Origin of the sequence: Gluconobacter sp. Dm-62 (assembly GCF_018256155.1) — a bacterium.
Lineage (GTDB): Bacteria > Pseudomonadota > Alphaproteobacteria > Acetobacterales > Acetobacteraceae > Gluconobacter.
In genome coordinates this window covers 1-57,671 of the sequence record NZ_JAERLY010000007.1, presented here as the reverse complement: position 1 = coordinate 57,671, position 57,671 = coordinate 1, and the positions used below count along the sequence as shown (strand labels likewise).

Below are 57,671 nucleotides of genomic sequence, written 5' to 3'. Positions count from 1 at the left end.
GAGACAGGCGGTGTAGTCGTGGTTCCACGGCGAGACGAAGCGCACGGTCCCCCCGCCCGGCAGAACGGGCGCGGTGCGGGACATCGCCGCATTGCGCACGATCAGCACGCCCGAGGCCGCCGGGCCACCGATGAACTTGTGGCAGGATACGACGACCGCATCCTTTTCAAACGGCGTGCCGGGCTGCATGTCGATCGGACAGTAAGGGCCAGCCCCGGCATAGTCCCAGATGGACAGCGCCCCATGCCGCTTGAGCAGGGCCGTGACAGTATTCACATCCGTCAGGATGCCCGTGACGTTGGACGCAGCCGAGAATGACCCGATCTTCAGCCGATCCGCCGGGCAGGCCTTCAGCGCCTGTTCCAGAACATCCAGATCCGGCCCGCCTTCGGCCGCTTCAGGGATCTCGACGATCTCCGCACCGCTCTCGCGCCAGGGCAGGATGTTGGAGTGATGCTCATAAGGGCCGATGAAAACAGTCGGGCGCTTTCCGGCTTCGCACAGGGCCGGGATTTCCAGCAGATGGACGAGACGGTTCAGTCCGGCCGTTGCGCCATTGCCCATGAAAATGGTCGTGAAATCGGGGGAGGGGGCGTGGCAGAGCTGGGCGATGGTGGCGCGGGCGCTGTTGCGCAGCCGCGTCATATAGGCGCCGCAGAAGGAGGCCTCGGTGTGGCTGTTGGCATAGAACGGCAGGATCTCGTCCATGATGAACGTCTCGATCTGCTTCAGCGCACGGCCGGAGGCAACATAGTCTGCATAAAGCAGGGACTGCGTGCCAAACGGCGTCGAGAACTTCGCACCATCGCCAATCACGCCCTTGGCCAGCGCGCTCAGTCCGTTGTTGCGCAGCGTCTGCTCGAACTGTTCCAGAAGGGCGGTGCTGTTGTCGAGATTGCCGATCGTTTCCATGACGCGATGTTCTTCCTCTGCGTGAGAACTGAACGATAGACCGACGGAATGAGTAAAAACCGCTTCTTTTTTGAGGATGAAAAATCCTTTTTGTGGTCATATGATGCGATATGGCCAGAAAACTAGATCAGACGGACAGGGCGATCCTGAGAATCCTGCAAAAGCAGGGCACCCCCTCCCAGCGCGAGCTCGCCGAAAAGGTCGGCCTGTCGCAGAATGCCTGCTGGCGGCGGCTGAATGCCCTGCGCGAGGACGGCGTGATTGCGCATGACACGGTGCGGCTCAATGCGTCCGCGCTGGGCCTGACCCTGACGGTGTTTGTGCTCATGCGCACACGCCATCATTCACGCGAATGGTTCGAGACGTTCCGCAAGGTGGTCGGTTCGATACCGAACATAGTTGATTTTTATCGGATCGCGGGCGAATACGATTATCTTCTGAAGGTGGTGGCCTGTGACATGAACGATTTCGATCGTGTGTATCAGCAGATCATCAGCAAGGTGGAACTTGATGCCATCACCTCGTACATGACCATGGAAACCCTGGCGGACAACAGGGATCTTCCGGTCTGAACCGCCCCTCTTCGAAAACGCCCGTCCCGTCCACAGCAGGAAGTCTTTTGTCCATGAGCCAGCCCGACCAGCTCGCCCACAGTCTGCGCACGCGCCATGTCGTCATGATCGCCCTGGGAGGGGTGATCGGGGCGGGATATTTCATCGGGGCGTCCGCGGCACTTTCGCTGGGCGGCCCTGCGGTGCTGCTGTCCTATGCGCTTGCCGGAACGCTGGTATTTCTGGTCAATCTGATGATGCGCGATCTGGCGCTGAAAGTCCCGGGACGGGCGTCTTTCCTGCGGCAGATCCAGTATTCGCTCGGCAACCGCGCCGCTTTCGTGGCGGGCTGGGCCTACTGGATGACCTGGATCATCGCGATTGCGGTGGAAGTTATCGCGGTGGCGACAATGCTCGCTCCCTATATTCCGTTGCCCTACGCTGTGCTCGAAATCCTCATCATGGCGCTGATGACCGGCGTGAACCTCATGTCCGTCAAGGGCTATGGCGAGTTCGAATACTGGTTCTCCGCGATCAAGGTTCTGGCGATTGTCTGCTTCATCGGCATCGGCGTCTGGGCGCTGCTGAGCCGCCCCATTCCGGTGCATGACAATCTGTTTGCGCATGGTGGCCTTCTGCCGCATGGCTGGCTGGCGCTTCTGGCCGTGATCCCGACCATCCTGTTCTCGATGGGCGGCAGCGAAATCTCTACCGTCGCAGCTGTTGAGTCCGACAACACCGAGCAGAACATCGTCCGCGCCACGCGCTCCATCGCGCTGCGGATCGGCGGGTTCTATCTCGTCTCCATCGCGCTTGTGCTGTGTCTGGTGCCATGGAGCGATGTCGTGTCGGGCTATTCGCCGTTCCTGCTGGTGCTGCACCGCCTGCACGTGCCGTTTGCGGACGTGGCACTGGCGATCGTGGTGATGACGGCGGCGCTTTCCAGTCTCAATTCCGGGATCTATGTGACCTCCCGCATCCTGTACGAACTGGCGGAATCCGGCTCCGCGCCAGGACTGTTCCTGACCGTGGATGCGTCCACGAAACTCCCCCGCCGCGCCATTCTGGTCAGTGCGCTGGCCTCCATTCTCGTGGCCGCCGTGGCCGTGCTCTCGCCAACGCTGATTTTCGGCCTGCTGGTCAGCCTGACGGGCGGGTTCATGGTGTTCAACAACACCATGATTGTGGCGGGACGCCTGAAACTCGTGCCTGAATCGCCTTGGAAGGCCTATGCCGCGCTGGTGCTGATCGCGTGCACGCTGATGGCCATGCTGATCCAGCCTGAAACGCGCTTGCAGATCGTGCTGGGTGCGTTCGCACTTCTGCTGATCTTTCTGGCGGAGCGGTTCGTGCCCCGTCGCCAGCCGGACTGACCTTCAGAAGAGCGCCCCCTGCGCCGGGCTTTCGGGGACGCGGCGTCCAAAATCCCGTTCGATCCAGCGTCGCAGCACGAGCAGGATCTGCGCCTGCTGCTCGGCCGTCAGCGCCTTTCCCGGCGCCATGCCATGCCATTTCGACAGGCAGCTTCGGCAGCACGCACCGGTGGCGTGCTGGGCGATGAAGACCGGATGCCCGCGCATGGGCGTCTGCTTGCCGTCGCGCGGCGGATGGGCCGGCGCCAGACGTTCGGCAATAAAGGCCGCACCATGCTCCATGACGGCATCCAGACCCCGGTTTTCGAGATAGAGTCGCGCCTGATCGTCCAGATGGAACCGTGTGCGAAAACGCGACCGGGCGAGGCGTTCGAACAGTTCTTCGGGATCAAATTGGCTCACCAGCCCACAACCTTCTGAAAAACAGGCAAAAAATCGCGTGAGAGGGCCTCAACCCCCTGTAAGAACATTTGTTCTTTCTCCATATGGTGACGGATGGACGCTTTTCCGAGACGCTCCCGCTCATCTTCCGCGGCGGGAGATACAACACCACTGACAGTCCTCTCTCCGCTTCAGGTGCAGGACCTGTTCTCTGCCCGGCTGGACGAGATCTGCGCTGCTTTCGACGAATGGGGCTTTCCGCTGATCGTGGCGGGACAGCTTGGGGACGCCGCGCCCAATTCCTACCCCAAGTATTACCAGCTTCCCCTGACCGATCCGCAGTTCGGGACCACCCTGTCCCTTGAAGTGCAGAAATCCGTTCTGGCGCGAGCGGAAGTCGGTCCCGGCGATCATGTCCATGTCACCGGCATGCTGCGCGCCCGGCAGTATCGCGGACAGATCGTCCTGCGCTTTGAGGTCGTGGCCGTGGAACTCCACGATCCCGGACGCCAGAAGGTCGAGCGTATCGAGCGTTCCGTACTGGACGTTCTGCGCGGACTGCCTTGCGCGTCCCACCCTTATCCCACCCGCCCGGAAGCACGTCTCCTGCTGATCCACTCGGCCGCGTCCAGCGCTCTGGTGGCGGAAGATTTCCTTCAGGCGCTGGGTGGAGCATGGCGTCCCGAGCGCGTACGAAGCCTGCCCACGGCCATGAACGATCCCGGCCGTCTGGCCGAAGCGATCAGCACCTGCCGCGAAGAGATCCTCGTCCTCATTCGCGGGGGCGGGGACGCGTCGGATTTTGTGGTGTTTGAAAACCCGATGGTGCTGGAAGCCCTGGCTGTCTGTCCGGCGCACCGCGTTCTCGGGCTGGGCCATACGGCGAACCGGACTTTGGCCGAACGCGTCGTGGACCATGCCGCAACAACGCCCGCCGATGCCGGGCATTACATCCGATGCATGAGCGGGCGGGTCTGGCAGGAACAGGAAGAAGCCCGGGCGCAGCTCGAAGAAATGGCGGCACTGCGGGACAGCGCAACGCTCAATGTCGTACCCGAACGCGCGCCGATCGGCGCGCGCCTGCGGAACGGACTGATCCTGATTGCAGCCGGCGTAGCGCTCGGGCTGCTGCTGACCCGAGTGCTTTAGAAGCGGGAAGATTTATGCGGGGGATGTTTCCCGGACGACGCCGGTCATGCGCAGAACGGCCAGCGCCATCGCTGCAAGAAACATGCACAGTCCAAGGCGGCGATATCCATGCCCCTGTAACAGCACGGAGTTCAGGGCGAGAATATAGGTCAAGAGCGTAACCTGACCACGCAGACCGAGCGCGCCGCACCGGAGTACGAAAACGACGCACAGGAGACCAAGCGCCAGTTCGGCGCTGGTCATGTGCCCTGTATAGCCGCTAATGACGCCAGCGATTCCTGTCAGGGCAAGCAGAGAGTCTGTTCTGGACATGGTCTCGGGCTTCTTTTTTCCGAAGTCATTGAACAGTCCGTAACGCGGGGGGCAGAAATGCGTCAATCATTTGCGATCGGAATGGATCTGATGCGCCGTAGAAGGTCCGCAGGAGATGCTGCATCCGGCATGGCACTCAGCGTACGTCGACGCGAACAAACGGCTTTGCTGCTGATGCATCCGTCATGGCGTGCATTTCGATCTGGATGGGTTGAGCGCCAGCCTTTTCAATATGGGCCGCAATGAGTGCGGCCAGATGATCAGTGACGTCTGTCAGCGCCTGAGCCTGGGCGTCCGGGGTGGGCTGCGGTGGCGCAAAGGTCTGCACGATGAAGAGCACATTCGGCTTGCGGGACAGGGCGGCTTTCGCGGCACGTTCGACGATCGGGCCGTATTCGGATTCCGGCGTGCCTTCAGAAATCGACAGGAACGGCGCATGCGGCGGCGGTCCCGGCGGTGCAGGCGGAATAACGGGGTGGGGAGGCTTGCCCGCGTTCGGATTGAAGGTGCGCTGGTCCAGCAGCTTGCACCCCGAGAGCAGGGGCATGGCCAGCAGCAGCCCTCCCATCAGGAGTGCAGAGTGCGGAACAAAGCCCCGCTGCGAACGGAAATGTCGGACGAAAGGTGCCATATCGCGCGGAACCGTCGCAGGAACGGAAGGTTTGAGCAAGATTATAGAGTCAACTTCATGAAAAACTGTTGATGCCCCCTGTTGCTCCGCTGTGGCGGTGCTATGGAAGATGCCCGAGTTTTCAAAGAACGGAGTAGGGCAGGTCATGGCTGTAAAAATCGCGATCAACGGTTTCGGACGGATCGGACGGCTGGTGCTGCGTGGCATCATCGAGAGCGGTCGTACGGATGTCGAGGTTGTCGCCATCAACGATCTGGGTTCGGTCGAGGCCAATGCGCATCTTCTGGCTTATGACAGCACGCATGGCCGCCTTCCGGGAACCGTCCGCGCCGAAGGCAACAGCCTGATCATCGAAGCCAATGGCCGTACCTATGGTCCGATTAAGGTGTCCGCCGAGCGCAATCCGGCACAGGTTCCGTTCCAGGGCGTTGATGTGGCGATGGAATGCACGGGCCTGTTCACGTCCCGCGAGAAGGCTGCTGCCCTGCTGGAAGCCGGTGCCAAGCGCGTCGTCATTTCCGCTCCTGCGACCGATGTGGATGCGACGATCGTGTTCGGTGTGAACAACGACGTTCTGACGCCGGACATGAAGATCATCTCCAACGCGTCCTGCACCACGAACTGCCTCGCTCCCGTAGCCTCCGTTCTGGACAAGGCCTTCGGAATCGAATGTGGCTACATGGTCACGATTCATTCCTACACGGGCGACCAGCGCACGGTGGACACCCTGCACAAGGATCCGCGCCGCGCCCGCGCCGCCGCACTGAATATGATCCCGACCTCCACGGGTGCCGCCAAGGCCGTCGGTCTGGTCCTGCCGCATCTGAAGGGCAAGCTGGACGGAACCTCCATCCGCGTTCCGACGCCGAATGTCTCGGTTGTCTCGCTGGATTTCGTCCCGACGCGTGCTCCGGCTTCTGCCGATGCCGTCAACGAAGCCATCCGTGCCGCCTCGCTCGAAGGCTCCCTCAAGGGCATTCTCGAATACAACACGGCGCCGCTCGTCAGCTCCGACTTTAACCATGACAAGGCGTCCTCGATCTTCGATGCGACGCAGACGGTCGTCGTCGATGGCGGCAAGATGGTGCGGGTCTGCTCCTGGTATGACAACGAGTGGGGCTTCTCCAACCGCATGGCCGACACGGCCGCCCTGTTCGGGAGCCTCTGAGTGATGGCCTTCCGCACCCTTGATGGTGTGGACGCACGCGGCAAGCGCGTGCTGGTCCGCGCCGACCTCAACGTTCCGATGCATGATGGCGTCATCACCGATGACACCCGTCTGCAGCGGGTCGCCCCCACCATCCGCGAACTCGCCGACAAGGGCGCGCGCGTCGTGGTGTTCAGCCATTTCGACCGCCCCAAGGGGCAGATCGTCCCGGCCATGTCGCTGCGTCCGATCGCACTGGAGCTCGGGCAGATCTTGGGCCAGCCGGTCGGCTTTGTGGCCGAATGTGTCGGCCCGACTGTGGAAGCGGCCGTGGGCGCCATGGCGGACGGGGACATCATCGTTCTCGAAAACACGCGCTTTCATGCGGGTGAAGAGGCCAATGATCCCGCTTTTGCCAAGGCTCTGGCGCAGAATGGCGATATTTTCGTCAATGACGCGTTCTCTGCCGCGCATCGCGCCCATGCCTCGACCGAAGGCGTGGCCCGTGATCTGCCGTCCTTCGCCGGACGTCTGATGCAGGCCGAGCTGAGCGCGCTGTCCGCGGCTCTGGAAAACCCGGAGCGCCCTGTCGGTGCGATCATCGGCGGCTCCAAGATCTCGACGAAGCTCGACCTGATCGGGAACGTCATTGCAAAGGTGGACACGCTGTTCATCACGGGTGCGATGGCCAACACGTTCCTCGCGGCTGAAGGCATGAATGTGGGCAAGTCCCTGCAGGAAGCCGAGATGCACGAGACGGCGCGCAAGATCGCCCATCTCGCGCAGGAAAAGGGCTGCGAGATCATCCTGCCCGTCGATGCGGTTGTGGCGCGTGAGTTCAAGGCCAATGTCCCGACCGAGACCTGCCTGATTGGTGAAGTCCCGGACGATGCCATGATCCTCGATGCCGGTCCGCGCACGGTCGAACTGATCCGCGAGCGTCTGGATACGCTCAAGACGCTGGTCTGGAACGGCCCGCTGGGTGCGTTCGAAATCGCGCCCTTCGACAAGGCGACCGTCGATGTTGCGCAGTATGCCGCGCAGCTCACGGAAGAGGGTAAGCTCAAGACGATCGCTGGCGGTGGCGACACGGTCTCGGCCCTGCGCCATGCTGGCGTCGTGGACCAGATGACCTATGTCTCCACGGCTGGCGGGGCTTTCCTCGAATGGCTGGAAGGCAAAGTCCTTCCCGGGATCGAGGTGCTCCGCTCCGCGGGCCACGATCTGGGCCTGAACTGAGAAAAAGCCGGGAGGGGAAACCTTCCCGGCTTTTTTTATGTGCTGTTGGGGAAGGGAGAGGAATGTCAGGGAAGTTTCTGTCGGGTTTTTGCCTGCTGTGCAGTCTCGCTGGCTGTCAGGCTTATCAGCAGCCCCCGAAACTGCCTGCTCCACCTTCGACCGGGGAGCCCATTACGAGCGGGCGCCCCACCGGAATGCTGCTTGCTCCTCTCAAACATCCAGGCGGCACTTATTACTGACGCAGTTGTGCGGCGCTCAGTCGATTGCACATCGGGTTTCGATCTGCCCGCTACGCCTGAGAACAAGCATCGCCAGAAGATAGACGAGCAACCCGGCTCCTGAGAGCACGGCGCCCCCGAAGCCCAGTGAGCCATAGCCAAGCTGTCGCGCGAGAAGAACGCTTCCTAGCGAGGCCCCTAAAGCATTGGCGATATTGAAGGCCGAGTGGTTCAGCGAGGCGGCGAGCGTCTGTGCATCTCCTGCAAAATCCATCAGGCGCGTCTGAAGTGCGGGGCCAAGTGCGTTCACAAAAGTCGGCACCAGAAAGACATCCACCATCAGGGCTGGCCCGTTGTGGAGCAGTACAGGGAAGACCATCATGACCACGGCGCTCCCTGCAAGTGCGAGAAGAGCCGCGATATCGAGGTTCCGGTCCACGATCCACGCGCCGATATTGGCACCGGCCAGCATTCCAAAACCCCAGATGACCATGAACAGCATGACCTGCCACTCAGGAACATGCGTGACGTTCTGAAGCACGCTGGTGAGATAGGTGTAGATCGCGAACATGCCGCCAAACCCGACGGCCGCCGTCAGAAGGGTCAGCAGGACCTGCGTGTTGCTAAGGGCGGTGACTTCACGCAGCGGCGAGTTTTTCCGGTTGGGCGTATCGGCCGGAATATAGCGCCAGACACCCAGGAACGTCAGAAATCCAAAGATGGCGATAATCAGATAGGCAATCCGCCAGCCAAAATGATTGGCAGCGAAAGTCGAGAATGGTGCGCCGATCAGGGTTGAGATCGCAATACCCGACAGAACGCGCCCTACCGCCCAGCCGCGGCGTGAACGTTCCACCATGGAGGCCGCAACCAGGGCTGAAATTCCGAACAGGGCGCCATGCGGCAAGCCGGTAATGAACCGCCCGACTTCGACCAGACCAGGTGTCGGCATGACGATGCTGAGCAGGTTTCCGAGGCAGAACAGGATCAGCAGGAGTAGCAGAAGTTCCCGCCGCGACAGGCGCGCCCCCAGAATGGTGATGAGCGGCGCGCCAATGACCACACCCAGCGCATAGGCGGTGATGGCATAGCCTGCATCGGCTGTAGAAAGGCCCAGAGAGCGGGCGAATTCCGGGAGCATGCCCATAATGGCGAACTCTCCCGTTCCCACGACGAACGTGCAGAAGGTGAGGGTCAGGAGCGCCGCTGTCCGTCCGTGCGGCGGCGGGACCTGAATCGTGGCGTCTGGCGCCGGGAGGGTGTCAGTCGTCATGGGAGGGGACCATTAATGAAAGCTGTCAAAAAAATGCTGTAAAAAAGATCAGGCGCTGAGCGCTGCGGCGCCCGCGCGGGCAATCGCGATGTCTTCATCCACACTCGCGCCGGAAACGCCGATTGCGCCGAGGACAGTGCCGTCAGTCGCCCGCAACACGACACCGCCGCCAAAGCTTGTGAGACCGCCATTGGTATTTTCAAGCGTGTAGGCTTCGCCGTTCGGATGGCCGATCGCGGCGAAATCAGCACTATCTATCTGGAACAGGACCGAGGTGCGGGCCTTTTTGGTTGCAACCTCAATGGCGCCCAGTGGTGTTCCATCCAGGCGGATCATGGCCATGGGCCAGGTCGCCTCATCAAGGATGGAGATGCAGACGGCAACGTTCAGCCGTTTGGCTTCGGCGTGAGCGGCGTCCAGCATGGCTGTTGCAGTGGAAAGTTTCATAGGTTTGGGCCTTCGTCTGAGAGGGAACGGAAGACCCTATCGCTGTTGAAGCCAGATGGAATTTCAATTTTATGAAAAGTCAATTTGTCCAACATTATTGGACGGATGCTTTTTCAACCTGCTTCATCATCATCCAGCTCAGATGGATCAGGCGATGACGGGGAAGGGTTTCTGCGGGGCCGCTGACACAGATACTGGCGCGCACTTCGCCGTTTTCACGCCAGGGAATGGCAACCGCATTCCAGCCCGGACGGAATGTCTCAAGATCAAGGGAATAGCCTTTGACGCGCACGTCCTCGATACGACTGAGGCTGTCGCCATCCAGTGCATGGGTTCGCGTACTGAGAACGCGTCTGCCCAAACCGGGGACGAAAGCAAGAAAGACCAGCCCGACGGCTGAGCCTTCCAGCGTCTCGCGTGTCTGGAGCAGGGCCGCGGCCATGGCGGGATCATGCGGGTTGAGAATATCCAGATAAGCTACTTTGTCTCCGCTGGGCACGGCCAAGAAAACCACGGCTCCGCTGTTTTTTGCAATGGCTTCGAGAGCAGGGCGCGTCCGGGTGCGCAGGGCGTGATCGTCCCCGGCGATGCGGGACAGGTTCAGGACCCGCCCGCCCAGATGGTAGCGCATGTCTCCGGGCCGACGCTGGACGTAGCCAAGCTGCGCAAGGGTCTGAAGGATATTGTGGGCCGTCGTTTTGCCGATGCCGGAAATCGTCGCGATCTCCTGAAGGCGCGCGCCGCCACCGGCCTGTGCAATGATTTCCAGGATAGCTGCCGAGCGTTCAATGGACTGGATCATGCGCGGGGCTCGGGTCATGGCGTTTTTCCGGTCTGGCGGGTTTCGGGACGCTGGAAGTTCATCATGGATGGATATCTGGACATTCCGGCACAGCATTCCCTGACAGCACAGAACCCTTGCCGCGTGAACCAGCTTGTAGGGGCGGAGCAGAAAGACGCAGCATCGTTTTTCTGTCGGACGCAACAGACAGGAGAGCATGTCCGTGAAGGATTTTGCAGGAAAAACCGTGATCGTCACCGGCGCCGCTTCGGGCTTTGGCAAGGCAACGGCAACACGGTTTCATGAAAAAGGCGCCAACGTCATTCTGGTGGACAAGGATGCCGAGACACTGAAATCGGTCGCAGGCCAGTTTGCCGATAATGTGCTTGCCATAACCTGTGACGTGTCTGATCCCGAGGCCGTCGAGCAGATGGTCAGCCGTGCCATCGGGCATTTCGGTCAGCTTGATGTGCTGGTCAACAATGCCGGTATCGCCGTTCCCGGCCAGCCGGATCAGATCGACAATTCCACCTGGAGCCGTGTCATCGGCACCGATCTGAGCAGTATTTTCTATTGTTCGCGGGCCGCCATTCCCCATCTGAAGAAAACGAAGGGCAATATCGTCAATGTCGCTTCAATTTCCGGCATGGGCGGGGACTGGAACTTTCCAGCCTATAACGCGGCCAAGGGCGGCGCAGTCAATCTGACGCGGTCTCTGGCGCTGGATCTGGGAAAATATGGAATCCGGGTCAACGCGGTCAATCCGGGGCTGTGCCGTACGGCCATGGGCAAGGCGCTGGTCGAGGATCCCGAAAAAGCCAAGCGTTTCACTGAACGGACTGCGCTGGGGCGATTGGGTGAACCCGAGGACGTGGCGCCGGTGATCGTGTTTCTGGCAAGTGCAGAAGCAGGGTTCGTTACGGGTGCAACCGTTGCCGTAGATGGCGGAACATCAGCCTCCAACGGTCAGCCCCCGATGTCCTGACATAGAAAAACCCGCTGAAGCAGAACTTCAGCGGGTTTCGCAGGGACCGTGGCGTCTTAGGCCTGAAGTCCGTTTTCGCGGCGGCGATGTTCGACTTCGGCGGCCATGGCCTTCTGAAGTTTTTCCATCGCGCGGGCTTCGATCTGGCGGATACGCTCGCGAGAGACGTTATAGTGGTGGGAGAGTTCTTCCAGCGTGGAAGGCTCTTCCTTCAGGCGACGCTCGCTCAGGATGTGACGCTCACGCTCATTCAGCGTCATCAGGGCCTGATCCAGCAGAGCCTTGCGACCCGTGAACTCTTCGGATGCGGCGTAGGTCTGTTCCTGGTTCTCGTGATCATCCACGAGCCAGTCCTGCCACTCCCCTTCGCCATCAATGCGAAGGGGCGCATTCAGACTGTGGTCAGGCGCGGCCAGACGCTGGTTCATGGACATGACGTCCTGCTCCGGTACGCCCAGAGTGGTCGCGATGGAGTTGACCTGCTCCGGCTTCAGATCACCGTCATCAATGGCCTGCATTTGCCCTTTCAGACGACGCAGGTTGAAGAACAGCTTCTTCTGCGAGGCAGTCGTACCGATTTTTACCAGCGACCAGCTGTGCAGGATGTATTCCTGCATAGCGGCGCGGATCCACCACATGGCGTATGTGGCAAGACGAAAGCCGCGCTCCGGATCGAAGCGGCGGACGGCCTGCATCATGCCGATATTGCCCTCGCTGATGAGTTCGTTCACCGGAAGGCCATAGCCACGATAGCCCATGGCGATCTTGGCTACGAGGCGCAGATGGGACGTGACAAGGCGGTGTGCCGCACTCGTATCTTCGTCCTTGCGCCACTGGCGGGAGAGATCGAGTTCTTCCTGCGGGGTTAGCAGGGGGAACTTGCGGATTTCCTGAAGGTAGCGGGTGAGATTGTTCTCGGGACCCACTGAAATGACGGCTGGGGATGCCATGGTCTTCGACTCCTTTCGCCCGGGGCTTAACCCGCATCCGGATGAGATGGAGACTCATACGGACCGGCGACGGGATAGTTCCGTCTGACCCAGGTGACGCATTGGGAAGGACTTTCACGTCCCCGACCGTCAGCCCCCGGACTGGGCGACCTCTGGTGGTACGATCCGTTCCGGCGGCGCGTCAGCTCGTCGGATAAGCAGTTTATGACAGGTTCAGCCAAAAAAGTCAATGGCCTTTTAAGGTTTAGCCGATCAGTCGCTTTTTCAAGGCCTGGAAGTCTTCGGGAGGCGCGGTTTCGAAGGAAAGCTGCTTTTTTGTCCGCGGATGGATAAATCCGAGTCGGGTCGCATGGAGCGCCTGACGGGGGAAATCAAGGGCCGCTTCCTTCGCATCCTGCGACAGACCACGCGCCGCCGCGGGAATCCGGCGCAGATAGACCGGATCGCCGAGCAGGGGGTGGCCTGCATTTGAAAGGTGAACACGGATCTGATGGGTGCGTCCAGTGGCGAGGCGACATTCGATCAGGGACACGGCCGCCTGATAGGGTTCAATCAGCCTGAAGCGTGTCAGGGCAACCTTGCCGCCATGGCCCACGACCGCCATGCGTTTGCGGTCCCGTTTGTCGCGGCCGATATTGCCATCGAACTCGCCCTCGGCAGGAAGCAGCCCCCAGGCAAGGGCCAGATAGGCGCGGTCGATGTCGCGGGCGGCAAAGGCGTCTGACAGCGCGTTATGGACCATCGCCGTCTTGGCCACGACCATCAGACCGGACGTGTCCTTGTCCAGACGATGCACGATTCCCGGACGCTTCTCGCCGCCAATCCCCTCGAATCCTTCGCCGCAATGGCCGAGCAGGGCGTTGACCAGTGTGCCAGTCTCGTTTCCGGGAGCCGGATGGGTGACCAGCCCCGCCTGCTTGTCGAGCACGATCAGGTCGTCGTCTTCATAAAGGATGTTGAGCGGGATCTGTTCCGCGATGGGCCGGGCAGGGGTGGGCGCCGGGAATGTCAGCAGCAGTTCCATGCCGTCACGCAGCGTTTCCGCCGGCTCGTAGACCGTCTTTCCATTGACGGAAAGATTGCCGCTTTCAATCAGGGCCTTGACCCGGGAGCGTGAAACCGTGCCGATGGCGTCCGCCAGCGCCCGGTCGGCCCTCTGGCCAGCCGTGGACGCATCGACAACAAGACGGAATGGGGAAACAGGATCAGACATGACACAGGGTGTAGCCGAGGAAATGGCGAACAGCGAGTCGCAGACACCAAAAGCGCTTCTGGCCGCTGTAATTTTAATGGGCGTGCTGATTATCGCGGCCGTTTTCGGGCTGATTGGCGTGATTGCCTATCGCTTCCTTCATCCGCGCCCGAGTGTAACGGCAACCGTGCCGCTGACTGATGGGGGCTTTTCCCGTCTGGCACTTCCGCTTGGCGCGGGCGAGCACATTACGGGGGTCACAGCCCGTCCCGATGGCCTGATGGCGGTGACGCTCAGTGGTGCCGGAAGTGACCGGGTCCTACTGTGGAATCCGGATGCCGGGAAGATCGCGGCCGAGCTCGATTTCGGCACGCCCGCGCCATCGGCCTCCCCGGTCCCCTGAACCGTAAGCCCTGCTGCCGCGTTAAGGCAGCAGGATTTATGAAGGATCAGGGATTATGGGACGTCTGGTTGATGCGGTCCTCGCCGCCGGCACGGTTTTCGGAGTTCAGTATGCCGCCCGGGAGATCAGCCCGGCCGACGACCTGTCCACCCGCCGGTGGTACAACCGGCTGAACAAGCCGCATTTCAATCCGCCCGGACCGGCCTATGCCGTGATCTGGACCCTGCTGGATGGTCTGCTGGCTTGGTCGGGCTACCGGCTTCTGCGTGCTGAAAAGTCCTGTTGCCGGACGACGGCGCTGGTCCTCTGGGCACTGTGTGTCGCGGGGGTGGCGGGGTTCCCGTTCTTCGTATTCCGCAAGCGCCAGCTTGGGACAGGTCTGGCCATCTGCATTGGCCTGATCATGACGTCGGGTGCTTCGATCTGCACGGCGCACAAGGTGGACTGCAAGGCGGCCTCGATGCAGGTGCCGTTCTTCGTCTGGCTGGTGTTCGCAACCTGCATCCACGAAGAAATCTGGCGCAAGAACTGAGATGTTCTTCAGGGCGCCTTGAGAATGGCCGCCAGAAGCCCGGGGAACCGCATGTCGAGTTCCTCGCGGCGCAGGGAGTTGCGATGCTGGACGCCTTCGATGCGCGTTCGCAGAATCCCGCTGTCCCGCAGAACCTGAAAATGATGCGACATGCTGGATTTGGGCCGCGTTCCGATCAGCGTGGCGCAGTTTGCTTCCCCGACCCGCTCCAGATGCCGGACGATCTCCAGACGTGCAGGATCGGCCAGGGCGCGGAGCACGATCGTCAGTTCAAACGTCTCTGGGGCGGGATGGTCATAGGCAGCCATGGCGTTCTTATCCCTTTCCTGAGGTTTTATCGCAACATCTGCTTTGTTCGAGTCTTATCAAACAAAAGGCTTGCCTTGTTCGATTATTGTCGAACAATATGACGACCTGTCCAGAGGAGACAACTGATGCCAACCCTGTTCGATCCCATTGATTTCGGTCCCATTCACGCGAAAAACCGGATCGTGATGTCCCCGCTGACCCGGGGACGCGCAGACAAGGATGCCGTACCCACCCCCATCATGGCGGAATACTACGCCCAGCGCGCCAGTGCCGGGCTCATCATCACTGAAGCCACAGGCATTTCCCGTGAAGGTCTGGGGTGGCCGTTTGCTCCGGGAATCTGGTCCGACGCACAGGTCGAGGCCTGGAAGCCGATTGTTGCCGGAGTGCACGCAAAGGGCGGAAAGATCGTCTGCCAGCTCTGGCATATGGGCCGCATGGTGCATTCCTCCGTTACCGGAACGCAGCCCGTCTCGCCGTCTCCCACGACCGCTCCGGGCGAAGTCCATACCTACGAAGGCAAGAAGCCGTTCGAAGAAGCCCGCGCGCTGGATGCCGCCGATATCAGCCGTATCCTGAACGACTATGAGAACGCGGCCCGCAATGCCATCCGCGCCGGTTTCGACGGGGTGCAGATCCATGCCGCCAATGGCTATCTCATCGACGAGTTCCTGCGAAACGGCACGAACTTGCGGACGGACGAGTATGGTGGTGTTCCCGAAAACCGCATCCGCTTCCTGAAGGAAGTTACCGAGCGCGTCATTGCGACCATCGGTGCCGAACGCACCGGCGTGCGCCTTTCCCCCAATGGAGACACGCAGGGCTGCATCGACAGCGCGCCGGAAACGGTCTTTATCCCGGCGGCAAAGCTGCTTCAGGATCTGGGCGTGGCATGGCTTGAGCTGCGGGAACCCGGCCCGGATGGCACGTTCGGAAAAACGGATCAGCCCAAGCTGTCCCCGCAGATCCGCAAGGTCTTCACCCGCCCGCTGGTGCTCAATCAGGACTATACGTTCGAGAGCGCCCAGAAAGTCCTGGCGGAAGGCCACGCCGATGCGATCGCCTTTGGCCGCAAGTTCATCTCGAACCCCGACCTGCCGGAGCGCTTCGCCCGCGGCATCGCCCTTCAGCCGGACAACATGAAGACCTGGTACAGTCAGGGCGCGGAAGGATACACGGACTACCCGTCCGCCACATCCGGCCCCAACTGACTTTCAGAGCTCCGGGAGTATGTCCTGCTCCCGGAGATCCGTTCAGCGCCTGTCTCTCAGACCGGGCGAACCAGCTCGTAAAGCGCCACGGCGGCGGCATTGGAGACGTTCAGGCTCTCCATGTCGCCGGGCATGTAAACGCTGGCGATCTCGTCACAGGTCTCGCGCGTCAGACGACGCAGCCCCGCGCCTTCGGCACCCAGAACCAGCGCCACGCGACGCCCGGCAAAGCTCTTGCCATCCAGTCGCGTCCCCCCGGCATCCAATCCGACAACCCAGAAGTCCTCTGCCTGAAGCGCCTGAAGCGCACGGGAGAGATTGACCTCACGCAGGATCGGCACGACGTCCAGCGCGCCGGAAGCCGCCTTCGCCATCGCACCGCTTTCCTGCGGCGCATTGCGATCCTGCACCAGAAGTGCTGCCGCGCCGAATGCTGCGGCAGAGCGGAGAATGGCGCCTATATTGCGCGGATCCGTCACCTGATCCAGCACCAGAACCGGGCCCTTGCGCTCGACGATATCGGGAATGGCGAGCGTCTCCAGAGGCTCGACCCGCAGGCAGAGACCCTGATGAACGGCATCGCGCTCACACAGCTTGTCGAGGCGCTCACGGTCCACGATCTGCGGCTTACGCGAGCCGCTTTCGAACGCAGCCGCGGCTTCGCGCGTCGCCAGAAAGTCATGGATGACGCGCTCGGGATTGGCGAGCGCGGCCTGTACGGCATGGTGTCCGTAAATCCAGTAGCCGGGGCCGGAGTTGCCGCCATTCCCACGACCGGACCGGCCGCCGCGCTCTTTTGAGCGCTCACCGGCGGGGCGTGTCTGCGCGGCATGTCCGGCGGGAGAGGAGGGGCGATCCGTGGAACGATCGGGGGCGGAGCGGGAGGGAGATCTTCTGGCCATAAAAAAGCATATAATCGACAACAGGGAATTGACATAGCCGTCAATCCGCCATATCTGAACCGCCGACCCGGAGAGGTGCCCGAGTGGCTAAAGGGGGCGGACTGTAAATCCGCTGGCGTACGCCTACGTTGGTTCGAATCCAACTCTCTCCACCAGGTCCTCTTTTTCCAGAAAATCCACTATCCACCCGATCAGGCTCCCGCCTGATTTGCGGCCGATACCGGGTTGCCATGAATGGTCAGGATGAATTGACTTCCTGAAACCTCAGCGGTGCCGTCATGCTCTGGTTCTGGCTTTATGGCCTGACCACGGGAGACGTTCCATGCCCCTTATCCGCTTTGATTTACTGGAGGGCCGCTCCGAAACCGAGCTGGCTGCAATTCTTGATACGGCCCATCAGGCCGTGCTTGACGCCTTTCACGTGCCGCCCCGCGACCGATACCAGATCATTTACGAACATAAGAAAAGCCGGGTGCGGATCGAGGATACAGGGCTGGGTATTCCCCGGACCGACGACGTGATGATCGTCTCGATCACCACGCGCCCGCGGACCGTCGAGGAAAAGACCGCCTTCTTCCGGATCCTGACTGAAGCGCTGGACCGGAAATGCGATATCGCACCGAGCGATGTCATCGTGAATTATGTTGAAAACACGGATGCCGACTGGTCGTTCGGCAATGGGGAGGCCCAGTTCCTGAACGGAAAGCTGGGCACTCCCAAGGCGTCATGATCTGAACGCAGTCACCCGGGCGGACAAAGCCGCCCGGGTTCATGCCGGATTCAGACGGCGGCGCGCAGAGCAGGCTTGCAGCTCAGGGCCTGTTCGAGGGCCGTGGTGACAGCCTCCACAGAGAAGGTCTGGTCTGCAAACGCCTGACCGGCTTCGACCACCCCAGACACATCCCCCGCATTGTGCAGGGCCACGATCTGCTCGGCCAAAGCAGCAGCATCCGCCTGCACGAGATCCTCAAGTGCTCCCGGCAGCGTAAGCCCTTCCGCCGCGACCGGCGTCATGACGCAGGGCAGGCCGGAGGCGAGACTTTCAATAACCTTGCCCTTGATGCCCGCTCCGAAACGCAGTGGGGCGACACTCAGACGATGGGCCGCGAGAACCGCTCCCAGATCCTGCGCATGGCCGAGAACCCGGATGCGCTCATCGGCGAGGGCATGGATGCTCTGCGGCATGTCCGCACCAACCAGCGTACAGCAGATGGTCGGATCAGCCGCCCAGACGGCCGGCATGATCTCATTCACCAGCCAGCGGGCCGCGTCAGCGTTGGGCGCGTGGGCGTAATTGCCAACGAACACCACGTCGTTTTTGCCGTCCGCATGGCCTGTCTGTGCAGGAATGGCCCAGGGCACCACATGCACGCTGGCCTGTGGCAGATCCTTGCGAAGCTGTGCGGCTTCGGCTTCGGAATGCGTCAGGACGGCGTCGGCCTGAAGAGCGGCCCTGTATTCTGCAACGCGCGTCTGGTTCGCCTGTGCCACCAGTTCGGGGCGTCCCTGAACTGCTGCCTGACGGGCGAGGCGCAGGAAGTGCAGATCCGCGACGCTGTACAGCACGCGGGCGTTGCCCTGATGACGGCGCACCAGCGCCATATAGCGCGTCGCAATGTCCTCGCGATGCAGGTAGACGACGTCAAAGCTGTTCGCCTGACGACGCAGCACATCCTCCACCGAAGCGAAGAACGGCTGACCGAGAACGGTTGCGCCGGGCAGGGCGTCCAGTGTGGACGTCCGGTCCATCTGGTCCGCCGCGATGAAGAACACGTCGTAACCCAGCGCTTCGAGCGCCGTCATATGCGACAGGATGGCCTGCGATCCGGCATCACGTTTCGCGTCCGGATGCTGCCCGTCGATGACCAGCGCCCGTTTGCGCATGACGGGCTCCTGCGTGGCCATGCCGCGACGGCGCATTGCGGCTCCGAGCGTTGCCGTCGCCATGCCGCTTGTGGCGTCCGAGCGTGCCTGACGGAGTTTCTCCGCCTGCGCGAGCAGGAAGGACAGGACCTGATCGCCGTCCTGATCGTCCGCCGCTGCGGCCACGGCCCGCGCGATGCTGCGGGTCATGTCGGCGTCGAAAGTCCGGGCAGGTTCGAGGATCTGCGGCTCACCCAGCAGGGCACCATCAGAACTGCGGCGGATTTCCAGAACATGGCGCGTCATGGGTGACAGACCACCGGGCAGCAGAACATCGAAGCCGCACAGCATCGGACGACCGGTTCGCGCCACATCCGGACGGCGACCATTGGCGACTACGGATGCAAGAACGACACCGTTATCAACGATCTGCAGGCTTACAGCCTGATCCGGCGTAGCAGGGCTGAAGACCCAGCCAGTGATCCGGTTGCGCGTTGCGATATCGATGCAGCCATCCATCGGCGTGACGGGGGTGGACGCAACAATGGCCTGACGTGCTTTCGGTTCGGCCAGATCCATCATCCACGGACTGTGGCCGAGCGCCGCGTGATCGTCCGCACGACGCACTTCCAGAACATGACGTTCCAGAGAGGACAGACCGCCCGGAATGTCGAAATGGAACCCGCACGCACTCCCGATATCGCCCCGCTCAAGGTTCGCCAGGACTTCACCCAGAACGAGCCCGTTATCGATGATCTGCAGACGGACCGGCCCGTCACTGCCCGGGACACGGGCCCAGCCTGTGACATGGCGGTGGCTTGCGACATCCACATAGCCCTGAAGCGGGGCCAGTGCAGTGGCTTTCGGGGACGCCGGGTTCAGGCGGCTGCGAAGTGCTTCGAGCTGTGCACCTTCCTCGACGCGGGGCGCGCAGTAGCGGGCGGAAGCAGCAGCGGCATCCGGATAAAGGAAGTCATATTCACCCGCATTGTGGAACATGCCGCGGGAATTATCGTCCACGAAGGTCTCGGACTGTGTGCCGTTGGCGATGATGATGTCGTGGTGTTCCAGCTCGACATGGAAATAGGCCACTTCATCCATGCATTCGGCCTGAAGGATGGTGCTGCCATTCACCAGCAGGACGGCCGGAACCAGAACGCCATCTAGATACATGGCATGCAGCGGTGACACCGATAGGTCCTGATGCGGAAGACCGTGCCCGAGCGCTCCGCTGCGGAACACGACGGGCATGATGTCGCGGTTGCCATTGGCGAAGGTGCCGGAATAACTGCGACGGCCGATCCAGCGGATCGGGCGCAGACCATTGGTGGCGGTCTGGATCAGGTCGCCAATCCGCAGCGCCTCGACCGGCACTTCCCCACGATCGGTGAGGATCAGCGTGCCCCGGCAGTAGCAGGGTGTCCCTTCGGCAAGCAGCATCGTGCCACCGGACCCATCGGCGGTCAGACTGAAGAAATCGGCGTCATAGGCGCCATTGAGACTGATCGTATAAGTGTTGCTTCCGCTCGTGACCTGAAGCGTCGAGGCATCCGTCAGGGTCGTGGTAGCATCCCTGGACCAGGCCAGTTCCGGCAGGTCGATCTTCGCCCCGCTGGCAACGCTGATGCCATTGGCCGCGCTGCCGGCATACAGCGCCAGACGGCTGCCATCGCCCACCGTAATTCCTGATGCCGTGCTACCGCTGTGAACCGCGGCGGTCTGCCCCGAAGCCAGGCTGACATTCGACAGCGAAGCACCATTCGTCGCGCTGTAATCCGTCATTTCCAGAAGGGTGACGGACGGATCGTGATCGGACTCGCCAGTCAGTGAGCCGGTGTTGACGTGGATCGTTTCGAACTTCCCGGCGCTGGCGAAGGACGAACTGCCGATCGTATGATCCAGCGATTCCGCATTGCCCTCAAAAATATAGGTGTAGCGGTTGGACGGGTCTTCCGTGCTGCTCATGTCCGTCAGGCCGGCATTTGTATAGACCTGCTGGGCGTCGCTCCATTCGGTATCGTTGAAGTCCCCGAGGATGCCCACCTTGGCGGTCGGATCACTGGACGTCAGACCGTTGACGTAGTTCGTGATGTACTGGGCCTGCGCGATACGGTTGTTGACCGTCCCCGTCGTGCCGCCATGATTTACGGGCGGCTGTGTTGCGCCATAAAGCTCGCTGCTGCCGGCCTGCGATGACAGATGCACATTGACGAGCGTAACGGTCTGGCCGTTGAACTCGAACGTGCCGACCAGCGGCAGGCGGGTATTCTTGAAAGTGCCGCTGGCCAGTTCCTCGTCACCAATGGTTGTGACGGGGGCCGCGAGGCTGACGCGCTCGGGATTATAGAGAAAGACGCTGCGGATGTTGCCGCCCGAAACACCGCCCGAGGCGTTGTTGGTTGGGTCCACCTGTGCCCAGGAATAGGTCGGCCCACCCGCATCGGCGATGGCCTTGACGAGGGCAGCAAGGTTCTGTTCCGCGCTGACCGTGCCGTCATTGGTTGTGCCGCTGTCGTCCTGGATTTCCTGAACGGCCAGCACGTCCGGGCTGTCGAGATTGTTGACGATGATCTGCGCGACCTGCTTCAGACGGTCCGCATTCGCCGGGTCCAGCGCGTTGAAATTCTCGATATTGTAATCGCTGACCAGCAGGTTCTGGTCGTCCTTGTGCAGGGACGTGACCGGCGCCGGGGTCTCGGTATGCAGGACGGTGACCTGTGTGGTCGGGACCAGTTCATAGATGCCGTTGTAGTAGGTCAGCACACCTGTGATGTCGCCCAGCTTGTCTCCGACTTCCGCGCTGATGGCAGATCCCGGCGTGACGCCGCTGTCGTAATAAAGCTCGATCCGCTGCGTGTTGACGCTGTCGGCCGTTTCCTGAAGCGCACCCGTCGGTGTCAGCAGGCCATTGCCGTCATCAGGCACGACCCATGTTGCGTTCGAGGCCGTGGCGCCAACGGCCACGGCATCATGGAGCGTGATGACCTGACCGATCAGGTTGCGGTAGAAATCGAGCGCATTGGTGTCCGGGCTGAGAGCGGCCGTGCTCTTGTTGAGGTCGATCGCCTGCGTCATGTCGCCCAGATAGGACGCCGCCGGCACTGTCAGCCCGCCCTGACCCACGACCGCCGGTATGACGTTCACATAGGCCGCACCGGTGTCGGTGTAGGAGACGAGGTTGATTTCCGGCAGAGTGAGGGACTTGCTCCAGGACGTGCCGGAATAATTCGTCACCGTTCCCGTGACGGACACGGTTTCGCCTACTGTCGGAAGCGTCGCCGTTTTGCCTGCGTAGATGAAAATGCCTGTACTGCCGACCGTGTTCTTGTCAGCATTCGTCTGCTGGATCCAGAAACCGATGCTTCCATTCGTGTCCACGGCCGTTACGACACCTGTGGTCATGACGGACGCATTGGCATACGGACTGTAATATCCGGTACCGTTGATCTGCTGGACCGTCAGGTTTTGCGGTGTTGTGGTATCGCTGCCAGTGCCAGTGCCAGTGCCACCCGTGTCGGACCCACTGCCCGTGCCCGTTCCGCCGCTATCAGAACCACCCGTATCCGAACCGCCCGATCCTCCAGTGCTACCACCAGAGGACGTGCCGTCATTCGCGGCCCCCGGCGTGACCAGAACTGTCCCGGCTGCGGCCGTGGTGCCATAGCCTGTAATCCCGGAGAGGGAAGGGTCATCCGCGACCCAGTCTGATGTGCTGTCCGTATCCGTGCCGTCGGGGATGCGCGAGGCGCCGCTGATGATCGAACCGGTCAGGACGGGCGCACCGGCATAGGTCGGATCGCCCTTGCCCCCATCAGAGACCGCAATCGTGTCGCCAATCTCGGACCAGGGGGTCGACGTGAACGTCCCGCCATTGGCCGTATCGAGATCATCCCCGACCTTGCCCGTGAAATCCTTGACCAGAAGGACAGTCTGCGTGCCGTTTTGCAGGACGTTCGTCTGAAACGGCGTGACCCAGTAGCCATCGCTGTTCGTGGTGCCAACTGTAAAGACGTTATCAACCTTGCCAGCCACGCTCCCGTCGCCATCAACAACAATCAGGGACCATGCGCTGTAATCGGTGCTGGAGTCACCTTTTACTTCAATAAATTCATCGGGATCGCCAGATGCACTTGGATTAAACATGAATTCATTGATAAGCAACTTGGACGCCATTGCAAATTATCCTGAGTGTGGAAATTTTTGGAAAACAATACTGGGCGATAAGTCTCTATTCGGAGGTAATGTTAACTAAAGAGTCAATATGTTTCGGTTAAAATACGCAATGAATCATATAAAATTCACCTTGTGACGATGTATTTCAAAATCATGACTTGGTATGTCGGATTTGAATGCGATCTTTTTGGCTAAGGCGTCTGTATTGAGCCGAAAAAGAGGCATGAGTGGCCGGATGACTCCCGGTCATGCGTCATTTTTCGTTGCTTTGCCGATGACCGATGTTCGCTATGACAGGACCCTGTCTCAGGGAGGGAAAGCGTGTGGCACATCGGATTTTTGCGGTAATGCTGGCGGCGGGGCTTGCGGGATGTTCTCATCCGCATTCACAGCCATCTGCCGACAGCCGGGCAACCCTGTTGAAGCCGGTTGCGACAGATGGTTCCGAGAACCTGAAAGACACGGTTTCCACAAATCACAAGGTGCATGGAGCTGTGAGTGTGGGAACCGGTTTTGGTGGGCGGGGGAGTTATGGTGCTGGCCCGCAGTCCGGTCTGGGATCCGTAACGGGCACGGGTGCAGGCGGAATGGGCGTGACGCCGGAGGGTTGGTAAACGCCCCGGCGTTCCGTAGTTTTTAGTCCAGAGGCGCGATCTTCACGACGATATATGGCATGACCTCCAGGTCCTTCCCGTTATGGAAAGCTGGGAGCCGTGCCCACTGTCCGACCGTGCCGTACAGCGCGCCATTGGCGTAGGTCAGGCCATCGGGCTCCGTCAGGCGCGGATCATGTGCAACAACCGAAATATCGCCGTCCGGCTTGTGGCGCAGGATGGCGTGGCGTTCGTCATCGGTGATGTAAATCGAACCATCCGGCCCGGTTGCCATCCCGTCGCCCATGCCGGTTTCGCCTTCATCTTTCACGGCCCGTTCGAGATCGGCTTCGCTGGTTTTCGGATCGGACAGGACTGCGGTCGGCGCGGAATAAAGGCGGCGGCTGGTCTGTGGCTGCCAGTAAAGTGTCTGCTGGTCGGCACTGATGGCAATACCGTTCACACCACCCTGCGGCACCACGGCATGGTTCGGATCATAACGCCCCGCCACACCATCCATGACGGCCACAAACCCCTGCACCGGCATCACGGACACCGTATCGGCCAGAATACGCCGCTGATGGCCCGTCGCCAGATCCACGACGACCAGCGCCGGATGCACATCGGTGGACGTATCGGTAATAAACGCGGTTCCCGCCACACCATGCGTCAGATCGATCCGCACGTCATTGACGTGACTGTCCGGCAGCAGGGCAGGTGCGCCCAGCGGAATGACCTGCGCGATCTTTCCGCTTGCCGGATCGATCCGGAACAGCTTCTGCGCACCCGCAACAGTCCCCGTGCCCGCAACCATCCCTTCATCCAGAACCCAGAGCTGCCCCTTCGCATCCACCGTCATGCCAAGCGGGGAGACAAACTGCTCCTGCGTGGCCGCATCGGGGAAGGGCGTCAGCTTTCCGTTCGCATAGAGCGCCAGACGCGGCCCGGAATGTTCATGCGCACTGCGCGGAAAGCCAAGCACCAGACGGCCATCGGGCAACACGGCAATGCCGGACGGCTGGGCATTGGAAAACCGCCCGATGATCTGCACATTGCCTGATGGAAGCGTGCCTTTATCCACGGTCTGGGCCGCGAGGGCGGGGGAGGCGGCGCTCAGGGCTGCAAGACCGGCACTGAACGTAAGAGCCAGAAGTGTCTGACGGGACATGGTTGAAATCTCCTTTGCCGCACAGGACCAGAGCGGCCGCACGATGACAACTCACGCAAACGCGAGTGGAGAGATCAGGTTCGCAGCAGCCTCTCCCGCAGGGCGGGATCATGGGCATACAGGAACAGCCCGTGGATGCCGCGCGTGAGGATGACGTTCAGGGCATTGAGAATGACGCGCGCCTTCGCTTCTTCCGGTGCCGCAATCCCGTCGCGGCCCTGAAACGCGGCGCTGTCCTCATAACGCTCCGGCCGTACCCCGATCCGGTCGTGTTTCACGTCATAAAACAGCGACGGCCCCAGGATCACGCCCGCATAATTCAGATCGAACCCCTGGATCGTATAAACGGACCCTACCTCGTCGATCGTATCCGGTCGCTCGGCCCAGGGCAATTTTTCGGTTGGCAGAGAGCGGTCCCAGCGCAGGCGGAAATCGCCTTCGGTGATGAAATGATCCTCACCATTGAGCGTGTAGGGATAATCATAGGTCGAAAGCAGGCGGCACAGCCCGTATTTTGCATTGCACGCGCACAGATCCGCATAGAGCTTCGCACAGTCGTCATAGATCCGCAGATCAAAAGACGGATCTTTCGGACGCGGCAGGATTTCGCCCTGTCCCAGCGCATCAATCCACGAACACATGGCCGGACTGGCCGAAACCCGGAACTGCGTGTCGAGATGAAACTCTTTCGAGGGGCGCCCTTTGCGGAAGCGTTCCAGAAGATCCGCCGACCAGTGGCTCTTGAACTTCAGGACCTGTAACGGATCGAACACCACCACCACGATCCGCGCCCAGCGTAGGATTTCTTCCAGATGGTTCTGCTGCGCGAAATGGTTGTAACGGTCCGGCCGCGTCAGCAGCAGATGCGCTTCGTCCACCAGAACGATATCCGCGCGCTTCCCGGTTTTGGCGGATTTGTTGATGAATGTCGTCGGGCGTTCGTAATCGCTCTTGCGCAGATTGGGTATGGTGGCCGCGATATTGCGGTAGAGCTTGAGCATCTCCGGATGGTTGACGATCACCATGTTCCGCAGGCCCTTCAGCGGATCATCCGCTGCGCCACTCCGCGCCCGGGTCTGGAGCGTATTGAAGATCGCGTTCAGGACAACGCTCTTCCCTGTGCCCGCCGCACCCTCGATGACGAAAATCGCGCTGTCATCCGACTGATGCCGCTCGCAGAACGACACCACCCGATCCAGCAATTCCGTTTGTGGCCCCGACAGCGCCAGCTCGGGGGAGAGCTTGTGCGTCGCAGCGTTATCCAGCGCCATGGGAGAAGCGGTCACGCGGCTCAGTCCGCGGCGATATCGGCCACTTTGGCATCCGTGGCGCGCTGGGCGTCCGCAGGCGTGATTCGCACCACGAAACCCTGACCTCCCGCATTGATATAAACCTGCTCGCGCGGCATGGCGTCCTGCGAAATCACGACCGGGATCGGCGTTTTTGAACCGAACGGGCTGGTCCCGCCGGACTGGAAGCCTGTCAGCTCCTGCGCCTTCTCGGGGTTCATCATCCGCGCATTGCGCCCGTCGAACAGCGCCGCAACCTTCTTCAAATTCATCCGCTGATGGGCAGGGGCCACCACACAGACCGGCTGCTTCTTGTCCACTTCGACCACCAGCGTTTTGAGAACATCCTCGGGCGCCACGCCGATGGCCTCGGCCGCCTGCATCCCGATCAGGCCGCCATTGGGGGCGTATTCGTAATCATGGACGCTGAAGGGAATGTTCTTCGCTGCCAGAAAGGCTGTTGCGGCTGTTTCGCGGGTCATGTGAGTGCTCCGTTGCCAGAAGCAGGTCTGCACACACCGGATGGCCAGAACCTTTGAGGATCAGCCGCGTCAGGACCTGCAATAGTCTGTCATCTATAATGAGCGCCTGAGGCTGGGTTGGCAACATGGCAGCATCTCGCGAGCAGTCAGGTTCAGGAAGCTGAAATGTCCCGTCAGGCAGGTTGTATCGTTATTCATGAGACGCATGACATTTTATCTGTTACTGTTTAGCGCTAAAGAAACTCCTGATATGGCTTCATCCGGGAGAATCGACATGAGCATTCAGCCAGTCGGCAATGCGTCCGGGAGGGTCATCATGGGTCAGAAGAACATCTGGATCGGGACAAACTGGAAAATGAACCGGGGGCCAGCCGAAGCCATATCGGCGGCGCGGGCTCTTTCTTCTTTCCGTCCTCCCAAAGGCATCCGAACCTTTGTGGCACCTCCCTGCACGTCACTGCGGGATGTCAGTTCGGTTCTTCAGGACAGCCCCATGATCGTGGGCGCGCAGAACATGTTCTGGGAAGACAGCGGCGCCTGGACTGGCGAAATTTCAGCGTCGATGATCACCGAATGCGGTGCGTCCATGGTGGTGCTCGGACATTCGGAACGCCGGCAGCATTTTGGCGAGACGGACTGGACGGTGAACCTCAAACTGAGGGCTGCACTCCGACATAGCCTGACGCCGTTGCTCTGCATTGGCGACACGCTGAATGAGTATGAATTTGGCGTATCGCAGGAAACACTCGCACGGCAGATGAAAATCGCGCTGCACGGCGTTTCGCAGGAGGAGCTCGCTCGGGTGCTGATCGCCTATGAGCCCGTCTGGGCCATTGGTTCGGCTGGGCGTCCGGCCGAAACAGCTTTCGTGTCCAAAATCCATACGCAACTGCGCGACGTGGTGGAGGATATTGCAGGGCGCAACAGCGCTGTTCGCATACCGCTACTTTATGGCGGCAGCGTTTCGAAAGCCAATATCTGTGAATATGTCGCACTGCCGGATGTGGACGGCGTGCTGATCGGACGCGCAGGCTGGGACCCGGCAGATTTCATGTCGTTGGTCGACAGTGTGAGCGCGCTGGTGTCGTCGGAGGTGCATGCCTGATGAATGCTGTGCTCGTGGAAGGGCAGGCGCTGTCTGGCCGCCGGCGCGGAATTCTGGATTATGTCACGGAGCAGGGCGCTGTGCCGGTCTCGGACCTGCTGAAGCGGTTTTCACTGAGCCGGGCTTCGATCAACCGGGATCTGCTCGCGCTTTCCGCGCAGGGACTGATCCGCCGGATCGGAACAAACATCACAGCCCTTCCGAGCGTGAGCGCCCCAGGGAGCGTGATGTACCGCACGCGGCAGGCAGTTGCGGAAAAGCGCGCAATCGCGAGGCTTGCGGCCTTCATGGTCAGTCCTGGCGATACGGTGGCACTTGACGATTCAACAACCGTACGCGCCATGGCAGAAAGTCTCTCCGCAATTTCACCGCTGACGGTTGTGACCAACAGTCTCGGCCTCGCCACGCGGCTTGGGCCCAGCGAAACGGTTACTCTGATTGGTCTGGGAGGACATTATACCCCGACGTTTGAGGCTTTTGCGGGCATGATCTGCGAGGAGAGTGTGATGTCCATGCGGATCGATCTGGCATTCGTCTCGGCCGCGGCTATTCATGATCTGACCGCCTATCATCAGGTGGAAGAAATCATTCGCGCCAAGCGAGCGCTACTGGCGGTTGCGGATTGCCGGGTACTGCTGGCGGACAGCCGGAAGTTTGGAATTTCCGCCATGAACCGCCTGTCGACTCTCTCAGAGTTTGACGTGGTTGTAACGGATGACGGGATCGATCCCGTCTGTGCCGAGCAGCTGCGGGACGCAGGGGTATCGCTGAAGATCGCTCCCGTGTCGCGTCCGGACCCACCCCTTATGCCGGGCTGACAGTCTCCTGCGGTGTCATCGGGGTGGCAGGCCAGAACGCTGCGGAGACTTCCGCCTGTAATGCTGCAAGCTCGTCCTGGATATACGTCATGTATTCATGCAGCCCGCGCGAAATGATTTCTTCGGCGGTCTGATCTTCCAGAGTGGCGCGCAGATTGATGATGCGTTCCTGAAGCGGCCCACACTGGTGGCGTAGATTGTAATGGGTGGACAGAGCGTTCAGTATGCTGTCCACCTGCCGCAGGTTGAGCATCAGCGAACGCGGAAAGCCTTCATTTTTCAGCAGGAATCCTACGACATTGGCTGGCGTCGTCGTAACGGGCTGAAGGCGGCGGAAAGCGTGATAGGCGGCGGCCGAGCGCAGGACGGATCCCCACTGGGTCAGGTCCATCTGAGAGCCGAAGGTTTCGCCGCCGGGCAGCAGCGTATGGTAGCGGATGTCGATCAGGCGGGTGATCTGATCGGACCGCTCCAGATATTTTCCCAGGAGATAGAACAGCCAGGCCTGATCGCGGTACAGCGTTCCCTCGGTGACGCCAAAATGGGTCTGGCAGTCCTGTTTGAGGCGGTTACACAATCCTGACAGCCCATTGCGGCGGATGTCGGGCGTGGACAGCTCCATCATGCTCTGGGTGAACACGTTAAGCTGCATCCACATTTCGGTAGAAATCAGTGGCCGGGCCGAGCGGGCATTTTCGCGCGCCATATGGGCCATGGCACGGATGGAGGTCGGGTTCGTGCTCTCGGTAATGTAGAACGCGAGGATGTTCTCTTCCGTTGCGGGAAGGGGATAGAGAAGGGCGTAGCGGTCTTCGTCCGAATTGATCTCAAGAATGGAATCCCAGCCCGGGCTGCCATCGGGATTGCGGACGAAGGCCTCCGTGACTTCCAGAAGGCGGGCGAGGTTCTCGATCCGCTCCATGTAGCGGGCGAGCCACATCATGCTCTCGCCATAGCGCGACAGTAGCGTGTTGAGATTGGCGAGCATGGCAGGGAAACGTGCGCTGGTCTGTGTCATCGGGCCATCACCCAGGTATCTTTCGAGCCGCCGCCCTGTGAGGAATTGACCACCAGCGAGCCTTTGCGAAGGGCCACGCGCGACAGCCCGCCGGGGAGAACCCAGGTGTTCTTTCCGGTCAGGGCGAAGGGCCTCAGATCCACATGCCGGGCTTCCACGCCGCTGGGGCATAGAGTTGGGGAGACCGAGAGGTCGATAATGGGCTGGCTGATGTAGTTCGAGGGGTCTTCGAGCAGTTTGGCGCGGAATTCGTCCAGTTCGGTCTGCGTGGCCTGTGACCCGATGAGCAGGCCGTAGCCTCCGGACTCGCCGACGGGTTTGATGACCAGCTTGTTCATGTTGGCGAGTGTATACGCCAGGCCTTCTTGCTCGGCGCAGATATGGGTCTGAACGCTGTCGAGGATCGGGTCTTCGCCAAGATAATAGCGGATGAGGCGGGGCATGTAGGCATAAACGGCCTTGTCGTCTGCCACGCCCGTTCCCAGCGCATTGGCAAGCGTGACGTTGCCACGGCGATAGGCTTCCACGAGGCCCGGCACGCCGAGCATGCTGTCCGGATTAAACGCCAGTGGGTCCAGATACTCGTCGTTGAGGCGACGGTAGATCGAATGGACGGGACGCAGGCCAGCGACGGTGCGCATGTAGACGCGGTGGTTCTCGACGATCAGGTCCTTGCCCTCGACGAGAGGGACGCCCATTTCGCGGGCCAGAAAGACGTGTTCGAAATAGGCGGAATTGTAGATGCCGGGCGAGAACAGCACGACCTGCGGGTCAGTCACGCCCTCGGGGGCAACCTCACACAGCGTCTGGTGCAGTTTAAGGCCATATTCTTCGACCGAGCGGAGGGGCATGCCCGAGGCAAGATCGGGCATCAGGCGGAGCATCATGTGCCGGTTCTCGATGACGTACGAGACGCCCGATGGCGTGCGCGCATTGTCTTCGAGGACCATGAAACGGCCGCTGCGGTCACGGATCAGGTCGGTTCCGTTGATATGGACATAGACGTCACCGGGGACGCGCACGCCGACCATGGCTTCGCAGTAGTTCGGGTTGTTGAGTACCAGACTTGCGGGGATGATGCCGTCCCGCAGGACATGGCGCTCGTGATAGATATCCCGCAGGAACAGGTTGAGCGCCTTGACGCGTTGCTGCACGCCGCGATCGATATGATCCCATTCCGAAGCGGTCAGAACACGCGGGATCATGTCGAAAGGCAGGATACGGTCGATCGCTTCGCGGTCGGAATAGACGGTGAAAGTAATGCCCAGACGATAAAGCTGCGCTTCAGCGGTGCTTGTGCGGTGACGAAGCTCGGCCAGATCGAAACCGGCCAGACGATCCCGGACGGTCTGAAGACTTGGCGGGAGACCATCCGTCCTGTGCATGAGTTCGCAGAAGAAGTCCGGCGTGTCGTATGCGGCGAACATACCAGCGGCAGCCTTAAGGGGAGCGCTGGATGCCGGGCTGGCCGGAGCAGGGCTCATGGCGGCAGGATATGTAGGAGCAGGACTGGGAGACTGCAAAACCGGCCTGTTCATTTTCTGCCTCATCACCCTGTTTTTCGCCGACCCTGTGTGCTGAAGGAAAATCCGATCAGCCGCGCCGGTTCATTACGATATTTTATTAACGGAGCAAGATTCCGACGCTTTGCCAAGCGTGAAATTTGCCGTTTGGACGGATCGGGAAAAGTCCGGTGGAAATTGTTGCGGTTCCCGAGAAGGCTGATAGGGTGACGTTTCGACTGCTGTCAGACTCAATGGTTGCCGGAACGGGATGGCCCGAAAATCGCGTGTCTGAAAACGAGTATCTGAAACCGATTTTCCACCCATTTTTCCACAGGGCCTCCTGAACATGAATTCCCGCGTCATACTGAGCCACCATACCCGATATCAGTATGATCGGCCGGTCTTTCTGGGGCGGCAGACCGTACGTTTGTGTCCGGTGTCGCGGGTACGGTCTGCGGTCCGGAATTATGCGCTGGAGGTGTCACCCGAGGGGGCGGATGTGGTCTGGCGGCAGGATGCCTATGGCAACCGGGTCGCGGAGGTCCGGGTTCCGGACCGTGTGACGGGGTTCGATATCGCGGTCAGCATGGAAGTGGATCTGGGGACGCAGTCCGATGCGCTGGTTACTACGGAAGCCCCTGCCTGCACGGTTTACCGGGCCGTTGACGCCGCAGGAGTGTATGTCTCCCGCTTTGTGGAGGCCTGGCGATCAGCGGGAGCGGAACTGACCTCGTCTGTCGTGGCGGACCTCAACCGGGCGGTGGCGGAGCGCTTGACCTATCAGCGCAGGCTTGAGCCGGGAGTCTGGACGCCGGAAGAAACGTTGCAGCGCGGGAGCGGATCGTGTCGGGACAGCGCATGGCTGCTGGTGACGGTCCTGCGGCACCTGGGGTTTTCGGCGCGGTTCGTGTCCGGATATCTGGTCCAGTCCGATACGACCGAGGGGCTGAGCTGTGATTTGCACGCCTGGGCCGAAGCCTGGATTCCGGGGCAGGGCTGGGTTGGTTTTGACACAACGTCCGGGCTGATGGTGGCGCAGCATCATGTGCCGCTGGCGGTTGGCGGCCGGCCGGAGGAGGCGGCGCCCGTCTCGGGAATGCTAGACCGGTGCCGTGCGACGTTCGACGTGACAATGCGGGCGGATACTCTTCCGTCCGGGAAAGACTTTTCAGAACTGGCCATGATCGGGAAACCCGGTGTAATGCGATCCCATGAAGCTCTTTGAGTGCCAGTCCTGCGGCCAGATCCTCTTTTTTGAAAACACGGTTTGTGAGCATTGTCGGCATGCCGTCGGGTATCTGCCCGAGCAGTCGCTGCTGACAGCGCTGGACCCTGCCGGAGAGCGGATGTGGCATCCGCTGGAGCAGTCGGTGGCGCACGAACAGGTCCTGTATTGTTCCAATCATGATTATGGCGTCTGCAACTGGCTGACGACGCCTGATCCAAACGGAGGCAGGCCGTTCTGTTTCGCATGTCGTTTCAACCGGACGATCCCGAGCCTCCATACGGCCGAGAACCTTGAGCGGTGGCGCAAGATCGAGGTCGCCAAGCACAGGCTGTTCTACACGCTGCTGCGGCTGAAACTCCCGTTGAAGGATCGTCGCGAAGACCCGGAAAACGGTCTTGTCTTCGATTTCCTCGATGATGCACCAGACGGGTCTTCGTCCGTGATGACGGGGCACTCCAACGGGGTCATTACTCTGGCGATCCGTGAGGCCGATGATGCGTCCCGTGAGCGCATGCGCGTCGAGATGGGGGAATATTACCGCACGCTTCTCGGGCATTTCCGCCACGAGATCGGGCATTATTACTGGAACCTTCTGGTACGCGATGCCGGACGACTGGATGAATGCCGGGCCGTGTTCGGAGATGACCGGGCGGATTACCAGCAGGCGCTTCAGGTCTATTACGACAGCCCGACACCCCCCAACTGGCAGGACAGCCATGTCAGCGTTTATGCGACGTCCCATCCCTGGGAGGATTTCGCGGAAACCTGGGCCCATTACCTGCATATCGTGTCCACTCTCGAGACAGCCTGTGCTTTCGGAGTGAGTGTTGATCCGCGGGTACAGGGGATCGGACATGCATCGGGTCGGGCTCTCAGGGACCCGTATACCGAGGCATCTTTCGAAGACATCATGCAGGCCTGGCTGCCGCTGACCTATGCGGTGAATAGTCTGAACCGCTCCATGGGACTGGCGGATTTCTATCCGTTCGTGCTGACGGCGGGAATTATGGATAAGCTGGCCTTCATCCATCGTCTGATCCGTGGCAGTCAGGTCACCTGAAAGCGCTGTTTCTGAAGTACCATTCAGGACGCTTGCAGCCGCATTGCACAGCGAATATCGTATCCGTTCCGGGTTCAGGACATGTGCCTTCCCGGAACAGTCAATAGCTGACTTTCGATGTTGATGTCTGCGTCCTGTTCCGGGGCGTTTCTGCAAGCCAGCTCAGGTAGACCTGCACATGTGTAAACGATCCGGCGCCCTGCATCTCGCCCTTCTGGTAACGACGGTGCTTTCAGCCGCGTCCTTCCCGTCCGTCATGGCCGCGACCCGGCATCCGGCAGTCTCGCGCAAAACTGCGCCTCATGCTTCTGCTGCGGTCGCGCATCGGCACGTTGAACCCTATGTGAGCAAAAGCGCGGAAAGTATGGCTGTCGTGGCCCGGCACCCGCCGCGTGGGGCTGTGGAAACGGTCAGCCAGAAAATGCTGGCGGAGGCTCCTGCCGGGACCAACCCGATGAAGGTGATCTCCCAGCTTCCCGGCATTGTGTTCCAGTCCGGCGATGCGCAGGGTCTTGATACGTGGAGCTCACAGATCTTCATGCATGGTTTCCAGCAGCAGGAAATCGGCATGACGCTCGACGGGATGCCGCTTGGGGAGATGACGTACCGGAACTATAATGGCCTTAACCCGATCATGGCGATCTCTTCGGAGAACGTGGCGCGCATTGATGTGTCGCAGTCTGCCGGTGCGGAAAGCATGGCGGCGAGCAATAATCTGGGTGGCGGTCTGAGCTATGTCTCGATGACGCCGTCGGACAAGATGGGCGGAACGGCTGCGGCGGGTTTTGGCAGCTATAGCACCTATCACACGTTCCTGCGCTTTGAGAGCGGCAAGCTCAATGCCAGCGGCACCAAGTTCTATACGTCCTACATGCGCAACGACAGCGGGATGTGGAAGGGTTATGGCGAGCAGTTCATGCAGCAGGTGAACGCCAAGCTCGTGCAGCCGATCGGCCATGACAGCTCGATTTCCGCGTTCTTCGACTGGAGCGATCTGCACCAGAATACCTATCCGGATATCTCGCCGCAGATCATCAAGCGGGTAGGCTATGGTCTGTCGAGCTACGAAAACGGCAGCAATTCCGGCTATATCGCGGCCGTGAATGCAGCGAACGGGATCTATCCGGTGAAGGTCGGCACGCTCGATGATCCGGCGGATGCGGCCTATTATGATGGCAGCACCAATACGGTCGATACGTTTGGCGGCATCAAGGCCGATCTGCGCCTGACGGACCGTCTGACCTGGAACACGACGGCTTATGGACATGGCGAGCGTAACCAGACGTCCTGGGCGACGCCGTATTTTCCATCGCCGACAGGATCTCCGGTCAGCGAGCTGATGAAAGAACCGGAAATCCGGCGTTTCGGCATCGTCTCGGCACTGCATTACGATATCGCGCGCAATCACATCGGCGCGGGCGTCTGGTACGAGAACAACAGTTACATGTCCCCGATGAACGCGTATGCGCAGCCGGCGGTGGTGAATGGCGTGGTTCAGGGAACAGTGCATGATCCGCTGACCCAGTGGCGCGATCCGTTCGCACAGATTTTCAACCAGAATTACAACACCAACACATTCACGGCCTTCGTGCAGGACACCTATAACGTCCTGCCAAACCTGGCCCTGCATTTCGGCTTCAAGTCCCTGCTGAGCACGACCAATGTGGGGGACGGGTATCTGAACCAGGAATATTACGGCGCCGGGGCTGCGGTCACGAGCGGGGAAAGCCTGACTGTGGCCAAACCCTTCCTGCCGCATATCAGCGCGGACTGGCATTTCCTGAAGGATCACGAGCTGTATTTCGATATTTCGGAAAACGCCCGGACCTATGCGGAATCCGGCTACAAGCTCTCAAATTCGCCGTTTGCGGTCTCCCAGACCGCCTATAACGATACCAGATCCTCGATCCGCCCCGAGACGGCCTGGACTTACGCGATCGGCTATCGCTACACCGGGAAACTGGTCGCCGCGACGGTTTATGCCTACCGGACGAACTATAACAACCGCCTTCAGCAGATCACGGAAGGTCCGGTCGTCAACCCGATCTCGGCCGTCTCGAATGTGGGTGGGGTCACGATGAACGGCGTGGATGCGGGACTGACCCTGACGCCTTTCCGCGGTTTCGCACTGACCAACTCCGTCAGCTACAACCACGGCGTCTATGATCAGAACCTTGTCAGCGGTGCCACGGTCTACGCGACGAAGGGCCAGCAGGTCGTGAATTATCCGCGCTTCATGTACAAGGGGCGCGTGTCATATGAATGGCGCGGCATGACGGCCTATGCCGATGGCAGCTACACGGGCACGCGCAATTACAGTTATACGGGTGACGTCAAGGCACCCGGCTACTGGCTGACAAATGTGGGCGTGCAGTACAGCTTCGGGAACATGAAGAAGTACAACCGTTATCTGGGCGCCATCAAGAACCTGACAGTCGCGTTCAACGGCTCCAATCTGACGAACAAGCGCTATATTTCCACGATGGGCCAGAACGGCAATCCGGCGGATATTGCAACGGGCGCGCTGACGGACCAGTCCATGCAGATCGGAGCGCCCCGCATGTTCTTCGGAAGCGTGCGCGCGGATTTCTGACAACACAAAGCCCGTAACGTGCGTTGCGGGCTTTGTGTCTCAGTCGAGCCTGACGGAAGGGCGGACGAAGGTTTCGACCCAGTCGGAATAACAGGACATCAGCCCCCGGTAATACCCGAACAGCTCGATCTGGTGCTGGCGATAGAGCATCAGATGCGCCATCCGCGCCGAGAAGCCGTGCGAGATCCCGCCGCCCCAGACAGTACCGCCCGGAAGGGCTGCCCAGCCATTGTATTTTCCCAAAGCCACGATCGCGCCCTTGTTGTGGAAAATACAGCCCGGAACCTTCTGCCCGTGCTCAAGCCAGGCCGGCAGGTAGCGGGCAAGGTGTTTGGCCTGCTGTCGTGCCACCTGGGCGGTCGCGGGAAGGGGATCGTCCTGAATGAAGGAGCAGTCCCCAAGCGCGAAGATGTGTTCGTCGTCGATTGAGGACAGGTTCGGATTGACGAGGATCTGGCCGGTTCGGTTGATAGTAAGGCCACCATAGGCCGTAGTGACTTCCGGAGCTTTGACGCCCGCAGCCCAGACGCGGAGCTTGGCCGGAACGTAAGACCCGTCTTTCAGCATGAAACCATGATCGTCGGCACCGGCGACACGAGCATTGGTGCGGACAGTGACGCCGATATGTTCGAGTTCCTGCTGCGCCGCCGCTGAAACGGATTCCGGAAAAGCCGGCAGGATGCGAGCGCCGGATTGCAGAAGCGTGACGTGCAGTTTGGGCGGGGCCTTGCCGAACGCATGAAGGTTGTAAGGGCCGACGATTTCCAGCGCCTTGTGCAGTTCGGCGGCGAGCTGAACACCGGTGGCTCCGCCGCCGACAATGGCGATGTCGAGCTCGGAATTGTTGGCAAAGGCGCGGAGCAGCTCCATCCGGAACTTCTCGTTGAAAGCATTGGCCTCTACGAGATTATCGATGGACATGCAGTGTTCCTTGACGCCGGGCGTGCCGAAATCATTGGCGCAACTGCCGATCGCAATGATGACCGTGTCGTATTTCATGCGCCGGCTTTCCAGAATGACGGTGCCGTCGGCTTCCAGAAGCGGGCTGAGGACGACTTCGCGATTTTCGCGGTCGATGGAGGCGACTTCGCCGGGCCAGAACTCGAAATGGTGGCCGCTGGCCTGGGAGATGAAGTTTACCTTGTCGTTTTCGTTGCTGAGCGTGCCGGAAGCAAAGCAGTGCAGCATCGGTTTCCAGACATGGGAAAAGCTCTTGTCGATCAGCGTGATGCGCGCCTTTCCGGGTTTTCCCATTGATTTTCCGAGGTGTGTTGCGAGAGAAAGACCGGCAACACCGCCACCGACAATCAGAATTTCAGATCGAGACGCCATCAGTTTTCAGGCCTCCGTTCAGGGGTGGGCAACAGAAAGAGACACGAGGGGAGAGATGTTTACCGCCCGTTGCGGCAGTAAACCGGGGATTTCGCACAGACTATTATGGGTATTTCGGATATGCCGAAAATCATATTCAGGTGACTGTAGTAAAGTTCGCCGAGTTCTTTCCTGAATTCAGTAAAGAACTCAAATAAGCGTGATGGCGGGGGGACATGCCGAGATGAATTTCCCGGCAAGTCCCCCGCTGCCTTCAGATCGGGGCGTCGATATCCACGATGTTGATGAGCTTGTGGTTGACGAACTCCTTGATGCCCAGACCCACCAGCTCACGGCCATAGCCGGAACGGGCAATGCCACCGAAGGGAAGATCGGCCTTCGGGATCAGCGGATGGTTGATATAGACCATACCCGTGCGGATTTTCGCAGCCACCCGCGCACCGCGGCTTTCGTCCTTCGTAAAGACCGCACCCCCCAGACCATACGGGGAGTCATTGGCGATGCGGATGGCATCTGCCTCGTCCTTGGCACGATAAAGCTGCGTCACCGGGCCGAAGAATTCCCAGTGACGGGCTTCATTATTCTCGTGCAGGTTGGTCATCAGCAGGGGCTGAAAGAAGGAGCCTTTCGTCGGCACCGGAGCGCCAATGGCCTCGACCTTCGCGCCATGCTTTTTCGCCTCCTCAACCTGCTTGCGCAGATCATCCGCAGCCCCCTGAGAACAGAGCGGCGCAAGTGTGATGGACGGGTCCATCGGGTCCCCGGCTTTCAGTTCGGAGAAGCCCTTTTTGTAAAGGTCGAGAAAGCGGTCATAGATCGCATCCGCGACAATGATGCGCTTGGCGGAAACGCAGACCTGCCCTGCATTCCAGTGGCGGCCCATGACGGCCCATTTCGCGGCCTTTTCAAAGTCCGCATCGTCGAGCACAATGAAGGCATCGGCACCGCCGAGTTCCATCGTAGCCTTCTTGAGCGCCTTGCCGGCCGTTCCCGCGATGATGACGCCTGCGCCTTCGGAGCCCGTCAGCGCCACACCACAGACGCGGGGGTCGTTGAGGATCATTTCCGTATGGGGGCGGGCGAGATAGAGGTTGCGGAACAGGCCCTTGGGCAGTCCGGCCTCGATCATCAGGTCCTCGCAAATGGCGGCGCACTGCGGCAGATTGGATGCGTGCTTGAGCAGGACCGCATTACCGGCCGAAAGCTGCGGCGCGATGATGCGCACGACCTGATAGAACGGGAAGTTCCAGGGCTCGATGGCCAGCACGATGCCGAGAGGTTCGTGAACCAGCGTGGCCTTGCCTTCCGCCGGATTGGCGACTGGAAGCGTCTCGGGCTTCAGCAGGTCTTCGGCATATTTGGCGTAATATTCAAAGATCTCGGCGGAGAGGATGATCTCCAGTTTCGACTCTGTGAACAGCTTGCCCATTTCCAGTGTGCCGAGGCGGGCGTATTTGTCGACGTCGCGGCGCAGGATTGCTGCTGCGGCGTTCATGATCTTCGCCCGCTCGGCAAATGGGGTGTCGCGCCAGCTTTCAAAAGCCGCATGGGCGTCGGCGAGGGCCGCCTGGACTTCTTCATCCGTTGCATTGGGAAAGGTCTTGAGGACTTCGCCAGTCAGGGGGTTTGTCGTTGCGTAGGCCATTTTTACCTCGTTACCGATTGGGAAAAGGCGACAGGGCGCAGGGCGTCCGGGCGTGAGAGGCTCTGTTTCTGGGTTTTATGCTGGAAAAGGACAGTATACGTGGTCTTGGGTAGAATAATGGAGCTGCGAAGATCAGGTCGTGGGCAAAAAGACCCCACAGAATTACGGCCGATCTTCAACATCCATTTTGTCCTTTATCCGGATTGAAAACAGAGAAACTGTCGAGAAGCAGGGCGCCATCAAAATATGACACTCAGTGTCAGAAACGGGTATTATCCAATTTGTGGATGATGACCAGAGCGCGGGCATCACATGGGTGTGAGGCTCTGCGGCATATGTTCTGACCCGGAAGCGGTGCAGGAGATGCAGCACTGCTGAAAATGCGCAGAAAATCCGATCGTCCAGACATGCGGGATTTTCTCACCGGGCATGACTGTTCGTCCGCACCTTCATGGAGGCGGACGGGATTTTCAGAGCCGAAAATGGGGAGTCGCTGGCCTCAGGGGCGCAGGCAGAGAATTCCCGGGACATGAGCCATGTCCCGGGGGTCGTCGTGAATCAGGCCGCGAAAACCTTGGAGATGGCGTCCTGCGCTTCCTGCTGGATGGCACGCAGATGCTCCTCGCTGACGAAGCTCTCGGCATAGATCTTGTAGACATCTTCCGTGCCGGAAGGACGGGCGGCAAACCAGCCGTTTTCGGTGACGACTTTCAGTCCGCCGATTGGCGCGTCGTTACCCGGTGCGCGGGTCAGCTTGCTGATGATCTTGTCGCCTGCCAGCGTCTCCAGTGGGAATTGCTCGGGCGTGAGCTTGCCGAGTTTGGCCTTCTGCTCCGGATTGGCGGCGGCGTCGATCCGCTCGTAATAGGGCGTGCCGAGGCGGGCGATGATCTCGTGATAATGCACGCTGGGGTTCTTGCCGGTCTTGGCCGTGATTTCCGCTGCCAGCAGACCCAGAATGAGCCCGTCCTTGTCCGTGGTCCAGACGGTGCCGTCCCGACGCAGGAACGTTGCGCCCGCGCTTTCCTCACCACCAAAGCCCAGTGAGCCATCCATCAGCCCCGGCACGAACCATTTCAGCCCGACCGGCACTTCAACGAGCTTGCGACCCATGTCTTTCGCCACGCGGTCAATCAGCCCGCTGCTGACGAGCGTCTTGCCCACACCCAACTCCGGGCTCCAGTCCGGACGGTTCCGGAACAGGTAGGAAATTGCCACAGCAAGATAATGGTTCGGGTTCATCAACCCGTCTGGCATGGCGACGATACCGTGACGGTCGGCGTCGGTATCATTGGCGAAAGCAACGTCGAAACGGTCTCCCATTTCGATCAGTCGCGCCATGGCATAGGGGGAGGAGCAGTCCATGCGGATCTGCCCGTCCCAGTCGGCGGTCATGAAGGAGAAGGTCGGGTCCACCACGTCGCTGACGACGGTGGCGTTCAGGCCGTAGCGCTCGATGATAGGCTTCCAATACGCAACAGCAGCCCCACCCAGCGGATCGATGCCGATTTTCACGCCAGCATCGCGGATCGCCTTCATGTCGATGACGGAATCCAGATCGTTCACATAAGGCGTGATGAAATCATAACCCCTGATGCAGGTTTCCTGCCGGGCCTGCTCGTAAGGCAGACGTTTGACGTCCTTCAGCCCGTTGGCGAGGAACTCATTGGCCATGTCCTGAATGGCCTTGGTGATCGCCGTATCGGCCGGGCCGCCATTGGTCGGGTTGTATTTGAAGCCGCCATCGGCCGGGGGATTATGCGACGGCGTGATGACCACACCATCGGCCAGACCCGTGCTGCGGCCCTTGTTGTAGGTCAGGATGGCGTGGGAAATGACGGGGGTCGGCGTGTAGTCGCCGTTTTCGTCAATCCGGGCGTCGATCCCGTGGGCCGCAAAGACCTCAATGGCGGATTTCTGCGCCGGGCCGGACAGGGCGTGGCTGTCCATGCCGATGAAAAGCGGACCGTCGATGCCCTCGGCTTTGCGATGGCGGCAGATGGCTTCGCAGATGGCGAGGATATGGTTCTCGTTAAAGCTCGTATTGAGCGAGGAGCCCCGGTGGCCGGATGTGCCAAATGATACGCGCTGAGTGGAGATCGAAGGATCGGGTCTGCGGTCATAATAGGCTGCAATCAGGGCGGGAATATCGGTCAACTGGGAAGGAGAAAGTGTTTTACCGGCCAGGGGGCTGAGATGGGCCATTGCTTCAGATATCCTTGCATTTGCCGTTGCGCATAGACGTCGGTTGACGGTCGTAACGCATGAACGCCCTGCCTGGGCGCGTCGTTCGGGCAGGAAAACTTGTATCCGGACCGATGTCCAGAGAGGCAGGTCAGTTCTGTGAAGATTGTGCGGGCTGGCTTTGCTGGAACAGGAGCGCTGCGAGGTGCATGATTGCGCTGAAACTGCCACGGACTGAGGAAGAGCAGATGGAACGGCGTTTTCGTGCCTTGCAGAGCCTTGTGCCCCCCTGTTCGGTGCCAGTTGGGCTGAAAGAGTTCTTTGGGACGCTAGGAGACGTGATCGGGCGTGAAATTGCGCCACGGGCTGTGGAAAACGATCGGCTCGGGCGCTATCCGCGCGCCTCCATCTCCGCGCTGAAAGCCTGCGGGTTGATGAAGGCACCCCTTCCGGTTTCGCTGGGTGGTCTGGGGTTTTCACAGGCATTATCGCAGGAAGTGTTTCTGGAGCTCGGTATCGCCGATCCGTCCGTGGCGCAGATTTACAAGGTGCATGATGATGCCGTGCGGGAGTTGCTGTCCGTTGGGTCGCCGGAATTCTGTCGGCGGCTGGCGGAGCGGATCTGTTTGCAAAATGCCATTGTCGGCATGGCGATTTCTGAAAACGGGAAGCGTGCTGTCGATTTCGGGCATGTCGTGTCGCGGCCTGCTGGGTCCGGGTATTTCATTGACGGGCGCAAGGTCTATGCGACGGGAGCTGTGGGCGCGGATCTGCTGCTTGTATCATCATATGATCTGGTTGCAGGTGCAGTCCGGCTTGATCTTGTTCCTGCTGGAACAGATGGCGTGCGGTTCCTGACGGACTGGGACCGTCTAGGACAACGGGCGACGGATTCAGGAAGCGTGGTCTTGGAGCATGTGCAGACTCAGCCGGACTGGTCGGTCCTGACAGCGCAGTCGATGCCTCAGGTGCATGCTCCTTTGAGATACCAGAATGGGTTTTCGATGATTCTGACAGGAATTGGGTTGGCGGCGCTGGAAGCGGGCGTGAGGTTCGCGCGGGAGAACAGTCGTCCCTGGGCCTCTGCCCGGGTGGAGACGGCGGCTGACGATTTATTGGTAAGACGGCTCTTTGGAGAAATCGGCGCCGAACTGGCGGCAGCCTGTTCGAGTGTGCGGACGGCGGCGGCGTTGCTGGATGCTTTCGATCGGGGTGAGTGTACGCGGACGGATGTGGCTATTCCCGTTTATGCGGCGCGTTCCTCAGCCTCCCGGGCTGCGCTGCGGGCAGCTTCTGATCTCATGTCGGCGCTGGGGGCGAAGGCCACGGATGCGGTCTACGGGTTTGACCGGTACTGGCGGGATGCGCGGACGCTTTCACTGCATGACCCGGTCGAATGGAAGCATGAGGAAATCGGCAGACATCTTCTGACTGGCTGGGAGCCTGAGCCCGGGCTTTACCAGTAAGGTTCTGCCTGTTCTGCTTGTAAATCCGGCAGTGGGGATATTATTTCTGGAATAATACAATTTCAGGAACAGTTATTTCATATGAGTGCATGTTGCCGGGCTGCCTGATAATATTTCAAATTAGTTTCACATAAGGGGATAGAGGTATTGGAGTAACGAGGTGGCAATAAATCCCTGAACCGGAAGAGCCTGCATGTCCTCGACGCTAAAATCCTTCACTGAAGGTGATCTTGTCATCAGTGTGGTTGGGAATGGGGACGGCAGCGGCACCTATACGGACAATCAGGCGTCTCCCACCACGCTGGAAGAAATCACAACCACTGGCGAGGTTGTCGGCACTCTGGTCCTGCCTCAGACGACCACGGTGGTTGATGGTGTTACGGAATATGCGGTTTCAGGCGAATATGGCTCTTCGTCGGAAGGTGAGCTTCAGCTAGCGCAGGACGGGCAGTCCCTCGTCATCGGCGGCTACGGCATCAATGCCGCGACTTATAACGCAGGCGGTGCGGCCGTGTACGGCGATGCCCGTCTGGCCCAGTCCACCAGTCTGACCGGAACAAGCTATACGGCCGTTCCCCGCGTCGTTGCCGATATCAGCTATGACGGAACGGTCGATACCAGCACGGCCCTGTACGGCGTGTTCAACACCAACAATATCCGCAGCGTGGCAACGGTGGACGGAACCTCGTTCTACATCACCGGCCAGGGCGTGAAGGGCGACACGACCCAAGGCGTCTTTTACGCTGCCGACGGTGCCAGCGTCGCAACTGCCATCGACACCTCCACCGACACCCGCGTGACTGAAATCGTCAACGGCGTCCTCTACGTCTCACGCGACAGCACGCAGGGCAGCGGCGGGACGTCCAATATCGCCAGCTACGGCACAACCCTCCCGGTCTCGGCAACGCAGTCCGAAGTCCTGCCTGCGATAGACGGATCGGTCACCCTGACGGCTGCCGAAGAAAATTCCCTTAACGCCTCCGCAGTTGGCTCCACGGTCAGCCTGAGCCCGGAATCCTATTTCTTCGCAAGCTCGACCGTTATGTATGTGGCCGATAGTGGAAACCCCAAGGCAGGCGGCGTAGGCGACGGCGGTTTGCAAAAATGGACCTATAACGGCACCGCCTGGACCCTCGATTACACGCTCTCGGTCGGGCTCAACCTCGTCTCCAACACGTCCGCATCCGGCACCACGGGCCTGATCGGACTGACCGGCGAAGTGGAAGGGAACGACGTTGTTCTCTACACCACGAACGCCACGATCGGCGACCTCGACCAGACCTATCTCTTCACCATCACGGACGATCTGGATGCGACGACCGCGCCAGCGGATGAGAGCTTCACAACCCTCATGACCGCCGCCGCCGACACCAATATCCGCGGTGTCTCTTTCGCCCCGACCCAGACCTCCACCGCCAGCGCGGTCACAGTTTCCAATGGTGGTTCAAGCACCTCTGCGACCATTTCCAACGGCGGCTCGATCGTCGTGCAGTCGGGCGGCACGGCCACCGGCGCCAGCATCCTCTCCGGCGGCTCCGCCACGATTTCGGCAGGCGGCTCCGCATCCGGCGGCGTGCTGGCCCATGGCGCCACGGAAACTGTGCTCGGTTCGGTTTCCGGCACACAGATCGACGGAGCCCAGATCGTCAGCGCCGCCGGGGCCAGCGTATCGGGCGAGACCGTCTATAACGGCGGCTCGGTCGCACTGGCGATCAAGGGCGCTCTGGCCAGCGGTATTACGCTGAACAACGGCGGCATCCTCTCGATCGACGGCAACGCCGCGGCAACAGACACCACCATCCTCGACGGCGGCACCATCGAACTTGAATCCGCCAAGGCAACCCTGTCTGGCACGGTGCTGTTCTCGGGGCAGGGCACGCTTCAGATCGACAGCATCGCAAGCGCCGGATACGGCACGCTGGCCACGATTTCCGGCTTCGGCGACGCAGACGTTCTCGACGATACGGTCATGGGGACTGGCACAATGCTGACTACGACCGTCAGCGGCGGCAACACGGTCGCCACCCTCAGCAGCGGTTCGGTCACCCAGCAGTTCACCTTCGCAGGCAGCGCACTCGCCACGTCCCTCGCACTGTCAGCAGACGGCACAGGCGGCGTCGCACTCACCACTACATCCGCAGGCTCCTCCGGCTCCGGCAGCACCCCATCAAATGTGGTTTCCAGCGGTGCCACACTCTCCGGCGCGGTGGTCTCCAATGGTGACACCCTGACCGTCAGCGCAGGCGGTACCATCGTCGGCGCAACCGTCCTGTCCGGCGGCACACTCGACGTCGCAGGCACGGATAGCGGTTCGGTCATTTCGGCCGGTGGCGTGGAAAACCTCACCGGCAGTGCCTCGGGCGGCATAGTCTACGGCACTCAGACACTGGCCACATCCGGCGCTTCGATCACCAATGAAACCGTGTTGTCGGGTGGCACGGTCGCCATCACCATCAAGGGCGTCACGGCCAGCGGCACCACGCTCGACGGGGGAAGCCTCTCCATCGACGGCAACTCCGTCGCCAGCAATACTTTCCTCAAAGACGGTGGCACGCTCGACCTCCTGTCCCCCAAGGCCTCGGTCACGGGCAGTCTGGAGTTTGACGGTGCCGGAACCCTGATCCAGAGCGTCGCCCCGTCCACCACGGCCTATGGCGTGCAGGCCGTCATTTCCGGCTTCGGCGCCAACGATACGATCGATCTGGAAGGCATGGGATCCGCCGCAACCCTGAGCCGCACGGCCTCGGGCGGCAACACCCTCGTCACACTCACGGACGGCAAAACCAGCGAAACCCTGACCTTCGCAGGCGACTACGCGGCGGACTTCTTCGTCCTGGGCGCGGACAGCGCGGGCGGCCTGACCGTCACGGCGGAAGGCACACCCTGCTATTGCCCCGGCACCGCCATCCTGACCGAAACGGGAGAACGCCCCGTCGAAACGCTGGAAATCGGCGATCGTCTCATCACCCGCGATGGCACTTCCCGTCCCATCCGCTGGATCGGACGCCGCGCCTATGACGGCCGCTTTGCCGCCGGACGCACGGATATCATGCCCGTACGTATTGCCTCAGGCGCTCTGGGCAACGGACTGCCCCGCCGCGATCTGGTCATTTCGCCGCTGCACGCCATGTTCCTCAACGGCGTGCTGGTCCCGGCCCAGGCGCTGGTCAACGGCCAGACCATCACACAGGCCGAACAGGTCGATGTGATCACATACATCCATATCGAACTGGAAACGCACGACATCATTTTCGCCGAAGGGGCCGCATCCGAAACCTTCATCGATGACGGCAGCCGCGGCATGTTCCACAACGCCCGCGAATACGCCGAACTCTACCCCGACGCCGAACCCGTCGCCGCCCGCTACTGCGCCCCGCGCGTCGAGGGCGGGGAAGAACTCGAAGTCATCCGCCGCAGTCTGCGCCCCGCATTCACCCAGTCCGAAACGTCCTCCATCGAGCTTTACGTGGACATGGCCACACATGGCCGCGTCGCGGGCTGGGCGCGCGATGCAGGGCGCGCCGAGGGTAGACTGCGCCTGAGAATCCGCACCGGCGATTTGGTGCTGTGCGAAGTAACGGCCGACCGGTATCGGGCGGATCTGGAAGCCGCCGGGAAAGGCGACGGCTTCCATGCTTTCGACATCGATCTCATCGGCGGCCTGTCGGACGCGCAGCTTGCCGCGCTCGTTGTCGAACCGCTCACGCAGGACCCGGCGGACCGCATGGCGGCCTGAGCAACCCTCCCATGACCCCGCCTTATGTTGTTCCGGCGCGCCCCGCCGTCCTGCCCGGCTATCTGGACATCGCCACGCGCAGGCGGATCGCGGGCTGGGCACAGGCGGCCGGGGCACAGGCGACCCAGGTACAGGCAGGCGGGGAGGGCAGCGAACCCGCCGCCCTTCAGGTGCTCGATAACGGCAGGCTGATCGCCCGCGTCATCGCCAACCAGAGCCGCCCCGACCTGCAACAGGCGGGGTTCGGGGACGGCCGCTTGGGCTTCGACCTGCTGATCCCCGCGCCACTCAGCGCCCATGAACGGCATATCATTCAGGTCCGCCGCGAAGCCGACGGAACGGAACTAATCGGCTCCCCCGTTGTCCTCGAAGCCACCGGAACCTTCGACGACGATTTGCGCGAACTCCTGCGACAGGTCGCGGGCGGTGCGCAGACAAACCCCGAGCGCGAAAATATCCTGTCCTTCCTCGCGCAGATCGCCGACGACCTGCTGACCGATCACGCCCGCGCGGATGGCGGACAGGAACAGCACGACCACTACCGCAGACTGGCCCGTCGGCACGGCCCCGAAATCGAAGAAAAACCCCGTGCCCCGCGCGCTTTGCTCATTGACGAACGCCTTCCGGTCGCCGGGCAGGACGCGGGATCACAGGCCCTGCTGTCCCACGCCCGCGCGCTTCAGGCGCTCGGCTACGAGGTCAGCCTCGTTGCCGCCGATGACCTGTCCCCGCCAGCCGATGCACGGCACGCACTGGAAGCAGAAGGCTTCACAATCTGGCGCGCCCCGCATTACGCCTCGGTGGAAGAAATCCTGCGGCGTCAGTCCGGCGCGTTCGATCTGGTCTACCTGCACCGGATCGGCACGGCCGCGCGATATCTGAGCCTCGCCCGCCATCACCAGCCGGGTGCCATGCTGCTCTACAGCGTCGCCGATCTGCATCACCTCCGCATCGCAGGGCAGGCCGAAATCGAAAAACGCCCCGAACTCCATTCCCTCAGCAGAAGAACCCGCCTTCAGGAATGTACCGCCGCCTGGCAGGCCGATGCCGTCCTGACACACTCTCCAACGGAAGCCGCATGGCTGCGTCAGGCCGTCCCGCAGGCGCGCGTCGCCTGCGTCCCATGGGCAATCCGTAAACGCGACCACACGCCGGACGTCGCGGCCCGGCGTCATATCGCCTTCATTGGAAATTACCGTCACGCCCCGAACCTCGATGCCGCCCTCTGGTTTGTCCGTGACGTCCTGCCGGAGCTGCGCGTCCAAAACCCTGAACTTGAACTCTGGCTGGTCGGCCCGCACCTTCCGCCGCATCTGTCTTGGCCTGAAGGTGTTCGGGTTATGGGGCACGTCGCAGATCTGGATGGGTCTGTTTTCGAGCATGTCCGTCTGACGGTTGCCCCGCTGAAATTTGGAGCGGGTATCAAAGGCAAGGTTGTGGAAAGTCTTCTGGCAGGAATTCCCTGTGTCATGACATCTGTCGCTGCCGAAGGCCTGAATCTTCCTGCTTCTCTTACAGGTCTGGTTGCAGACGATGCCGCCAGCCAGGTTGCCTGTATCAGGAACCTGTATGCTGCTCCGGAAGAATGCCGCAGACTGGGGGAGTTGGCGCAGGCTTATGTGGCGGAGACTTTCAGTGCAGATCACACTCTGACCTCGCTGCGCAAAGCGATCATGACAGCACGACACCCTCGCTGATTTGCTGTTTGATCGGAATAACAGGAGCGCTATCGGCTTCAAGTCGTGCGGTTGTGCTGCGTGCGCCCGGAAGTCTTCTTTCCGTTTATCTCCATTACTTTCATATTGAAGTGGAAGAGCTGCACGCCTTCTTCAGCAATTGTGTCGTTCGTTCACGCGCCGGACGGGTTATTCCCTGAATCTATAGTCTCGGATTTATTATGATACCAACACGAAACGGAAAGCCTGTTAGGCTGATGCTTCGTCAGCATGCTGCGTGATGTTTCCATTCCCACAACATGAGATCCGTGATGACAGAAGCCCATAATCGCGAAGCGTCTTCCTCTGTTATGAAAATGATCGTCAATCGCTGGTCCCCCCGCGCATTTACGGACAAAACAATTTCTGATGAGGCTCTTCGTGAAATTCTCGAAGCCGGCCGCTGGGCTCCATCTCAATATAATTCACAGCCGTGGCGGTTCATGTATGCCCGCCGGGGCACAGAAAACTGGGAACAGTTTCTGTCCTGGCTGAAGCCGGTTAACCAGAGATGGGCCAAATCGGCCGCAGCGCTTGTTTATATTGCGTCGCGAACCACAATGATCCCACGGACAACGCCGGATCGTGTTTTCTCCCGGACACATTCCTATGATGCCGGGGCTGCTGCCATGCTGCTTCTTTTACAGGCGCATCATGCGGGTTGGGCGGCGCACACCATGAGCGGCGTCAGCGATGTCGATCTGACCCATGCCGGCCTGTGTCTGCCCGCCGACTATGCTTTTGAAACCGTGATTGCCATCGGAGAGCAGGCTCCGGCCGAGATCCTGCCGGAAGATCTTCGCGTGCGCGAAGTACCGTCACAGCGTGTGCCAGTCGATCGTATCGTGTTCGATGGGACATTCGTTGAACCGCCCGAGGTCTGAGATTTTCCTGACCTGTCGAGAGGTATGTTGATCGACAGGTCAAATTCTGCGGAGAGAACAATGTCAGGATTTGATCCGCTTGACAGAAAGCTGCTCATTCGGCTGATGCCGCTTCTCGTCCTGTGTTTTTTTTTCGCTTATGTAGACCGGGTCAATGTCAGCTTTGCTGCCGGTGACATGCGCCATGATCTCATGCTTTCAGGCACGACTTATGGACTGGGCGCAGGAATTTTCTTCATCGGTTATGTTCTTTTCGAAATGCCGGGGAATTATATTCTTGGTCGACTGGGGGCGAGACTATGGCTGTCAGTCTGCATGATTGCCTGGGGTCTGGTTTCCGCCGGTATGGCTTTTGTCGGAAATGGTACAGAATTTCTAACCATGCGTTTCGTGCTGGGCATGGCGGAATCTGGTTTTTATCCAGGAATTCTGTTTTTTCTGATGCAGGCATTTCCGGCGAAACTTCACGTGCGGGTCATCAGTTATCTGATTGTGGTCATCCCGGTCGCGAGTGCCGTTTCTTCGCTGCTTGCCAGTGTTATCCTTCATTTGAACGGAATGTGGACTCTGCACGGGTGGCAATGGTTATTCCTGATTGAAGGGCTACCCTCAATCTTTTTAGGTGGCCTTCTTTATTATTATCTCCCGGAGCGTCTGGAGCAGGCAGCGTGGCTGACTGAGGATGAGCGGGTTATTATGGCCAGCCGTCTTGCCAGTCTGCGAACATCCCGGCAGGTGCGATCGCTGGACGTGTTTCTGGGAGCGTTCAGGCTTCCTGTCGTCTGGAAAATTGCGGCCGTCTTTTTCTGTATTTCATTCGTGAGTGGCACGATCCACTTCTGGCTGCCCCAGATGATTGCCCATGCAGGCTTTGAGCGACATCAGGTTCTGCGCCTCGCTACCATTCCCTATTTCGCTGGAGCTCTGGCGCTTCTCGTCTGTGTCCGGCGAACCGATACGGCGACTGATAACAGGCGTATTCTGAGTGCCCTCGTGATTGCCTGCCTGGCACTGTGGGGCATAACTCTCACGGCGTATATTGCAGGGCAGGGGATTCTGCTCACGCTTGCTACCGCCGCACTTTTCGTAATTCTTGGTTTGATGTGGGGACTGCCGGGACGGTTCCTGCATGGAATGCAGGCTGCGGCTGGCGTTGCCTTGATCAACTCGTTCGGAAATCTCGGGAATTTCTTCGGTCCCGTGGCCTTTGCATTTCTTGCTGGCCCAACCGCTGTCTATGCCCGTGGTCTGGTTATGGACGCTTTAATGTTGGGGATTGCCGGTCTTCTTTACTGGACTCTAACCCGTAAAAAAACTTTCGCTCAGCGTGAAGAAACATCCTGAACGCGCCGCCGCACTTTAGGGCCAAAAGTCCAGATACTCGCATACCCTTATACAGTGTTGCGTGGTCCAATCTCTGGTGGGGGCGGGAAAAGGTTCAATCTTCATCCAAGGTGTGGTTGAGTATGCGGGGCTCATGGCTGGAGCGATTTATGAGGAGATGCAGGCGCCTTGCTGGTTGACAGGGGCTGGCGCCACTATGCGTATGACCGGAGCATTACAAGAGGCAATGGATGAAGAGTGCCAGCTGGATAACAAGGACTATATAGCTTGTTATTACAGAAATCTGGTAAGTGAGCGTCAATTTATGAGGTTCGTTCAATAAGATTTGCGAACAAACGGGGCCTGCATGGAGGCTGACTAAAGATCGGAATATACAGAAGTGTGTCTGCCGTGAATTTAACCCATCTTATGGAGTTAGATCGCAGATAGTTTTTCTTGATATTTTCTCAGAGCAAACAATTCCGATTGTATAAGTAATTCATTTTTCGGAAATGTTGCTTGGTGTCCCATAGGGGATTCGAACCCCTGTTGCCGCCGTGAGAGGGCGAATTAAACTCTTTTATATCAATGGCATTTTTAAATAAATGACATGTTATCAGTGCTTTATGGTGTCTCGCGGTGTCGCGTTGTGTCGTCAGGTGAAATGCTGATTGGTCCAAAATTGGTCCAGCCAGTCAGCTATCGACGACTACGGAACCGTCCATTGCATCAACCCACACGTCGTCAATAACGGATACGCCGCAATCTCATCAGGCGGGCTCATGATGCCAGTGTGGTAACACCACAGTACCCTCTCTCCTCTCCCTTATCATTCTCAGAAAAATCCCGACGCCACCAAGCAACGGGATTTTTTGTGTTTAGTGCCGGGGTTTGATGGTGTGGTATTTTCACGTGAGTGTGAGGAAGCCTTATGGGACAGATACGTCATGCCAGCGCCACGACCACGCAAGCCATGCGAGCAGCAATACAGCGATCGCAGGCTTCGCTCGCGGGACTGAGCGAGGAGTTCGGGATCAACCCGAAAACAGTTGCAAAATGGCGAAAGCGTCAGACTGCCGAAGATTAGAAGACAGATCCTAAAGAGCCGCGCTCAACTATTTTTTCCGAAACGGACGAAGCGATGATCGTGGCGTTTCGGCGCCATACATTGTTTCTGCTGGATGACAGCCTTTACCGCTCTGCAGGCCAGCATTCCCCATCTGACACGCCCGGCTCTGTGTCGCTGCTTTTAGCGTCACCGGATTTCACGTCTGCCGGACATTCAGAGAGACAAGCTCAAACTGCAGCGCTTCAAACGTTATCCCATCGGCTTTTTTTTACATCGATATTGCCGAGGCCCAGACAGCCGAAGGCAACCTGTATCTCTTTGTGGCCATTGATCGGACGAGCAAGTTTGCCGTCACACCACGGGTTGAGAAAGCTGATCGGAAGACGGTCTAGGAAACGGGTATTACGGCTTTCAACCTTTTGAGAGCCTGCCAAGTCAAGAAGGTTAGCAAGCAGTGCTTTTCTATAGATGGGGCGTGTCGTGTGCATCTTTCATACGGCGCGCTTCATTTAGAGCCGTGGCGAAGCGAGCGCGCGTTGCCTGTCCCATACGGCTCATGCCGCAGGCATCGCGCATTCTTGCAATGGCATCCTCGTCCGGGCAGTCGATGGCGATAGCGCGGCAGGCGAGGTCTACGAGGGCCGGAAGAGGGACCAGCGCCGGGTCCAAGGATTTCTCAGCCGTTAATGATGTCAGGGGCAGTCGTGGAACGACAGGCTGCCGTTCCGACCATAGAAAAGTGCCCACATCTTCTTCGGTGCGCGCTATCGCTGAAGGAATAGCGCGCTGGACGCGTTCGCGAATTTCACGACCGACGCGACTGAAGCCGTGTGCGCGTGACAGGGTCTGAATAAGAGTGTCTTCTCGAATGACCTTTGCCTGATCGATTGTGCGAACGACAAGGCGTGCCAATGTCGGCAAATAATCATCCTGCGTGAATCTGGATGGATCGGCCTCGATCTCTGAACTGGTCGTGTCATCTGATGGAATATTTTCGGGTGCCTTTGCGTAAAGGGGCTCTAAATGCCTGACCTCTTCAGGTGACGGCTCTGAGACGGGTTCGTCAGCGACAGATTCAACCTTCGGGGGTTCGGTCGAAACAACAGGTTCCTCTTCGTGCTTATTCACAGTCGCGTTCAGTAGTGCTTCAGCTTTTGCAGCGTCCCGCTCTGCCTGATCAATGCGCTTCTGACGGGCAATCTCCAGAAAGCTCTGTAGAGCAGCATCAATCCGTTCAACCTCGCGAGGGGCATTCGTCCACCAGTCCGTGGACCAGATGCGCAGAATATTCCAGCCGAGATTTTCAAGAACAGCTTGTCTCAGGCGATCTCGGTCGCGCGCCGTTGCGCTCCGGTGATATGTGGCGCCATCGCATTCGACGCCTGCGAGGAACGTGCTGGGTAAATCAGGATCAATGACGCCAAGATCCACGCGGAATCCGGAAACACCGACCTGTGTCGTGACCTCCCACCCTTTTGCCTGAAGCATCGTCGCAACTTCGACTTCGAAGAGACTGTCATACCCTCCGACAGACCCTTCATGCGCGCCGGCCAGAGCCATTGGGCCTCGTTCAGCGAACAACAGGAAGCGTCGCAGATCCCTGACACCGGCGGCGCGTGTCCGTTCTATTGCAATTTGGTCCTCCCGCAGCGATCCAAACACGATTAACTGTTCACGCGCACGGGTGATCGCCACATTGAGACGACGTTCCCCGCCGTCGCGGTTCAGGGGGCCAAAATTCATGGAGATTTTGCCTGCGATATCAGGCCCGTAAGTGAGCGAGAACAGCATGATGTCGCGCTCTTCGCCCTGCACGTTTTCCAGATTTTTCACAAGCACCGCCTCATGAGCCTGCTCACCTGTGAATCTTTCAAGAGCAGGGTCTTTGCGGACTTCGGCATCCAGAAGATCAACAATTAGTTTCTGTTGTTCTCCATTGAAAGTCACGATACCGACCGACCGATCGGTGCCGTCGCGCATGATCCGGACAGCCTCGGCGACCACCATCCGCGCCTCCGCAGGATTGGTGTGCGATCCATTTTTGCCGGGTTCATAAACCCCTTTCGGGACGAAGCGGAAAGAGACGGCCTGATCCGCCGTAACCGGTGACGGAAAGGTAACCAGATCTCCACCATAGTAAGCCTGATTCGAAAAAGCGATCAGGCTTTCATGGCGGCTGCGATAATGCCACTCCAGACTGATGGCCGGAACGCCCGCTCCGAGGCATTCGTCAAGGATTGAATCAAGATCAGTCATCTCATCGGATGTATCAGTATCAGTCGCTGCCCGACCCGCCGTGAAGAAATCCGTGGGTGGCAACTGCTTGGGGTCGCCAACCACGATGACCTGCTTGCCACGACCAATTGCGCCAATTGCGTCCCATGTTGCGATCTGGGACGCTTCGTCGAAGATAACAAGATCGAACGGATCTGCGTCGGCGGGCAGATACTGAGCGACCGATAACGGACTCATCATGAGACAGGGCGTGAGGGTCCGAAGGGCGCCTGGCATCTTTTCGGCCAATTGACGGACCGGAAGGTGACGGGTTTTCTTGGCAATCTCGCGTGTCAGAACTTTGTAATCCGGATCGTGCTGCCGCGCGGCCTCGCCGGGGATACGTCCGGCAAGGCGTGCACGGATCAGACGAATGGCCAGGGTTTTCAGCTTTTCGTCCAGTTCGCGGAACCTGATGATGCGCCCTTCATGGGTTGCAGCCACGAAACTACTCAGCAGAGCAGAATCACTGACGGCGTGCATAGTCCACCAGCGCGCATAATTTGCTTCGAAAACGGCCAGCACGTCATCTTGCGCGACTAACCCGTGTTCGATGGCTTCGATCATGGGTGTCAGACCGAGTTGCGCGGCTTGATGGCAGGCGCGGCGCCATGAACACCAGTCGCGCAATTCGCGAGTGGCCTCTTTCCAGTCCCGCAGCCTGTCCGTGGTTTGTTCGAGCCAACTGGGATTTTCGGGGGTAACCAGCCGGGTAACGTCGCTGGCACTACAATTTCCCAGTGTGTTCAGGGCAGCATCAAGGTCGGTAAATGCCGCGAGATAACGGGTCAGGGATGCGTGGATTGTTCCGCCAGGTGCCAGAAGATCCTGACCTTCTACCAGCAGAGTCCTGAGATGGGTGCGGGCAGTGAGCAACTCTCCCGTTTCGGCTGTACAGCCCGCAAGGTGGGTGCGTGTTTCCTGTCCCCAGTCAAATGCGGCGTTGATTGCGTCGAAGTCAGTATCCAGACTCCGCCACATCGGACCGATGCTTGTCTTGTGAGAAGCATTCCGGAGCTTTTCAAGAAGGGCCGCACGTTCGACAAGAGCTTCAAGGTCGTTTTCACAGTCTTCAGGCAGGGCGATGGCATGAGGTTCAAGCCGTTTGCGAATAGCCTTCTGCCCCATGGAACGGGCCAGCAGCCACTTTTCCTTGACGGTACGCCATTCTGCAAGGGTTTCAGCCAATGGAAGAGCGCGTACGCTGTCTTTCCAGCGGCTATCAAGATCTGCGGTCAGAGCGTGGCACCGTGTAACAGATGCCTGTTCCAGTAATACGGCATCGCGTGTTTCGCGGGCGTTTTCCGTGAAGCTCCATGCCGCTGCGTGGGGCAACAGAAGATGGGAGCAAAGTGCTCTGATCTGCTCAAGCCGCTGATAGGAAAGATTGTTCTGAGGCAGCGAAAGCGCCTTGGTAACACTCAGCGCCGCCTCTCTTAGTTTGTCGAGGGCGGAGAGGGCTCCATTGGCGGCGTCAAGCAGTCTGCCTTCCCACAGTGGTGACCAGTCCGTCTGCTCAAGACCTGCCAGTCTGGGTGAGACGACAACATCTCCGATATGGGCATAAAGGGTCGACAGATCCTCAACGGACTGGACCAATGTATCGTAATCGGCTTGTGAATGAACATCCGCATTGGCCCATTCCAGAGGAATGCGAACGATGGATGCTTCCTGAGCACGAAGAGTGACGCCAATTCCGCGATAGGGCGTCCAGCCATTGCGACGCGGGGTATGGAGATCGCGGACGTAAGCGTTCAGCTCAGTGCGAATGGTATCCAGTGTCTGTTTTGTCCGTGCATATTCCTCAGGCTGGAAATCCTCAAGCGCAGCCTGCGCTGTCTGAAACTGTTGCAGCACCGCCATCTTGTTCGCCTTGGGCGAGAACAGATCCAGACAGAATTCAGCAATGCCCAGTTTGGCCAGACGCGCACGTACCACTTCAAGCGCCGTCCGTTTTTCAGCCACGAAAAGGATCGTACGACCCTGTGCGAGCGTATTGGCAATAATGTTGCCGATTGTCTGGCTTTTTCCTGTGCCGGGCGGCCCGATCAGGACGAAGTTTTCGCCCGCTGCCGCGCGTGCGATGGCCTTGAGCTGAGATGAGTCGGCTTCCATCGGGCAGACGAGATCGGCTTTGGCGAGAGCGTCGTCGAGGTCACCAGCAGGATCAAAACCGTTCGATGGGGCAGAACCTGTCTGCTCGCCGTCCTTGACTCCGTTCAGCAGGCGGCTCGCGACGTCGTTCGTGGCAAGATGCTCTTTCCGTTCCAGCAGGTCCTTCCACATCAGGAATTTCGCGAAGCTCAATGTCGTCAGACTGACATGCTCGCGAATTTCCCATCCCGGAATATGTCGAAGGTGCAGCCGGAAGGCTTCGATGATTTTTGGCACATCAAGGCCGGACTCATCTTCCGGGAGCGTGTCTCCTTCCAGCAGGGGAATCCGGATATCGTATTCGGCACGCAGCATTTCCAGCAGCGTTGTGTTGATACGGGTTTCATCCCCGTGCGCCCGTAGTGTGAAAGGCGATTTGATGCTGGCTCTTTCCAGAATGACCGGAACGAGAATGAGCGGAGCGAGATACGGTCTGGATTTATCCTGAGATGTCCAGGCCAGCGCCCCGATGGTCAGGAAAAGTACGTTCGTGCCGCCTTCCTGTTCGGAGCTTCGGGCATGACGATAAATTTCGGTCAGTGCGGTCTGAAGCTTGTCCTCTTTCCGCTGGACGACGATCTCGCGTCGTTTGAGGGCTTCCAGCGCATATGCTCTGGCAGCGTCCTCGTGATGTCGTCCCTGATGGAGCGCCTTGTTTCTGGGATCATCATCGTCCATGAGCCCCGGTGCCGCGACGAAACGAAGCGGTTTGGCACTGCTGCCGGCGCGCATCTCCGCCACCATGTCTTCCAGCGCAGCCGCATCCGGGCAGTCGAGTTCAATTAGTTGCCGATCGGATTTAGGAAGGTTGAGCAACCGGTTGCGCGCGGACATGTCGAGCAGGCGATTGCACCATCTCTGCACGCGATCTGCCGGACGGTCTGGCAGGCGCTCTTCTTCACGCTCCTCACGCAATGGGGGAGGGGCTTCGAATGTCGGTTGTCCCGCTGAATCATTGGATACGGTTTCTGCCGCTTCGTTCGTTGGCGAGGCAGCAGAGGTGGAGAGGGGACGGATACGGCGCAGGCGTGCCCGGTGAATATCGATAACTTCGCGGAACGCATCCGGATCGTCATCGTCTATGTCGCGCAGATGGGCCTCACCTCGCTCGCATGCTGCGGTGAAGCTGGGTTTGCGTGCTGCCGTCGCCAAAGTTGTTTCAAAGACACGTAGATCGTCGAGTTTCAGGCGGTTGCGAATGCCAGGCAGATCCTGCACCACCGACGAACCCGCATCCTGCTGGGCCAGCCACAGGCCCGCGAAGGCGTGCCCGCGCGTCAGAACGATCAGGGGGCGCAGACCAATGGCTTCGAGACATGCGGCAAACAGGACGGTCGTGTCGAGACAGGTCGCCAGACGTTCCTCGACAACTTGTGTTGGAAGACGGATACGCTGGCCGTTTTCAACGAAAGATGCAGGTGGATTGATGTAGGTGATATCAAGGGCGCAGATAGCGCACCACAGTGCCTGAGCCTGCGCCCATACGCGTGCCTTGTCCCCCTGATAACCTTCCAGGGAAGGGGATTGCCCCGCTTGCCGGAGGATCTCGGATGCGCTGCGCAGGATACGGGCAATAGCGGGGTCATTGGGAAGTACAAAGGCGGCGAGGATGTCGGGGATACCGGACAGGCCACCCCATTCATTGCGGGCAAGCATCCGGACATCGCGTGTTGCCCTCGCAAGTTCCTGTCCTCCCGCACGGGCGACAATGGTCACGACGGCCCTTGACGCCTCGGTCTGGGCCGAAAGCAATGAGCCATCCAGTGTCAGGTCACGATCGTTCAGAACCCGAAGTTCATCGGGACCGATCTGCTGGAGCATCCACGACCGAGGCGTCAGAAAATGCGGCTCGCTGGTAATGGTTATTTCAATAACTGGATATGTATTTTCGCTTCTGTTGTCGAATTCCAGTTCTTCAAGGATCGGGACACTATTTTCCCACAGGCTGGCATTAACCGTTTCCTGTAAGACGATCCGAAGTTCGGGCTTTTTTTCTTCTGTGGTGATCTCAACGGCCTCAGAGCCTTTTTGGAAATTGGGGGTATGGGGCTTTGCATTGGGTCTGAAAGGTGTTTCACCCTTGGGATGTGGACACC

At 59.8% G+C, this 57,671-nt stretch carries 41 protein-coding genes, 1 tRNA gene and 2 pseudogenes (1 of these 44 running past the window's edge); 23 read left to right on the top strand and 21 right to left on the bottom strand.

What is annotated here, in order from left to right; all coding sequences use genetic code 11:
* A protein-coding gene (locus JK202_RS09045) for an aminotransferase class V-fold PLP-dependent enzyme (protein WP_211560344.1) crosses the window boundary here: on the bottom strand, positions 1-912 show its 5' portion. Its footprint begins 564 nt before the window's first position; 912 of the gene's 1,476 nt are visible here — the first part of the coding sequence; it begins with the start codon at positions 910-912; its stop codon lies beyond the left edge, outside the window.
* 110 nt (positions 913-1,022) lie between these two features.
* Between JK202_RS09045 and JK202_RS09040 the strand changes: the two genes are divergently transcribed.
* The gene (locus JK202_RS09040; protein ID WP_011252091.1) at positions 1,023-1,484 is read left to right on the top strand and encodes an Lrp/AsnC family transcriptional regulator; all 462 of its coding nucleotides are present in this window, start codon (positions 1,023-1,025) and stop codon (positions 1,482-1,484) included.
* A gap of 53 nt (positions 1,485-1,537) precedes the next feature.
* On the top strand, positions 1,538-2,836 hold the full coding sequence (locus tag JK202_RS09035) for an amino acid permease (protein ID WP_211560342.1): 1,299 nt from the start codon (positions 1,538-1,540) through the stop codon (positions 2,834-2,836).
* 3 nt (positions 2,837-2,839) lie between these two features.
* Here JK202_RS09035 and JK202_RS09030 read toward each other — a convergent pair whose 3' ends face one another.
* On the bottom strand, positions 2,840-3,238 hold the full coding sequence (locus JK202_RS09030) for a DUF4186 domain-containing protein (RefSeq protein WP_211560341.1): 399 nt from the start codon (positions 3,236-3,238) through the stop codon (positions 2,840-2,842).
* 93 nt (positions 3,239-3,331) lie between these two features.
* On the opposite strand from JK202_RS09030, the gene JK202_RS09025 reads away from it, so the two are divergent.
* Positions 3,332-4,366 carry an exodeoxyribonuclease VII large subunit gene (locus JK202_RS09025; protein WP_211560339.1) on the top strand — a complete coding sequence of 345 codons (1,035 nt, stop codon included), beginning with the start codon at positions 3,332-3,334 and terminating at the stop codon, positions 4,364-4,366.
* A gap of 12 nt (positions 4,367-4,378) precedes the next feature.
* Here the strand turns inward: JK202_RS09025 and JK202_RS09020 are convergent, their stop codons facing one another.
* Both JK202_RS09020 and JK202_RS09015 read right to left on the bottom strand, forming a co-directional pair.
* Entirely contained in the window at positions 4,379-4,678 is a 300-nt protein-coding gene (locus tag JK202_RS09020) for a hypothetical protein (RefSeq protein ID WP_211560337.1), read from the bottom strand.
* Positions 4,679-4,814: 136 nt separating this feature from the next.
* Entirely contained in the window at positions 4,815-5,348 is a 534-nt protein-coding gene (locus JK202_RS09015; RefSeq protein WP_249199865.1) for a hypothetical protein, read from the bottom strand.
* A 106-nt stretch (positions 5,349-5,454) separates the two neighbouring features.
* Here JK202_RS09015 and gap point away from each other — a divergent pair, with 106 nt between their 5' ends.
* Positions 5,455-6,477, top strand: coding sequence for a type I glyceraldehyde-3-phosphate dehydrogenase (gene gap / locus JK202_RS09010; protein ID WP_211560336.1), 1,023 nt, complete (start codon positions 5,455-5,457; stop codon positions 6,475-6,477).
* A 3-nt stretch (positions 6,478-6,480) separates the two neighbouring features.
* Positions 6,481-7,695, top strand: coding sequence for a phosphoglycerate kinase (locus JK202_RS09005; RefSeq protein ID WP_211560335.1), 1,215 nt, complete (start codon positions 6,481-6,483; stop codon positions 7,693-7,695).
* Positions 7,696-7,950: 255 nt separating this feature from the next.
* On the opposite strand, the gene JK202_RS09000 is transcribed toward JK202_RS09005, so the two are convergent.
* The 3 genes from JK202_RS09000 to JK202_RS08990 all read right to left on the bottom strand — a co-directional run bounded on the left by JK202_RS09000 (position 7,951) and on the right by JK202_RS08990 (position 10,453).
* Positions 7,951-9,186, bottom strand: coding sequence for an MFS transporter (locus JK202_RS09000; RefSeq protein ID WP_211560334.1), 1,236 nt, complete (start codon positions 9,184-9,186; stop codon positions 7,951-7,953).
* 48 nt (positions 9,187-9,234) lie between these two features.
* Positions 9,235-9,633, bottom strand: a complete 399-nt coding sequence (locus JK202_RS08995; RefSeq protein ID WP_211560333.1) for a heme-binding protein — start codon at positions 9,631-9,633, stop codon at positions 9,235-9,237.
* A gap of 94 nt (positions 9,634-9,727) precedes the next feature.
* On the bottom strand, positions 9,728-10,453 hold the full coding sequence (locus JK202_RS08990) for an IclR family transcriptional regulator (protein ID WP_211560332.1): 726 nt from the start codon (positions 10,451-10,453) through the stop codon (positions 9,728-9,730).
* 184 nt (positions 10,454-10,637) lie between these two features.
* Between JK202_RS08990 and JK202_RS08985 the strand changes: the two genes are divergently transcribed.
* On the top strand, positions 10,638-11,399 hold the full coding sequence (locus tag JK202_RS08985) for an SDR family oxidoreductase (RefSeq protein ID WP_349291850.1): 762 nt from the start codon (positions 10,638-10,640) through the stop codon (positions 11,397-11,399).
* A 56-nt stretch (positions 11,400-11,455) separates the two neighbouring features.
* On the opposite strand, the gene rpoH is transcribed toward JK202_RS08985, so the two are convergent.
* Positions 11,456-12,349: an RNA polymerase sigma factor RpoH gene (gene rpoH, locus JK202_RS08980; RefSeq protein WP_211560330.1), complete on the bottom strand. Its 894-nt coding sequence runs from the start codon at positions 12,347-12,349 to the stop codon at positions 11,456-11,458.
* A 244-nt stretch (positions 12,350-12,593) separates the two neighbouring features.
* Positions 12,594-13,562, bottom strand: coding sequence for an RluA family pseudouridine synthase (locus JK202_RS08975; RefSeq protein WP_211560329.1), 969 nt, complete (start codon positions 13,560-13,562; stop codon positions 12,594-12,596).
* Here JK202_RS08975 and JK202_RS08970 point away from each other — a divergent pair.
* A complete protein-coding gene (locus JK202_RS08970) occupies positions 13,561-13,944 on the top strand; it encodes a hypothetical protein (protein ID WP_211560328.1) in 384 nt (127 codons plus the stop codon). The genes JK202_RS08975 and JK202_RS08970 overlap by 2 nt on opposite strands.
* Before the next feature lie 55 nt (positions 13,945-13,999).
* Positions 14,000-14,476, top strand: a complete 477-nt coding sequence (locus JK202_RS08965) for a TspO/MBR family protein (protein WP_211560327.1) — start codon at positions 14,000-14,002, stop codon at positions 14,474-14,476.
* 8 nt (positions 14,477-14,484) lie between these two features.
* Here the strand turns inward: JK202_RS08965 and JK202_RS08960 are convergent, their stop codons facing one another.
* Positions 14,485-14,784: a helix-turn-helix transcriptional regulator gene (locus tag JK202_RS08960; protein WP_211560326.1), complete on the bottom strand. Its 300-nt coding sequence runs from the start codon at positions 14,782-14,784 to the stop codon at positions 14,485-14,487.
* Positions 14,785-14,910: 126 nt separating this feature from the next.
* Between JK202_RS08960 and JK202_RS08955 the strand changes: the two genes are divergently transcribed.
* A complete protein-coding gene (locus tag JK202_RS08955; protein WP_211560325.1) occupies positions 14,911-15,996 on the top strand; it encodes an alkene reductase in 1,086 nt (361 codons plus the stop codon).
* A gap of 56 nt (positions 15,997-16,052) precedes the next feature.
* Here the strand turns inward: JK202_RS08955 and rlmB are convergent, their stop codons facing one another.
* A complete protein-coding gene (rlmB, locus tag JK202_RS08950) occupies positions 16,053-16,898 on the bottom strand; it encodes a 23S rRNA (guanosine(2251)-2'-O)-methyltransferase RlmB (protein WP_211560324.1) in 846 nt (281 codons plus the stop codon).
* Positions 16,899-16,967: 69 nt separating this feature from the next.
* Between rlmB and JK202_RS08945 the strand changes: the two genes are divergently transcribed.
* Positions 16,968-17,053: transfer RNA gene (locus JK202_RS08945), tRNA-Tyr, on the top strand.
* 167 nt (positions 17,054-17,220) lie between these two features.
* Positions 17,221-17,628: a tautomerase family protein gene (locus JK202_RS08940; protein ID WP_211560322.1), complete on the top strand. Its 408-nt coding sequence runs from the start codon at positions 17,221-17,223 to the stop codon at positions 17,626-17,628.
* 50 nt (positions 17,629-17,678) lie between these two features.
* Here JK202_RS08940 and JK202_RS08935 read toward each other — a convergent pair whose 3' ends face one another.
* Positions 17,679-22,934 (bottom strand): Hint domain-containing protein, encoded by a 5,256-nt coding sequence (locus JK202_RS08935; protein WP_211560320.1) that lies wholly within the window; start codon positions 22,932-22,934, stop codon positions 17,679-17,681.
* A gap of 323 nt (positions 22,935-23,257) precedes the next feature.
* Here JK202_RS08935 and JK202_RS08930 point away from each other — a divergent pair, with 323 nt between their 5' ends.
* Entirely contained in the window at positions 23,258-23,548 is a 291-nt protein-coding gene (locus JK202_RS08930; protein WP_211560318.1) for a hypothetical protein, read from the top strand.
* A gap of 22 nt (positions 23,549-23,570) precedes the next feature.
* Here JK202_RS08930 and JK202_RS08925 read toward each other — a convergent pair whose 3' ends face one another.
* From JK202_RS08925 to ybaK, 3 genes are all read right to left on the bottom strand, one after another.
* Positions 23,571-24,695, bottom strand: coding sequence for an SMP-30/gluconolactonase/LRE family protein (locus JK202_RS08925; RefSeq protein WP_249199863.1), 1,125 nt, complete (start codon positions 24,693-24,695; stop codon positions 23,571-23,573).
* A gap of 74 nt (positions 24,696-24,769) precedes the next feature.
* Complete coding sequence (locus JK202_RS08920) at positions 24,770-25,966, bottom strand: DUF2075 domain-containing protein (RefSeq protein WP_211560478.1); 1,197 nt, start codon at positions 25,964-25,966, stop codon at positions 24,770-24,772.
* A 20-nt stretch (positions 25,967-25,986) separates the two neighbouring features.
* Positions 25,987-26,466, bottom strand: coding sequence for a Cys-tRNA(Pro) deacylase (gene ybaK, locus JK202_RS08915; protein WP_211560314.1), 480 nt, complete (start codon positions 26,464-26,466; stop codon positions 25,987-25,989).
* A 274-nt stretch (positions 26,467-26,740) separates the two neighbouring features.
* Between ybaK and JK202_RS08910 the strand changes: the two genes are divergently transcribed.
* Both JK202_RS08910 and JK202_RS08905 read left to right on the top strand, forming a co-directional pair.
* A complete protein-coding gene (locus JK202_RS08910) occupies positions 26,741-27,571 on the top strand; it encodes a triose-phosphate isomerase (RefSeq protein WP_249199861.1) in 831 nt (276 codons plus the stop codon).
* Complete coding sequence (locus JK202_RS08905) at positions 27,571-28,389, top strand: DeoR/GlpR family DNA-binding transcription regulator (RefSeq protein ID WP_211560312.1); 819 nt, start codon at positions 27,571-27,573, stop codon at positions 28,387-28,389. Before JK202_RS08910 ends, JK202_RS08905 begins: the two co-directional genes overlap by 1 nt.
* Here the strand turns inward: JK202_RS08905 and JK202_RS08900 are convergent.
* Positions 28,376-29,422, bottom strand: a complete 1,047-nt coding sequence (locus JK202_RS08900) for an alpha-E domain-containing protein (protein ID WP_408872148.1) — start codon at positions 29,420-29,422, stop codon at positions 28,376-28,378. The genes JK202_RS08905 and JK202_RS08900 overlap by 14 nt on opposite strands.
* The gene (locus JK202_RS08895; RefSeq protein WP_408872147.1) at positions 29,404-30,834 is read right to left on the bottom strand and encodes a circularly permuted type 2 ATP-grasp protein; all 1,431 of its coding nucleotides are present in this window, start codon (positions 30,832-30,834) and stop codon (positions 29,404-29,406) included. The genes JK202_RS08900 and JK202_RS08895 overlap by 19 nt, the downstream gene beginning before the upstream one ends.
* Before the next feature lie 424 nt (positions 30,835-31,258).
* Between JK202_RS08895 and JK202_RS08890 the strand changes: the two genes are divergently transcribed.
* The 3 genes from JK202_RS08890 to JK202_RS08880 all read left to right on the top strand — a co-directional run bounded on the left by JK202_RS08890 (position 31,259) and on the right by JK202_RS08880 (position 35,793).
* Complete coding sequence (locus JK202_RS08890) at positions 31,259-32,137, top strand: transglutaminase family protein (RefSeq protein WP_211560311.1); 879 nt, start codon at positions 31,259-31,261, stop codon at positions 32,135-32,137.
* On the top strand, positions 32,124-33,200 hold the full coding sequence (locus tag JK202_RS08885) for a putative zinc-binding metallopeptidase (protein WP_211560309.1): 1,077 nt from the start codon (positions 32,124-32,126) through the stop codon (positions 33,198-33,200). Before JK202_RS08890 ends, JK202_RS08885 begins: the two co-directional genes overlap by 14 nt.
* Before the next feature lie 178 nt (positions 33,201-33,378).
* The gene (locus tag JK202_RS08880; RefSeq protein WP_211560307.1) at positions 33,379-35,793 is read left to right on the top strand and encodes a TonB-dependent receptor; all 2,415 of its coding nucleotides are present in this window, start codon (positions 33,379-33,381) and stop codon (positions 35,791-35,793) included.
* Between the two features lie 39 nt (positions 35,794-35,832).
* On the opposite strand, the gene JK202_RS08875 is transcribed toward JK202_RS08880, so the two are convergent.
* The 3 genes from JK202_RS08875 to pgm all read right to left on the bottom strand — a co-directional run bounded on the left by JK202_RS08875 (position 35,833) and on the right by pgm (position 40,975).
* Entirely contained in the window at positions 35,833-37,125 is a 1,293-nt protein-coding gene (locus JK202_RS08875) for an NAD(P)/FAD-dependent oxidoreductase (RefSeq protein WP_211560305.1), read from the bottom strand.
* A gap of 253 nt (positions 37,126-37,378) precedes the next feature.
* Entirely contained in the window at positions 37,379-38,770 is a 1,392-nt protein-coding gene (locus tag JK202_RS08870) for an NAD-dependent succinate-semialdehyde dehydrogenase (RefSeq protein ID WP_211560303.1), read from the bottom strand.
* 558 nt (positions 38,771-39,328) lie between these two features.
* Positions 39,329-40,975 (bottom strand): phosphoglucomutase (alpha-D-glucose-1,6-bisphosphate-dependent), encoded by a 1,647-nt coding sequence (gene pgm, locus JK202_RS08865; RefSeq protein ID WP_211560301.1) that lies wholly within the window; start codon positions 40,973-40,975, stop codon positions 39,329-39,331.
* A gap of 188 nt (positions 40,976-41,163) precedes the next feature.
* Here pgm and JK202_RS08860 point away from each other — a divergent pair, with 188 nt between their 5' ends.
* The 6 genes and pseudogenes from JK202_RS08860 to JK202_RS08835 form a co-directional block, all read left to right on the top strand.
* Complete coding sequence (locus JK202_RS08860; RefSeq protein WP_211560299.1) at positions 41,164-42,420, top strand: acyl-CoA dehydrogenase family protein; 1,257 nt, start codon at positions 41,164-41,166, stop codon at positions 42,418-42,420.
* A 193-nt stretch (positions 42,421-42,613) separates the two neighbouring features.
* Positions 42,614-46,156 carry a Hint domain-containing protein gene (locus JK202_RS16235; protein ID WP_249199857.1) on the top strand — a complete coding sequence of 1,181 codons (3,543 nt, stop codon included), beginning with the start codon at positions 42,614-42,616 and terminating at the stop codon, positions 46,154-46,156.
* Between the two features lie 11 nt (positions 46,157-46,167).
* Positions 46,168-47,853, top strand: coding sequence for a glycosyltransferase family 4 protein (locus JK202_RS08850; RefSeq protein ID WP_211560297.1), 1,686 nt, complete (start codon positions 46,168-46,170; stop codon positions 47,851-47,853).
* Positions 47,854-48,143: 290 nt separating this feature from the next.
* The gene (locus tag JK202_RS08845) at positions 48,144-48,755 is read left to right on the top strand and encodes a nitroreductase family protein (RefSeq protein WP_211560296.1); all 612 of its coding nucleotides are present in this window, start codon (positions 48,144-48,146) and stop codon (positions 48,753-48,755) included.
* Positions 48,756-48,779: 24 nt separating this feature from the next.
* Positions 48,780-50,099, top strand: a complete 1,320-nt coding sequence (locus JK202_RS08840; protein WP_349291849.1) for an MFS transporter — start codon at positions 48,780-48,782, stop codon at positions 50,097-50,099.
* 910 nt (positions 50,100-51,009) lie between these two features.
* Positions 51,010-51,527, top strand: a pseudogene (locus JK202_RS08835) (IS481 family transposase); the annotation flags it as partial.
* Between the two features lie 82 nt (positions 51,528-51,609).
* Here the strand turns inward: JK202_RS08835 and JK202_RS08830 are convergent.
* Positions 51,610-57,561 (bottom strand): annotated as a pseudogene (locus JK202_RS08830) (DUF4011 domain-containing protein); the annotation flags it as partial.
* Positions 57,562-57,671: the final 110 nt, after the last annotated feature.

What these genes read in the sequence shown, in the direction of transcription:
- JK202_RS09040 (WP_011252091.1), top strand. Translation starts at nt 1,023, where the DNA reads ATGGCCAGAAAACTAGATCAGACGGACAGGGCGATCCTGAGAATCCTG.
- JK202_RS09035 (WP_211560342.1), top strand. Translation starts at nt 1,538, where the DNA reads ATGAGCCAGCCCGACCAGCTCGCCCACAGTCTGCGCACGCGCCATGTC.
- JK202_RS09025 (WP_211560339.1), top strand. Translation starts at nt 3,332, where the DNA reads ATGGACGCTTTTCCGAGACGCTCCCGCTCATCTTCCGCGGCGGGAGAT.
- JK202_RS09020 (WP_211560337.1), bottom strand. Translation starts at nt 4,678, where the DNA reads ATGTCCAGAACAGACTCTCTGCTTGCCCTGACAGGAATCGCTGGCGTC.
- gap (WP_211560336.1), top strand. Translation starts at nt 5,455, where the DNA reads ATGGCTGTAAAAATCGCGATCAACGGTTTCGGACGGATCGGACGGCTG.
- JK202_RS09005 (WP_211560335.1), top strand. Translation starts at nt 6,481, where the DNA reads ATGGCCTTCCGCACCCTTGATGGTGTGGACGCACGCGGCAAGCGCGTG.
- JK202_RS09000 (WP_211560334.1), bottom strand. Translation starts at nt 9,186, where the DNA reads ATGACGACTGACACCCTCCCGGCGCCAGACGCCACGATTCAGGTCCCG.
- JK202_RS08995 (WP_211560333.1), bottom strand. Translation starts at nt 9,633, where the DNA reads ATGAAACTTTCCACTGCAACAGCCATGCTGGACGCCGCTCACGCCGAA.
- JK202_RS08990 (WP_211560332.1), bottom strand. Translation starts at nt 10,453, where the DNA reads ATGACCCGAGCCCCGCGCATGATCCAGTCCATTGAACGCTCGGCAGCT.
- rpoH (WP_211560330.1), bottom strand. Translation starts at nt 12,349, where the DNA reads ATGGCATCCCCAGCCGTCATTTCAGTGGGTCCCGAGAACAATCTCACC.
- JK202_RS08970 (WP_211560328.1), top strand. Translation starts at nt 13,561, where the DNA reads ATGACACAGGGTGTAGCCGAGGAAATGGCGAACAGCGAGTCGCAGACA.
- JK202_RS08975 (WP_211560329.1), bottom strand. Translation starts at nt 13,562, where the DNA reads ATGTCTGATCCTGTTTCCCCATTCCGTCTTGTTGTCGATGCGTCCACG.
- JK202_RS08965 (WP_211560327.1), top strand. Translation starts at nt 14,000, where the DNA reads ATGGGACGTCTGGTTGATGCGGTCCTCGCCGCCGGCACGGTTTTCGGA.
- JK202_RS08960 (WP_211560326.1), bottom strand. Translation starts at nt 14,784, where the DNA reads ATGGCTGCCTATGACCATCCCGCCCCAGAGACGTTTGAACTGACGATC.
- JK202_RS08955 (WP_211560325.1), top strand. Translation starts at nt 14,911, where the DNA reads ATGCCAACCCTGTTCGATCCCATTGATTTCGGTCCCATTCACGCGAAA.
- rlmB (WP_211560324.1), bottom strand. Translation starts at nt 16,898, where the DNA reads ATGGCCAGAAGATCTCCCTCCCGCTCCGCCCCCGATCGTTCCACGGAT.
- JK202_RS08940 (WP_211560322.1), top strand. Translation starts at nt 17,221, where the DNA reads ATGCCCCTTATCCGCTTTGATTTACTGGAGGGCCGCTCCGAAACCGAG.
- JK202_RS08935 (WP_211560320.1), bottom strand. Translation starts at nt 22,934, where the DNA reads ATGGCGTCCAAGTTGCTTATCAATGAATTCATGTTTAATCCAAGTGCA.
- JK202_RS08925 (WP_249199863.1), bottom strand. Translation starts at nt 24,695, where the DNA reads ATGTCCCGTCAGACACTTCTGGCTCTTACGTTCAGTGCCGGTCTTGCA.
- JK202_RS08920 (WP_211560478.1), bottom strand. Translation starts at nt 25,966, where the DNA reads ATGGCGCTGGATAACGCTGCGACGCACAAGCTCTCCCCCGAGCTGGCG.
- ybaK (WP_211560314.1), bottom strand. Translation starts at nt 26,466, where the DNA reads ATGACCCGCGAAACAGCCGCAACAGCCTTTCTGGCAGCGAAGAACATT.
- JK202_RS08910 (WP_249199861.1), top strand. Translation starts at nt 26,741, where the DNA reads ATGAGCATTCAGCCAGTCGGCAATGCGTCCGGGAGGGTCATCATGGGT.
- JK202_RS08905 (WP_211560312.1), top strand. Translation starts at nt 27,571, where the DNA reads ATGAATGCTGTGCTCGTGGAAGGGCAGGCGCTGTCTGGCCGCCGGCGC.
- JK202_RS08895 (WP_408872147.1), bottom strand. Translation starts at nt 30,834, where the DNA reads ATGTTCGCCGCATACGACACGCCGGACTTCTTCTGCGAACTCATGCAC.
- JK202_RS08890 (WP_211560311.1), top strand. Translation starts at nt 31,259, where the DNA reads ATGAATTCCCGCGTCATACTGAGCCACCATACCCGATATCAGTATGAT.
- JK202_RS08885 (WP_211560309.1), top strand. Translation starts at nt 32,124, where the DNA reads ATGAAGCTCTTTGAGTGCCAGTCCTGCGGCCAGATCCTCTTTTTTGAA.
- JK202_RS08880 (WP_211560307.1), top strand. Translation starts at nt 33,379, where the DNA reads ATGTGTAAACGATCCGGCGCCCTGCATCTCGCCCTTCTGGTAACGACG.
- JK202_RS08875 (WP_211560305.1), bottom strand. Translation starts at nt 37,125, where the DNA reads ATGGCGTCTCGATCTGAAATTCTGATTGTCGGTGGCGGTGTTGCCGGT.
- JK202_RS08870 (WP_211560303.1), bottom strand. Translation starts at nt 38,770, where the DNA reads ATGGCCTACGCAACGACAAACCCCCTGACTGGCGAAGTCCTCAAGACC.
- pgm (WP_211560301.1), bottom strand. Translation starts at nt 40,975, where the DNA reads ATGGCCCATCTCAGCCCCCTGGCCGGTAAAACACTTTCTCCTTCCCAG.
- JK202_RS08860 (WP_211560299.1), top strand. Translation starts at nt 41,164, where the DNA reads ATGATTGCGCTGAAACTGCCACGGACTGAGGAAGAGCAGATGGAACGG.
- JK202_RS16235 (WP_249199857.1), top strand. Translation starts at nt 42,614, where the DNA reads ATGTCCTCGACGCTAAAATCCTTCACTGAAGGTGATCTTGTCATCAGT.
- JK202_RS08850 (WP_211560297.1), top strand. Translation starts at nt 46,168, where the DNA reads ATGACCCCGCCTTATGTTGTTCCGGCGCGCCCCGCCGTCCTGCCCGGC.
- JK202_RS08845 (WP_211560296.1), top strand. Translation starts at nt 48,144, where the DNA reads ATGACAGAAGCCCATAATCGCGAAGCGTCTTCCTCTGTTATGAAAATG.
- JK202_RS08840 (WP_349291849.1), top strand. Translation starts at nt 48,780, where the DNA reads ATGTTGATCGACAGGTCAAATTCTGCGGAGAGAACAATGTCAGGATTT.